The 46450-nt window shown below is 28.0% G+C and carries 41 protein-coding genes and 2 tRNA genes (1 of these 43 running past the window's edge); 32 read left to right on the forward strand and 11 right to left on the reverse strand.

The genetic code is table 11. The features are described 5' to 3' along the window. A protein-coding gene (locus GM111_RS01800; protein WP_156299184.1) for a PTS transporter subunit IIC crosses the window boundary here: on the forward strand, window positions 1-153 show its end. Its footprint begins 1170 nt before the window's first position; only the last 153 of its 1323 coding nucleotides appear in the window; the start codon falls outside the window, past its left edge; the stop codon is at window positions 151-153. Window positions 154-157: 4 nt separating this feature from the next. Next, window positions 158-619, forward strand: a complete 462-nt coding sequence (locus GM111_RS01805; protein ID WP_156299185.1) for a GNAT family N-acetyltransferase — start codon at window positions 158-160, stop codon at window positions 617-619. A 143-nt stretch (window positions 620-762) separates the two neighbouring features. On the opposite strand, the gene GM111_RS01810 is transcribed toward GM111_RS01805, so the two are convergent. Then, window positions 763-3822 (reverse strand): alpha amylase N-terminal ig-like domain-containing protein, encoded by a 3060-nt coding sequence (locus GM111_RS01810; protein WP_156299186.1) that lies wholly within the window; start codon window positions 3820-3822, stop codon window positions 763-765. A gap of 93 nt (window positions 3823-3915) precedes the next feature. Here GM111_RS01810 and GM111_RS01815 point away from each other — a divergent pair, with 93 nt between their 5' ends. The 10 genes from GM111_RS01815 to GM111_RS01860 are packed head-to-tail and all read left to right on the forward strand — an operon-like array spanning window position 3916 to window position 15672. After that, window positions 3916-4959 carry an oxidoreductase gene (locus GM111_RS01815; RefSeq protein WP_156299187.1) on the forward strand — a complete coding sequence of 348 codons (1044 nt, stop codon included), beginning with the start codon at window positions 3916-3918 and terminating at the stop codon, window positions 4957-4959. 7 nt (window positions 4960-4966) lie between these two features. After that, complete coding sequence (locus GM111_RS01820; RefSeq protein ID WP_156299188.1) at window positions 4967-6106, forward strand: tRNA(Met) cytidine acetate ligase; 1140 nt, start codon at window positions 4967-4969, stop codon at window positions 6104-6106. Between the two features lie 14 nt (window positions 6107-6120). Beyond that, entirely contained in the window at window positions 6121-7038 is a 918-nt protein-coding gene (locus GM111_RS01825) for an alpha/beta hydrolase (RefSeq protein ID WP_156299189.1), read from the forward strand. 46 nt (window positions 7039-7084) lie between these two features. Continuing rightward, window positions 7085-8407, forward strand: coding sequence for an MFS transporter (locus tag GM111_RS01830; RefSeq protein ID WP_197034442.1), 1323 nt, complete (start codon window positions 7085-7087; stop codon window positions 8405-8407). 13 nt (window positions 8408-8420) lie between these two features. After that, entirely contained in the window at window positions 8421-9230 is an 810-nt protein-coding gene (locus tag GM111_RS01835) for a transketolase (protein WP_156299191.1), read from the forward strand. A gap of 10 nt (window positions 9231-9240) precedes the next feature. Then, window positions 9241-10161 (forward strand): transketolase family protein, encoded by a 921-nt coding sequence (locus tag GM111_RS01840; protein WP_156299192.1) that lies wholly within the window; start codon window positions 9241-9243, stop codon window positions 10159-10161. A gap of 10 nt (window positions 10162-10171) precedes the next feature. After that, window positions 10172-11143, forward strand: coding sequence for a cell division protein FtsX (locus GM111_RS01845; RefSeq protein WP_156299193.1), 972 nt, complete (start codon window positions 10172-10174; stop codon window positions 11141-11143). Between the two features lies 1 nt (window position 11144). Beyond that, a complete protein-coding gene (locus GM111_RS01850; protein WP_156299194.1) occupies window positions 11145-12434 on the forward strand; it encodes a murein hydrolase activator EnvC family protein in 1290 nt (429 codons plus the stop codon). A gap of 15 nt (window positions 12435-12449) precedes the next feature. Further along, window positions 12450-14177 carry a phospho-sugar mutase gene (locus GM111_RS01855; RefSeq protein ID WP_156299195.1) on the forward strand — a complete coding sequence of 576 codons (1728 nt, stop codon included), beginning with the start codon at window positions 12450-12452 and terminating at the stop codon, window positions 14175-14177. Window positions 14178-14181: 4 nt separating this feature from the next. Continuing rightward, window positions 14182-15672, forward strand: coding sequence for a methyltransferase regulatory domain-containing protein (locus GM111_RS01860; RefSeq protein WP_231479744.1), 1491 nt, complete (start codon window positions 14182-14184; stop codon window positions 15670-15672). 40 nt (window positions 15673-15712) lie between these two features. On the opposite strand, the gene GM111_RS01865 is transcribed toward GM111_RS01860, so the two are convergent. Further along, complete coding sequence (locus GM111_RS01865; RefSeq protein WP_156299196.1) at window positions 15713-16759, reverse strand: DUF4912 domain-containing protein; 1047 nt, start codon at window positions 16757-16759, stop codon at window positions 15713-15715. Next, window positions 16760-17758, reverse strand: coding sequence for a tRNA (adenosine(37)-N6)-threonylcarbamoyltransferase complex transferase subunit TsaD (tsaD, locus tag GM111_RS01870; protein ID WP_156299197.1), 999 nt, complete (start codon window positions 17756-17758; stop codon window positions 16760-16762). Window positions 17759-17862: 104 nt separating this feature from the next. On the opposite strand from tsaD, the gene GM111_RS01875 reads away from it, so the two are divergent. Continuing rightward, a complete protein-coding gene (locus tag GM111_RS01875) occupies window positions 17863-18423 on the forward strand; it encodes a histidine phosphatase family protein (protein WP_156299198.1) in 561 nt (186 codons plus the stop codon). A 187-nt stretch (window positions 18424-18610) separates the two neighbouring features. On the opposite strand, the gene GM111_RS01880 is transcribed toward GM111_RS01875, so the two are convergent. Both GM111_RS01880 and GM111_RS01885 read right to left on the reverse strand, forming a co-directional pair. Then, window positions 18611-19132 (reverse strand): IS30 family transposase, encoded by a 522-nt coding sequence (locus tag GM111_RS01880; RefSeq protein ID WP_156299199.1) that lies wholly within the window; start codon window positions 19130-19132, stop codon window positions 18611-18613. Next, complete coding sequence (locus GM111_RS01885; protein WP_156299200.1) at window positions 19107-19280, reverse strand: hypothetical protein; 174 nt, start codon at window positions 19278-19280, stop codon at window positions 19107-19109. Before GM111_RS01885 ends, GM111_RS01880 begins: the two co-directional genes overlap by 26 nt. 294 nt (window positions 19281-19574) lie before the next feature. Between GM111_RS01885 and GM111_RS01890 the strand changes: the two genes are divergently transcribed. The 17 genes from GM111_RS01890 to GM111_RS01970 all read left to right on the forward strand — a co-directional run bounded on the left by GM111_RS01890 (window position 19575) and on the right by GM111_RS01970 (window position 38436). Next, a complete protein-coding gene (locus GM111_RS01890; protein ID WP_156299201.1) occupies window positions 19575-22088 on the forward strand; it encodes a DNA translocase FtsK in 2514 nt (837 codons plus the stop codon). A gap of 13 nt (window positions 22089-22101) precedes the next feature. After that, window positions 22102-23160 carry a rod shape-determining protein gene (mreB, locus tag GM111_RS01895; RefSeq protein WP_156299202.1) on the forward strand — a complete coding sequence of 353 codons (1059 nt, stop codon included), beginning with the start codon at window positions 22102-22104 and terminating at the stop codon, window positions 23158-23160. Between the two features lie 8 nt (window positions 23161-23168). Next, on the forward strand, window positions 23169-23702 hold the full coding sequence (gene scpB / locus GM111_RS01900; RefSeq protein ID WP_156299203.1) for an SMC-Scp complex subunit ScpB: 534 nt from the start codon (window positions 23169-23171) through the stop codon (window positions 23700-23702). After that, complete coding sequence (locus GM111_RS01905) at window positions 23689-24375, forward strand: pseudouridine synthase (RefSeq protein ID WP_156299204.1); 687 nt, start codon at window positions 23689-23691, stop codon at window positions 24373-24375. The genes scpB and GM111_RS01905 overlap by 14 nt, the downstream gene beginning before the upstream one ends. Before the next feature lie 33 nt (window positions 24376-24408). Next, window positions 24409-24921: an NUDIX domain-containing protein gene (locus GM111_RS01910; RefSeq protein WP_197034443.1), complete on the forward strand. Its 513-nt coding sequence runs from the start codon at window positions 24409-24411 to the stop codon at window positions 24919-24921. 151 nt (window positions 24922-25072) lie between these two features. Beyond that, window positions 25073-27580 carry an ATP-dependent Clp protease ATP-binding subunit gene (locus tag GM111_RS01915; protein ID WP_156299206.1) on the forward strand — a complete coding sequence of 836 codons (2508 nt, stop codon included), beginning with the start codon at window positions 25073-25075 and terminating at the stop codon, window positions 27578-27580. Between the two features lie 70 nt (window positions 27581-27650). Beyond that, a complete protein-coding gene (gene hrcA / locus GM111_RS01920) occupies window positions 27651-28682 on the forward strand; it encodes a heat-inducible transcriptional repressor HrcA (protein WP_156299207.1) in 1032 nt (343 codons plus the stop codon). Between the two features lie 8 nt (window positions 28683-28690). Further along, the gene (locus GM111_RS01925) at window positions 28691-29248 is read left to right on the forward strand and encodes a nucleotide exchange factor GrpE (protein WP_156299208.1); all 558 of its coding nucleotides are present in this window, start codon (window positions 28691-28693) and stop codon (window positions 29246-29248) included. An 11-nt stretch (window positions 29249-29259) separates the two neighbouring features. Continuing rightward, the gene (dnaK, locus tag GM111_RS01930) at window positions 29260-31062 is read left to right on the forward strand and encodes a molecular chaperone DnaK (protein WP_156299209.1); all 1803 of its coding nucleotides are present in this window, start codon (window positions 29260-29262) and stop codon (window positions 31060-31062) included. A gap of 39 nt (window positions 31063-31101) precedes the next feature. Beyond that, a complete protein-coding gene (locus tag GM111_RS01935) occupies window positions 31102-31968 on the forward strand; it encodes an aldose 1-epimerase family protein (RefSeq protein ID WP_156299210.1) in 867 nt (288 codons plus the stop codon). Continuing rightward, window positions 31968-33119 (forward strand): molecular chaperone DnaJ, encoded by a 1152-nt coding sequence (gene dnaJ / locus GM111_RS01940; protein ID WP_156299211.1) that lies wholly within the window; start codon window positions 31968-31970, stop codon window positions 33117-33119. Before GM111_RS01935 ends, dnaJ begins: the two co-directional genes overlap by 1 nt. Before the next feature lie 346 nt (window positions 33120-33465). Next, window positions 33466-34020 (forward strand): hypothetical protein, encoded by a 555-nt coding sequence (locus GM111_RS01945; protein ID WP_156299212.1) that lies wholly within the window; start codon window positions 33466-33468, stop codon window positions 34018-34020. A 108-nt stretch (window positions 34021-34128) separates the two neighbouring features. Beyond that, window positions 34129-34599, forward strand: coding sequence for a tRNA (adenosine(37)-N6)-threonylcarbamoyltransferase complex ATPase subunit type 1 TsaE (gene tsaE, locus GM111_RS01950; RefSeq protein ID WP_156299213.1), 471 nt, complete (start codon window positions 34129-34131; stop codon window positions 34597-34599). Continuing rightward, window positions 34568-35239, forward strand: a complete 672-nt coding sequence (gene tsaB, locus GM111_RS01955) for a tRNA (adenosine(37)-N6)-threonylcarbamoyltransferase complex dimerization subunit type 1 TsaB (RefSeq protein WP_156299214.1) — start codon at window positions 34568-34570, stop codon at window positions 35237-35239. Before tsaE ends, tsaB begins: the two co-directional genes overlap by 32 nt. After that, window positions 35226-36119 carry a signal recognition particle-docking protein FtsY gene (gene ftsY, locus GM111_RS01960; protein WP_156299215.1) on the forward strand — a complete coding sequence of 298 codons (894 nt, stop codon included), beginning with the start codon at window positions 35226-35228 and terminating at the stop codon, window positions 36117-36119. Before tsaB ends, ftsY begins: the two co-directional genes overlap by 14 nt. Window positions 36120-36196: 77 nt before the next feature. Further along, entirely contained in the window at window positions 36197-37222 is a 1026-nt protein-coding gene (gene pta / locus GM111_RS01965; RefSeq protein ID WP_156299216.1) for a phosphate acetyltransferase, read from the forward strand. A 20-nt stretch (window positions 37223-37242) separates the two neighbouring features. Further along, window positions 37243-38436 (forward strand): acetate/propionate family kinase, encoded by a 1194-nt coding sequence (locus GM111_RS01970; protein ID WP_156299217.1) that lies wholly within the window; start codon window positions 37243-37245, stop codon window positions 38434-38436. Between the two features lie 27 nt (window positions 38437-38463). On the opposite strand, the gene GM111_RS01975 is transcribed toward GM111_RS01970, so the two are convergent. The 6 genes from GM111_RS01975 to GM111_RS02000 form a co-directional block, all read right to left on the reverse strand. Continuing rightward, on the reverse strand, window positions 38464-38961 hold the full coding sequence (locus tag GM111_RS01975; RefSeq protein WP_156299218.1) for a flavodoxin: 498 nt from the start codon (window positions 38959-38961) through the stop codon (window positions 38464-38466). A 9-nt stretch (window positions 38962-38970) separates the two neighbouring features. Then, window positions 38971-41622, reverse strand: coding sequence for a single-stranded-DNA-specific exonuclease RecJ (gene recJ, locus GM111_RS01980; protein ID WP_156299219.1), 2652 nt, complete (start codon window positions 41620-41622; stop codon window positions 38971-38973). 8 nt (window positions 41623-41630) lie between these two features. Next, complete coding sequence (locus GM111_RS01985) at window positions 41631-42257, reverse strand: hypothetical protein (RefSeq protein ID WP_156299220.1); 627 nt, start codon at window positions 42255-42257, stop codon at window positions 41631-41633. A 139-nt stretch (window positions 42258-42396) separates the two neighbouring features. After that, window positions 42397-43449, reverse strand: coding sequence for an extracellular solute-binding protein (locus tag GM111_RS01990; protein WP_156299221.1), 1053 nt, complete (start codon window positions 43447-43449; stop codon window positions 42397-42399). Between the two features lies 1 nt (window position 43450). Next, complete coding sequence (locus tag GM111_RS01995; RefSeq protein ID WP_156299222.1) at window positions 43451-44881, reverse strand: UDP-N-acetylmuramoyl-L-alanyl-D-glutamate--2,6-diaminopimelate ligase; 1431 nt, start codon at window positions 44879-44881, stop codon at window positions 43451-43453. Window positions 44882-44887: 6 nt separating this feature from the next. Continuing rightward, window positions 44888-45838 (reverse strand): alpha/beta hydrolase, encoded by a 951-nt coding sequence (locus GM111_RS02000; protein WP_156299223.1) that lies wholly within the window; start codon window positions 45836-45838, stop codon window positions 44888-44890. 125 nt (window positions 45839-45963) lie between these two features. Here GM111_RS02000 and GM111_RS02005 point away from each other — a divergent pair. Next, window positions 45964-46039, forward strand: a tRNA-Val gene (locus GM111_RS02005). Window positions 46040-46046: 7 nt separating this feature from the next. Then, window positions 46047-46123 (forward strand) — tRNA-Asp (locus GM111_RS02010). The last annotated feature ends 327 nt before the right edge of the window (window positions 46124-46450 follow it).

Genomic DNA, 46450 nt, shown 5'->3' on the forward strand with positions numbered 1-46450 from the left:
AAGGGACAATTAATTAGTTACTATGGTTTTGAAAGTCCTTTTTTTAGATGGGCTATGATAAAATTTTTTGAATTTAAAATTTATGGAGTGGTTGCATTTATATTAATCATATTACTATATATCTTTTTTTATAAGAATTTTGATAGAAGGTGAGAAAATGAAAATTAGAAAAGCTTTATTATCTGATGTAGAAAAAATAGGGATATTTCATTACGAAACATTTAAGGAAACATATAAAGGATTATTAAGTGAAAAACTATTATCAAATTTAAATTTAGATAAAATAATTTTATCAAAAAAATCAAGATTAGAAGATATATACATTGCTGAAATAGAGAGTGAAGTTATAGCCTTTATTCTATTTTCTAAAAAAAGTAGATATAATGAAAATTATTCTGAAATAGAAGCTATATATGTTGGGAAAAACTATCGTTCTAATAAAGTTGGACAAGAATTAGTAGAATTAGTTGATAAAGAATTAAATAAGAGTATATTAGTTTATGTTTTAAAAAATAATGTTAGAGCAATAAAGTTTTACGAAAAAATGGGATTTGTTTTGACAGGTAATGAAAGAAAAGAAGGTGAAATAGAAACCTTTGAAATGTTAAAGGAAAAATAAAAAGATAATATAACGATATACATTTTCTGTTAAGAACCTAAATTAAAAAGGAACTATTCTTAATCAAACTAGGAATAGTTCCTTGAATTTATAAAAAGCATATTTAAAAAATTTTTATCCAGTTTATTGGTACATGTTCTGTTCTATTTTTCATCATCTTTTTTTTGTAAGTAAAATATATATCCTTTTTTTGCTTTAATATCAAAAGTCATTTTACCATTTATATCACTCTTAATTTTCTTACCAGATAATAAATCTAGATAAGTTTTAGAATTATGGAATGAAGTAATAGTAATATTACTATGATCCTCAAAACTGTTATTTAATACAACTATAATACTTTCATTCTTATCATATCTTTCATAAGCTATGATATCTTTTTCGTTATTAAAGTATACAGGTTTAATTCTTCCATATACTAAAGATTTGTGTTCTTTACGTATTTTAATGATTTTTTTATACCATTCAAATAAGTCCATATCAGGTTTTTGAGAATAAAGCTCATCGTTGTTTACATAAGAAGTGTTTCTTTCATCATCATACCAAAACTCATCCCAAAGCATAGGTTTTCTACAATATGGATCTGTAGCTCCCCACATTCCAACTTCATCACCATAGTATAGCATAGGAGCTCCTATGTATGTCATTTGGAATATTGAGATAAGTTTTAATACATCTTTAGGTTTAATATGACAATTTTTCCAATCTATAGTTGTGTTAGGATGGTAATTTCCAGCTAAATCAGGTCTAATAATGTTATATCCTTTTTCATATTGTTTACCCTCTTCTAAGTTTCTACCAATTCTATCGTTAACTATTCTTGAATAAAGTCTATCTGTATCGTGAGATCCATTTAAATTTTGACAAGCTTGAACTGCTTGTAATGGATACCAAGTCCTTTTTTCTCTTAATTCTAAGAAAAATTGTTCAGCTGTTAATTTGTATGTATCATCAAAATTAGTTCCTTGATTTATGAAATATCCTATTACAGCTTTAAGCCATTCATAGTTCATAACAGCATCAAATTTATCTCCGGAATTAATGTCATCTCCTGCATTAGACCACAGTTCTGCTGTAATATATGAATCTCTTTTACATTTTTTAACAACTTGTCTCCATTCTTTCCAAAACATTTGATTTTCAAGATTATTAGGGACATCAAGTCTCCATCCATCTATACCATCATCTTCTTGCCAGTTGCTATGTTCTTTACCGTCAGGACCTAACATCCATTTTCTAGTGATATTGAAGATGTAGTCTTTCCATTCTTCATTAAAACTATCAAAAACAGGCAAAGTATCAAATCCTGCCCATCCATTATATCTTAAATTTTTTCTATTAAGATTTACAGTGTTATAAGCTTCTTCTTCACTCATATCTTCTCTAACTTCAGTATAGTTTGAATAATCTGTAAATTTATACCAACTTGCATATTGAGATTTTTCTCCTTCTGCAAGTGCAAGATTAAATGCAAAGTTATAGTTACTGCTATGATTAAATACAGCATCAAATATTACTCTAATTCCATTTTTGTGTAGTTCTTTAATTAAATCTACCATAATTAAATCTGATTCTGTCCAAACCCAACTACTAGGATTATCAGTTTCTAAATAGCCATTTTTTCCTTTATTTTCTCCTACTAAATTAACTTCTAATAATTCTAGTTCAGAATTATTAACAGCGTTTTTTCCTAATACATCAAGATAACTTTTATTACCATATTTATTTTCAGGATTAATATAGATGTTATGTAATTTTCCACTAGTTCTAATAGTTCCAAAATCAGGTGAAATATGTCTAAAATCATTAGCTCCATATTTATGGTTTTGAAAAGAATAAAATACAGGGTTTAACCAAACTGCATTAATTCCTAAATTTTTAAGATATGGTATTTTTTCTTTGATACCCTTTAGATCTCCACCAAACAGTCTTGCATACTTAAGTGAATAATTTATATTTGATTCTAGATGAACTTCCCAATTTGTTCTTTCACTAAAGTCAGAACACCATCTATTTCTTTCAAAAAGAGGGGCATATTCATTTTTGTTCCATCTATAATCTTTGATAAATTTACTTTCATAATTTGGATTTTTCTTAAATTTTTCAGGTCCGAATTCATTGAATATGGGATCGTTATATACATCAGCATTGTAAAATCTATCTGGAAATATGTTATACCATATAGCTTCTCTAGACCAATAAGGAATATAGAAAATATCGTCGTTATCTTCTTTTGAGTAAATTAATGAGTTAGTTAAATTTTCTTCAAGACCATTTAATCCATAATAATTTTTGACTCCACCATCTTCAAGTATGAAAAAATACTTGAAGCTTTCTATATCTTCTGAGAATGTAAGTATCCTTTTGAAATAATCAAAAGAATTAGTGTAATCAATATATCTTTCAAGTTCATATATTCTATTTAACCCTTTACCATCTTTAGTGTATGGTATTACAGAGATATATACTCTTTCTACATCTGATTTTTGAGTCCGTATACTTATTTCAAATTCTTTTTCAGTAATTTTATTGAAATAAATTAATTTTTTCATGTCATGAAGTATAGCTGTTATTTTACTGCCTGTATTAATGTTTTTACTTATTTCATTTACAAATTTACCATTTCCTAATTGGCCTTTAGGGAAAAGATTTCCGTTTTCTCCAACTACAAGAATTTCATTTTTTTCAGGATACCATTTATGATCTATTAAAAATTTATATTCATAAAATCCATTTTCAATATTTAAAATTACCTCGTATAGGTTATCTTTAATGTGAGTAATTGGTTCAGTTTCAGGAATCCAATTATTAAAATCTCCTGTAATTTCAAATGTTTTTGGATTAGATAAACCAAATTTTGATATATCAATATTAAATCTAATAAATTTTTTCTTTTGTAGTAAAAAAGTGAAATCATGTGGATTAAATTCAATTAGAATATCTATACCTGATTGTATCCCTGAAATAGATTTAGGGGCACTTTTACTATCAACATATGCTCTAAATTCAGAAGCAAATGGACTAGTATGGTTATATGTAACATTAAAATTTTCTTTATCTCCATTTTCTATTTTAGTAATAGTAAAAAAATATGATGCTACATCAACTTTTGCCCATTTATATATATACCTATCGTTTTTTCTATTTAATTTTACTTCTTTAAAAAATTTACCATCTTTGTAAATTCCTAAAATATATTCCATTTAAAAATCTCCTTTCACAATCAGTTCTATTATACCAAAAATCTTAAAATTATGCTATACTTTAGATAGATAAATCAAGGAAGGGAGACCTATATGAAATTATTAGAAAAATATATTTTAGGTAAACTTGAATTAAAAAATAGAGTGGTAATGCCACCTATGGATACTTATGAAGCAAAAGATGGTTTTGTAAATGAATTTCATATTGCTCATTATGGTGCAAGAGCAATAGGGAATGTTGGTTTAATTATACAAGAAGTTACTGCGGTTAGAAGTGATGGAAGAATAAGTGAACAAGATCTTGGAATTTGGTCAGATGAACATATAGAAGGATTAAAGAAGTTAGTGGATAGTGTACATAGATTAGGAAGTAAAATAGGTATACAAATTGGAGATGCTGGCAGAAAAGGATTGGTTAAAGGAGGAGATATATTATCTAGCTCAAATATTCCTTTTAATGATTACTTCGGCATACCAAGAAAAATGGAGAAAGAAGATATACTTTCTTTAATCAATGATTTTAAATTAGCAGCAAGAAGAGCAGAAAGTGCAGGTTATGACTATTTAGAATTACATGCAGCTCATGGATATTTAATTAATCAATTTTTATCTACTTTTTCTAATGATAGAGATGATGAATATGGAGGATCTTTTGTAAACAGGGCAAAACTTTTAGGAGAAATACTTGCGGAAGTAAGAAAAGAATTTAAAGGTTTAGTTTCTATTAGAGTTTCTGCATATGAATGGGCAGAAGGGGGATATAGTCCAAGTGATTTAGCAAAAGTTTTAGTGAACTTTAAAGAATATTTAGATGTGATACATGTAAGTAGTGGAGGAACTGTAAATGAAGGAAATCTTTCATTTTATCCAGGTTATCAATTATCATTTGCTAAGGTTATAAAAGAAATAATGGGGATTCCAGTTATAGCAGTAGGACAAATTGATAATTTTGATTTAGCTGAATTTGCTATTAGAGATTTAGATATAGATTTAATTGCAGTAGGAAGAGGATTACTTAGAAATCCAAATTGGATTATGGATGAAGCATTTAAGAATAATATTAAAATAGATGCAAGAAAAGCTACAAGTAGGGCATATTTTAGAGATAGATTTGTAGAAAAAGACTTAAAAAAATAGGAGAAATATGAAGGATAAGATAGTAGGAGTAGTGGCAGAATTTAATCCGTTTCATAATGGACATAAATACCAAATAGATGAAATTACTAAAAATGAACCTAAGATAAAAATAGCTGTAATATCTGGAAACTTTGTTCAAAGAGGTGAAGTTTCAGTACTTAATAAGTTTGAGAAAGCTAAAATTGCAATAAAAGAAGGTTATGATATAGTAGTTGAACTCCCAGTATATTATTCTATACAAAATGCTGATGTTTTTTGTGAATACTCTGTTAAAATATTAAATGAAATGGGGTGTGAAATTCAAGTTTTTGGTATAGAAGAAGAAAATCTTGAGAGTATTTATGAAATAATTAAAATACAAAAAGATGAAATTTATCAAGAAAAGATAAGGGAATACATTAAGCAAGGTCATTCATATATCAAAGCGCATGAACTTACCTTAAAAGAATATGGATATGAAGATGTATACAAGTCTAATAATATATTAGCTATGTCATATATTAAAAGCATAGAAAAAAATTCATTTAATATATTAGCTCATGGAATAAAGAGAATAGGTAGTGGATATAACGAGGAAGAAAGTGTTGATGGAATAGCTTCAGCAACTATGTTAAGAAAAAATATTAATGGAAATATTTCAACTTTTGTTCCTTTATCTTGTTCTGAAATATTAGAAAAAAAAGAGAATATTAATCCAGAAGATAAGATATATGATATGTTTAGATTGATTTTCAATGTTAAAACAAAGGATGAATTAATAAAAGTATATGATTTTAATGATAGTATGTATAATAGGGTGGAGAAGTGTATACAAAGCACATCTAACATGCAAGACTTTTTAAAAGCTTTTGTAAGTAGGAATTTTACTTTAAATAGAATTAAAAGAGTCATGCTTAACACATTGTTAAATATTACTGATGATGATGTTAATCTAGAAAGTGACATAGACTACATTAGAGTTTTAGGTATCAATGAAAAAGGTGCAAAATATCTTAAGGAATTAGATAATTATAAGATATATGTAAATTGGAAAGATATAGAGAAAAATATAGAGAGTAGCTTAATTAAAATTGAAAAGAATGCATTTTTACTTTATGAAGTGCTAATGCGTGAAAAAGAAAGTTTAAATGTATATTACGAAAAATAGGAGGAGGAAGATATATGTTTTTATTAGATGATTATCTTTTAAATGTTATAGAAAAGTATCCAAGAGTTACACTTGAGACTTCTTTAAAAGATGTTATGAAAAGTAAAAATAGGTTTATATGTGGAAAATATTCTCCTCTTTCTTTTAATATGGAGTTTGAAGAAATAGAGTACAAGTCGGGAGATATTAATCTATATGGTTGGTACATTAAAAATGAAGATGCAACAAAAACTATAGTAATAAATCACGGAAGAAAAAATAATAGAATATTTTGTTTGAAATTTTTACAATTATTCATAGATATGCAACTTAATGAAAAATACAATATTTTTCTACCAGATTTAAGAAATTCTGGTAAATCTGATGTTGCTAGAACTGCTTTTGGTTATAGGTTTGCTGAAGATATTAAAAACACTGTCTTAATGTTAAATGAAAAATTTGGGACTAAAGATTTTATACTTTATGGTTTTTCTCAAGGTGGTATGGGTAGTGCATTAGTGCCTTATTTATATGAAAAAGAACTTAATGAGAAAGGTGTGGTAATAGAAAAAATGATACTTGATTCACCAGTATCAAATATTAAAGAGACAATATTACATCATTCATTATTCTTAGGATTTAAAATACCATATGCAATAATGTCATTTCCTTTAGCTAGATTTAATTTTAGAATTGATGGAAAACTAAATGAACTAAGACTTTCAAGAGTTTTAGGGAAGGTTCCAACATTAATACTTCAATCTGAAAAAGATGAGGCTACACCATATGACATGATAAATGAAGAATATCAAATTATTAAAGATAAAAGTATGTATGATGCTAGTGTTATTAAACCCATATTTAAGGCTTTTAGAAAAGGTCAACATGTAAGAATATACTTACAGTATAAATGGGAATATACTTATTCTATACAAAACTTTTTGAATTTGTAACAAAATATGATAGAATATAATGTGGGGGAAAAAAAGGAGAGAATTTATGTCAAAAAGATTAACAAAAGCAACATATATTTTTTATGGACTTGGTGTTGCATATTTCATGCTGGATCAAGTTTTTAATCAGTGGATACAATACTTCTATTTACCATCAGAAAAAGCAATAGCTGACTATGGTATTAGTGTAATTATGCCACCTATTTATTTAGCAATCGCATTCGTAATTATGAGACTAGTTGATGCTATAGCAGACCCTATAGTTGGATATATGTCTGATAATTCAAATTCGAGATTTGGAAGAAGAACATTCTATATGTTAATAGGAATTATTCCTTTAGCATTATCAATGATAGCATTTTTCTTCCCAGTTACTAGTGGAGCTATAATTGCAACACTTTATTTAGCATTTATAGGAAGTATATACTTTGTTGCATATACTTTAGTTGGAGGACCATATAATGCCTTAATACCAGATTTAGCTACTAATAAGGAAGAAAGATTAAATCTTTCAACTATGCAATCTGTATTTAGATTAATCTTCACAGCTATACCTTTAATACTAAGTCCTATCATATTATCAAATATGATTAAGTCAGGTATGAGTTTCATAAGTGCTATGAGAATAATGGTAAGTGGTTTCTCAATTTTAAGTGCGATTATAGTTATAGTTTCAGTATTATTATTAAAAGAACCTGAATTAGCTAAAAACAAAACAAATGATGCTAAGAAAATTAATTTTAAAGAAGCATTTGCATATTTAAAGAATAAAGAAATTATGCTATATTTCATAGGATTTTTCTTCTTCTTTTCAGGGTTTAATATTATTAGAAACTCTGTGTTATACTACGTTACTGTAATATTAGGTCAAAGTGAAAAAGCAGCTAGTACACCAACAACTATACTATTTGCTGTTTCAGCATTATTCTTCCCTATAACTCAAGCTTTATGTAAAAAGTTTGATTATAGAAAAATAATGTTATTTGATTTAATATTAATAATATTTGGTACAGCTGGACTTATGTTATTTGGTGTGAGTAGTAATTTAATGTTCTATACTATGTTTTCAATAGTAGGAGCAGGTGTAAGTGGGTCAGCATTTATATTCCCACCAGCAATGCTTTCTGAAATATCTACAAGACTTTATGAAAGAGATAATGTAAGTGTTGAAGGAATGATGTTTGGAATACAAGGATTATTCTTAAAACTTGCACTATTAGTTCAAATAGTTACTACAACTTTAGTTTTACCTTTAGGTGGAACTACAGGAGGAGCTACTAGATTTGGAGTTATGAGTACTCTTGCTATAGCAATAGTATTCTTATTAATATCATTTATTAGTTATTTATTAAAGAAAAGTGAAATATAATTGGAGGACTAAAATGGAAAAACAAGAATTAAGAGAGATTTCAACAAGTATTAGAAGAAGTATAGTGGAAATGATTTACCACGCGAAATCAGGGCATCCTGGAGGATCGCTATCAATTGCAGATATTTTAACTGTTCTATATTTTGAAGAAATGAATATAGATCCTAAAAATCCATTAATGCCTAACAGAGATAGATTAGTATTAAGTAAAGGACATGCTGTTCCAGCACTTTATGCAACACTAATGGAAAAAGGATATATAGATAAAAGTCTAATAACTGAATTAAGAAAATTCGGTTCACCATTACAAGGACATCCAGATTTAAAAAAATTACCAGGAATTGATATGTCAACTGGATCATTAGGACAAGGATTATCGGCAGCACAAGGTATGGCTCTTTCTGCTAAAATCTTCGGAGAAGATTATAGAGTATATACAATATTAGGAGATGGAGAAATGCAAGAAGGACAAATTTGGGAAGCATTTATGTCTGCAGCACACTTCAAACTTGATAATTTAGTTGCATTCTTAGATTCAAATGACTTACAAATAGATGGAAATGTATCAAAAGTTATGCCTATTACACCTATTGCAGATAAATATAGAGCATTTAATTGGCATGTAATAGAAATAAATGGACACTGCTTTGATGAAATTAGAGCAGCTTTAAAAGAAGCAAGAGAAACTAAAGGAAAACCAACAGTTATTATAGCGAAAACTTCAAAAGGTAAAGGAGTTTCATTCATGGAAGATAATGCTGGTTGGCATGGTAAAGCACCAAATCTTGAAGAATTAAATAAAGCTTTAGAAGAATTAAAGTAGGAGGAAAGAAATGAAAGCGACAAGACAAGCATACGGAGAAGCATTAGTTAAATTAGGTAAAGTAAATAAAGATGTAGTAGTTTTAGAAGCTGATTTATCAAAATCTACTATGACAACATTTTTTGATCAAGAATTCCCTGATAGACATATTAACTTAGGGATAGCAGAAGCAAATATGATAGGAACTGCAGCAGGTATAGCTACTACAGGTAAAATACCTTTTGCATCAACATTTGCAATATTTGCAGCAGGAAGAGCTTATGATCAAATAAGAAACTCAGTTGCATATCCTAAATTAAATGTTAAGATATGTCCTACTCATGCAGGAATCTCTTTAGGAGAAGATGGAGGATCTCATCAATCAGTTGAAGATATAGCTTTAATGAGAGTAATACCTGGTATGGTAGTTTTACAACCAGCAGATGCTACTGAAACTGAAAAAATGATATTTGCAGCAGCAGAATATCAAGGACCTGTATATGTTAGACTTGGAAGATTACCAGTAGCAGATATATATACAGATGAATATGAATTCAAAATTGGTAAAGCAACTACTTTAACTGAAGGAACAGATGTAGCTATTATAGCTACAGGGCTTTTAGTTAATGAAGCTTTAAAAGCAGAAAAAATATTAAAAGAAAAAGGAATTAATGTAAGAGTAATCAATATGTCTACTATTAAACCTTTAGATGAGGAAACTGTTTTAAAAGCAGCCAAAGAATGTAAATTCATCATAACTTCAGAAGAACATTCAATTATAGGAGGACTTGGAGGAGCAGTATGTGAATACTTATCTGAAAATCATCCTGTAAAAGTTATTAAACATGGTATTAATGATATGTTTGGACAAAGTGCAGATGGAAATTTAATGTTAGACAAATATGGTTTAAGAGCTGAAAGATTAGTTGAATTAGTTCTTGAAAATATTTAAGGAGGAAAAAATGATAGGTAAATTATTCGGAGGGGTTAAAGAGAATATTAAAGCTGAAAAAGGAGCATTCTTTTCAGCTGTTACAACATTTATATTGATTTTTACATTAATTAATATCTTTATATTCTGTACATTAAATGCTGATTCATATAGATTAAAAGAGGAACAAGCAAATCAAGTAATACTTTATTTAAATGATGTTACTGATGAAGAAAAAAATGCATTACAAACAAAAATATTAAACTTAGATGGTGTTAGTTCATTAAGATTTGTATCTAAAGATATTGCAATAAAATCTTTAGAAAAAGAATTAGGTGTAGACTTAAGTTCAGAAGTAAACCCTTTAGAGGATGCATTCTTTGTGCATTTAACTAGAGATGTTAACATAGATGACTTAAATGCTAAATTAAGTGGATTAAGCGAAGTTTCAAGTATAGATTTAAGAGCTAAAGTAGTAAATCAAACAGTAATGTTTAGTTCGGCTTTAGATTCATTTATTAAATATGCAAGTATATTCTTAATTGTATTTGCAGTAATAATAATATTTAACATAGTAGGACTTACTGTTAAAACAAGAAAAAGAGAAATATATGAAAACTTATTAGAAGGTAAATCTAAAGGATTTATCAAAACAACTTTCTTCTTAGAATCAGTACTAGCAGTATTAATTTCTGGTGGAGCAAGTTACTTTATGTATGTTAAAATTAGGGAAGCTATAGTAAACTTAATACAAAAAGCAAGAGGTGTTACAGGAGCATTAGGATTTAGTAGTCTTGAAAAAGAATCATATGTATTATTAATAGTTTTAGGTATTACTATAGTATTAGTATTCATAATTAACTATTTATTCTTAAATAGATATTACAATATTAAATACTATGAGAAAATGAGAAAAGAAGAATGTATGTGTCCAGCTCCAGAAGCTGTAGAAACAATAGAAAAAGTAGAGGAAGATTTTCAAGATCTAAGAGAGGAACAATAATATGAAGAAAAAGATTATGCTTTTTTTTGCTCTTTTATCTTTAGTAACCTTTTCTGATAATATTGATAAAAACAAAAACAGAATCAATCAAATTGATAAACAGGTAAAGGACAATACAAATAAGATTCATAATAACAATAACAAAATTAATAATGCTAAAAAAGATGAGGCAGCTTTAAAGAAAGAAATACAAAGCTTAGATCATTTAATTTCAACATTACAAAAAGAATACAATGTTATTGAAGGAGAATATGTAGCTTTACTAAAAGAAATAGGTAAAAGTGAAAAAGAAATAAGTTTAAGTATAAAGAAAATAGAAGAAAGTAGTAGAAAAATTACTGAAGAGAAAACAGATTATTCAAACAAGATAAAAACTTGGAATAAAGTATTTAATGTAAAAGTTTTTCAAAAAACTTCATTTTCTGCTGAATCAGCTAAGAAAACTAACGATTTAAGAAAAATTTTAGAGCAAGATGAAAATAATATTAAAAAGATAGAAAGATTCAAACAAGAAGAAGAAGTTCATAAGAAAAATGAAGAAATATTAAGAAATAAAACACAACAAGAAGCTAAAAAAGTTGAGAAGAAAAAACTAGAACTTGAAGATAAGAGAGCTGAATTAAGAAGAGCTAAAGTAAATAAAGATAAAACTGTTAAAAACTTACAATATCTTCAAAGTAACTTAACTAAAGAAAACAAAAAAATTGAAAGAACAAATTCTAATTTAATTGCTGAGAAGAAAAAATTAGAACAACAAATTAATGCAATTATCGCAGCTGCAAGAAAAAGAGAAGCTGAAGAAAGAAGAAAAGCTGAAGAAGCTAGAAAGAAAGCTGCTGAAGTTGCTAAGAAAAATCAAGGTAGTGGTGAAAATACTACTGCTAAATCTGAACCAGTTAAGGAAGTTGTTGTTCCTAAAGGTACAGGTAAATTCATTATGCCTATTAACGGAAGTATAGTAGTAGGATATGGACAAGAAAAAACTAAAGGTATCACAAGTAAAGGTATAGAAATACGTGGAAGCTTAGGACAAGCAGTTAAAGCATCAGATAGTGGAGTAGTTCTATATTCTGGATCACTTAAAGGATTAGGTGCGGTTATTATGATAGATCATGGAGATTTCATAACTGTATATGGAAACCTTTCATCAGTTAGAGTAGCAAGTGGTGCCAAAGTAAATAAAGGGCAAACTATAGGAACTTTAGGAAGAGATAGTATAACAAAAGAGCCTAATTTATACTTTGAAGTAAGAAAAGGTGTAAATTATGTTAACCCAGTAAATTATTTATAATGAAGGAGAAGCAAAATGAATTATATGGATAAATATAATGAGTGGTTAAGTAACAAAAATTTAGATGCAGATTTAAGAAGACAATTAGAAGAAATTGCAAATGATGAAAAAGAAATAGAAGATAGATTCTATCAAGAATTAGAATTTGGTACAGCAGGATTAAGAGGTAAATTAGGTGCTGGTACAAATAGAATGAACGAATATGTTATAGCTCGTGCAACTCAAGCTTTAGCTAATGTTATTAAAAAAGAAGGACAAGAAGCTATGGATAGAGGAGTAGCATTTGCTCACGACTGTAGAATATTCTCGCCTGAATTTGCTTTAAAAGCAGCATTAGTTATGGCAAGTAATGGTATTAGAGCTTACTTATTTGATAGTTTAAGACCTACACCAGAATTATCATATACAATTAGATATTATAAAACTATTTCTGGAGTAAACATTACAGCGAGTCATAATCCTAAAAACTATAATGGATATAAAGTATATTGGGAGGAAGGTTCTCAAATAAAATCTGTAATATCTGATGCAGTATTTGAAGAAATATCAAAATTAGATGTATTTGGAGAATATGTAACTTTAACTAAAGAAGAAGCAATAGAAAAAGGTTTACTTGTAATGATAGGTGAAGAAGTAGATGAAGCTTTCTATAAAGAAGTTATGAATACATCTTTAAGATCTAATGATGAATTAGATATGAATATTAAATTAGTATATACACCACTTAATGGGGCAGGAAATATACCTGTAAGAACAGTTCTAGCAAGAAAAGGTTATGAAAATGTTTATGTAGTAAAAGAACAAGAAATGCCTGATGGAACTTTCCCTACATTAGTTTATCCAAATCCAGAAGATTTAGCTGCATTTGAATATTCTGAAAAATTAGCTTTTGAAAAAGATGCAGATATATTAATAGCTACAGATCCAGATTGTGATAGATTAGCTGTAGAAGTTATGCATAATGGTAAAATAGTTGCATTAAATGGAAACCAAACAGGAGTACTTTTAATTAACTATATAGTATCAACTATGAAAGAAAAAAATATATTCCCTAAAAACCCTGTAATAGTTAAATCTATAGTTACAGGAGAAATGGGTACAGCAGTTGCGAATAAATATGGTATAGAAATGATTAGCGTATTAACAGGATTTAAAAATATCTGTGCTATAGCTAATATGTATGAAACAAGTAAAGAGAAAAACTATATCTTCGGTTATGAAGAAAGTATAGGATATAATATAGGGACTTTCTTAAGAGATAAAGATGGAGTATCTGCTTCACTTATGTTAACTGAAATGGCAGCTTACTATAAAAAATATGGAAAAACATTAATAGATGTTCTTTATGAATTATTCGAAGAATTCGGGTACTATAAAGAAAAAGGAGTATCGGTAGTACTTGAAGGTATGGAAGGTGCTCAAAGAATTAAGAGAATGATGGTTAAATTTAGAGAAATATTCCCAAGAGAAATTGGAGATGCTAAAGTTAAAGAAGTTATAGACTATAAAGCTAGAACAGTTTTAAATGTAGAAACTGGAGAAGTTACTCCTTGTGAAATAGAAGCAACTGATGCGGTTAAATTCTCTTATGATGATGGAAGTTGGTATACTTTAAGACCATCAGGAACTGAACCAAAAATAAAACTATATGTATATGTAAAAGATGCTGTTGAAGAAAAATCAGTAGAAAAATTAGCTAGATTTGAAAAAGATGTATTAGAAATTTTATATAGTATAGACTAAGAATGTGATTAAAGCGGATAATATAAAAAAAATAGAAGAAAATTATGATACAATTCAATATAAGTCTAAAAGTTTCAAAAAATATCAAGCACAATATATTAAAACTATGATGAAGTTTTTTGGTTTTGATACAGAGGAAGTTAATAAATCGAGAATATTAGAAATAGGATGCTCTTTCGGCGGGAATATTATTCCTGCCGAAATTGCTTATCCGGATGCAGAAATAGTGGGTATAGATTTATCTAAAGTACAAATAGATGGTGGAAATGAAATTATTAATACTATAGGACTTGATAATATTAAACTTTATCATAAAAATATTTTAGACTATAAAGGAGAATATGGTAAATTTGACGATATAATATGTCATGGAGTATTTTCTTGGGTTCCAGATGAAGTTAAAGAAGCTATTTTAAGAGTAATGAAAGATGGACTTAAAGAAAATGGGGTAGGTCTTATTTTATATAATACTTATCCAGGATGGAAAAGACTTGATATTGCAAGAGATTTAATGATATTTAGTGTTGATAATCTTGTAGATAGGAATTTAGAAGTTAGTGAAGAAAATAAGGTTGAAATGAGTAAAGATACTCTAAAATTTTATCTTGAAAATTCATTGATTGATAATGATACTAAAAATGTTTTAGGTATAATTATGGAGAAAGATCCACATTATGTATATCATGAATATTTTGAAAAATTTAATGATCCCATATATTTTTATCAATTTGTTAAGAAGATTGAGAAATATGATTTAACTCATGTAATTGATGCTAGTTTTAATAATTATTATCCTACTTTTTCTAGTGACATTAAATTAGCTGTGGAAAATGAATGTGGAGAAAATAGAATTGCTAAAGAACAGTATTATGACTTTTTAAGAAATACTCAATTTAGAACCAGTTTAATTACACATAAAGAAAATATTGATAAAATGTCATTTACATCTAATATTTCTTTTGATAAATTAGATGACATTTATGTTAGAGGATATTATGAAATATTAGAAGATAAAGTTATATATAACGAGAAGGAAATGCCTAAAATTAATAGAGAATTTTATCAATATCTTACAGATATTTATCCGAAGAATGTTAAAATAAAGGACTTAGTTGAAAGATTTGGTAAAGAAATTTACCAGTCTATATTTAATTTAATATATATAGATTGCATAGACTTTGATACATTAAAAAGAGGGCATGATATTTTTGATAGAATAGGGCGTATAAATTTAGAATATATTAAATACAATCTAAGGAAAGATAGTAAAATCAAGTTTTCTAATTATAAAGGGGAAATACTTAGTATGCCGGAATATTTTTATGTCTTAGAAGATGTTTTACATTTGAGTATTGAAGATATGGAAAAAGAAGTAATTCTAAAATTAGAAAATGGTGAAATTGTTTCACAATCAAATAAAAAATTTGAAGAAATTGCTGAAAATATAGGGAAATATATATTTAAAATGATAAATACTTATGAATTATTTAGATAAAAAAATGCCATTAAACTTTTAGTTTAGTGGCATTTTATATTTATTTAATATTTGATGATCCTGTAAATGAAGATCCTAAGAATGATGAAGAACCATTAAATGAAGATCCTTCTAATAGATGAGCTTCATTTTCTTTTCTAACTAATGATTGAATTTCTTCATCGGATAATAATTCTCTATCAAGAACTTCTTGTTGGTATCCTAAGTATGAAGCAACATTATTTTTATCTATGTTTCTAAAATTAATGATTTGGTATCCATTAACATTAGTTACTTCAGAAATACCCCATTTAACATCAAAGTTTTCTGAAGGTACAGGATTTGGAACGTTAGCTTCAGTTGAATGTGCAACTTCTATAAAGTTATCAAATTCATCTAAGTATCCTAAGAATACTATATATTCTTGATTTGAATCAATGTTGTTAATATACATGCTTCCATTTCTGCTGTAAGTTTGTATTCTAATTTTTTCATTTCCATCTACATCTTTTAATATGATGATAGGGTTTTCATTTGTAAGTTTTGTAGTTTGAGATAAATTGTAATAATAATCTTCTCTAATTTCCCAATAAGTAAATAAAGTATCAGTATTTTTTGGGATTAATACTATTTCGTTTTTGTGATATTGTTCAGGTAGAGGTCTTTTATTAAAGAATTTTGCTTCTTCTTGTTCAAATAATAAGTATTTAGACATTTCTACTTTCATTTTATCTTCATCATGATTGTTTTCAGTAAAGTTATACCCTCTATTTAAATATTTAGGTTTTCTTCTATATATTTGTTTTAATGAACTTTGATTAGGGAAGTTTCTATAACTTCCTGTTTTAGCTCTTTTTATTTTTAAGATTTCCTTTAAAGTTAAGTCAGAGTTTTCTAGATCTATCATTTCAACTTCTTCAAGCTCATCTAGTTCTTTAATTGCATCTAATTCGTCTAATTCTTCTAAAACTTCTTTTGTTTCCATCACTTGTTCCTCATTCATTTGTTTTTTTGATTTTTGTTGCTCTTTTTCATTTTTTCTTTTCTTAGCTTCTTTATTTGCTACTACTAATAATAGAATTAATATTAATAATGAGATTGCTTTCATCTAGAATCCTCCTTGTTTTTTTCTTTTTGTATCTATTGCATCTATAAACATATTTTCTTCTCTTAAATTCTTATGATAACATGCAGATGCTATCATTGCAGCATTATCAGTACAATACTCAAATTTAGGGAATAATATATCTACATCTTTGAAGTGTTCAGAATTTGTAATAGCTTCACGTATTGCCTTATTTGCAGAAACTCCTCCAACCACTGAAATTGTTTTAATATTTTTTTCTACACTCGCTTTAGAAAGTTTAGAAATTAATACTTCAATTACTTTATCTTGGAAAGTTCTAGCAAGATCTTCTTTATTAAAATCTTCACCCTTCATATTCATTTTATTAACATAATTTGTAATAAATGTTTTTATACCACTAAAACTAAAATCATATCCTGCAACCTGTGGTGTAGGTATCTCAAAACTATTATGACCCATAATTGCCATTTTTTCAAGTAGGGGCCCACCAGGATATTCAAGTCCTAATATTCTTGCAACCTTATCATATGCTTCACCTATGGCATCATCTAAAGTTTCACCAAGTAAAGTTAAATCTTTGTTTTCATCAATTAGATAAAGTGATGTATGTCCTCCTGATGCAACTAATGTTAGCATAGGTAATTTAGGATCATGGTCTATAAAAGTTGAAAATATATGCCCGTCTATATGATTTACTGGAATTAGAGGTATATTGTTTGAAAGACTTAAGCCTTTTGCAAACATTAGACCTACAAGTAATGATCCAATTAATCCAGGAGTATTTGTTACAGCTATATATGAAATATCATTAATAGAACAATTAGCTTCTTTTAATGCCTTATCATAAACTGTTAATATATTTTCTATATGATGTCTTGAAGCAATTTCAGGAACTACTCCACCATATTCTTTATGTATATCTATTTGACTTGCAATAACATTACTTAATACTTTTTTACCATCTTCAAGTATAGCAACTGATGTTTCATCACAAGAACTTTCAATAGCTAAAATTAACATATTGTATACCTCTTTTCTAATTTTATTTTAACAAATTTGTATAAACTTGTAAAGGGGAATATATTATGTTAAAATGGTAATAATTAAAAGTTTTGGAGGTAGAAATGAAAGCGTATTTTGTAAGACATGGAAAGACAGAATGGAACCTTGCTGAAAAGATACAAGGGTGGGCAGATTCACCATTACTACCTGACGATAAATCGCCTGAAAAAGCAGCTGAAAAATTAAGAGGCATAGAGTTTGATTACATATGTAGTAGTGATTTAGGAAGAGCAGTAGAAACTAAAAGAAGAATATTAGAAATTTTAGGTTTAAAAAATGATGGAAATGAACATCCTGAATTTAGAGAAGTTGGCTTTGGAGTACTTGAAGGAGCACCTATAGAATTACTTAAGACTGAATATGCGGATTTATGGAGGAAATATAAGACATATGTCCAAGATTTTACTCCTTCAGATCATTTTGAGGGGTTTGAAAGCGTTATAGATGTAAGAGCAAGGGCATTGAAAAAACTTTACGAACTTAAAGAAATATATGGAGAAAATGCAAAAATATTAGTTGTTGCACACGGTTCTATTATGTCTATACTAGAAAATGATGGTAAAGAATTAGCTGAACCTGCTGTAATTATCGAAAATGGAGGAGTTTTAGAATTAGAAATATAGTATCTAATGAAATTCTAAGATTTAACATTGAATAAATCAAAGGATGCTGCTGTATAATGGATTCATACCAAGAGAAAAAGCGAAGAACTTTTTCTTCATAACTCCTTTTTAAGGCCGTTTAACCGACGGCTTTTTTCTTTATATACAGAAATACCTAAATTAAAATAGTAAGTGTTCAAAAGTTTAATTAAGCTAGATTTAATAGACACTCATAAACTTGATTAGATGTTAAAGCATTGAAAATTTTTCTTGGATAATTATTCATGAATGTTTCAATGTGTTTAACATCTTTTTTTCTTAAATAATTCATAGATACACCTTTAGGTATAAATCTTCTAACCATTTTATTATTATTTTCATTACATCCTCTCTCATTAGAACAATAAGAATGAGCAAAATACCAATCAATACCTGAATCAGTAATTTCTTTAATATTTGCAAATTCACTTCCATTATCAGAAGTAATTGATTTTATTATATATTTCTTACTCTTAATAATTTTTTTAACTTCCTTAACAACATTATCATTAGTTTTAGAAGATAATAAACAAACTATTCTAAGTCCAATAACACTATCTATTTCCCAATGACCTAGCTCTTCTCTATTGTTAATATGATAAGGAGAATGTTTTTCTTTTAATAATTTTGCAATATCTTTAGCTAATTTAACGTTATTATCAATTTTACGAGGTAATTCTTTCTTTGTGATACTTTCCTTGAGAGTAGATTAAAATCGAATCATTAAGGTAATCAAGTTGTTCTATAGTTCTTCTCTTAATTTCTCTTTTTATTGTTTTTGTATATTTAGCTAAGATATCAGCTATATTTTTTATGCCCTTTAGTGGGATTAGAAACATATTTAGTTAAATCCTTTATTTTAGCTTGTTTTAGTAGATGTGATATTATTACTCTATCTGCATAATTCAAATGTTTATATTTATTTCTAAATTTATGTTATTATTAGTCATGGGTATACAGTTCCTTTCAATGAATTTAGTCGTTTATGATTGTACTGTATATCCACTTTTTTTCAACTCATATTTTGGACACTTACTATTTTAATTTAGGAATATATAAAATGTAAACATTTTCCCTTTAAAAAATGCGGTATATATGTTAAAATTAAAGTAATGTATTTAGGAGGGAAATATATGTCTAAGGATAATAAATCAAAAAAGAATATAAATAAAAATATTAGTAATAATAATCCTAATGTATGGATAAATGCGAGTGTATTAACAATTGCAGTTTTCTTACTGGGATTAACATTAATGGAAAGGTTCATATCTAATGATAGCTTTATAGAAACTTTTCTAAGTTTAATAGTAACAAATTTAAAAATGGTATTTGGAAGTACATTAATAGTATTCTTACTATTAGTTATACTTTTTAACTTTTTTGCTATTAAGAATAGAAGAAAAATAAGCTCTATGCCATTAATTAGAAAAATAATGTGGGTACTTGCTTTCTTATTCTTTGCTATGACTTTAACAGTGTTTAGCTTAGGAGAAATTACAGGAACTACTATGCTTGATGCAGGACAAGAAATACTTGCTAATGCTTTTATGCACAAAGGTGGAGGTATAATAGGGGCAGTAATGGCTATACCTTTTTTTGCGGTAGTTAATCAAATTTGGTTCTTTTTTCTAACTTTAGGAATGTTTATACTTACAACATTCTTTGCTATGGGTAAGACTATTAGATTAATATATCTAAGTATAACTAATACTTTAGAATATTATTCATCAGAGGAATATTTAAATAAGAAAAAAATAATAGAAGCAAAAAAAACTTATGAGAAAAGATTGCAGGAAACAGAAGAAAAACAATATGAAGATGATTTTGTAAACTATTTTATTAATAAGACAAATAAAAAGCTTGATGATGAAATATTTAAAAAATTAGATGAAGATAAATCTGAGGGAAATAAAGAAGTAGAATATTATAGTGAAAAAGAATTGACAGCTAAACAAAAAGAGTGGAATAGATACTATGATAGAATGCTTGAAATTAGAAAATATGAATTAGAAAAAGCAAAAAAACAACAAGAAATGAATGCTTTAGAAAAAATGGCTAAGGATAATGAAGAAATCTTAAGTAAAAAGAAAGAAGAATATATACCTGAAATTAAAGAGGAATTTATTCCTGAGTCTGAATATATAGAGCCAAGTGTTGAAATAGAAGAAGAAATATTTTTTGAAGATGAAAATGTTGAAGAAATATATGAAGAAGAAGAGGAAGAATATATACCTGAATCAAAATATGTTCCAGAACCTCCACAGGCTATAGATAGAGAAGAATTAAAAGTTGCTTTATCTGAAGTATTTAAAGATAAAAGTATGGATCCTGAAAAAATAGCTGAAATGAAAAGAGAAATAGAAAACAATATAGAAAATCTTGAAGAAGTTTTAAGAAACTTTGGGGTAGATGCTAAGGTTGTTGACTATGGAACAGGTCCAACTATAACTAGATATGAAATAAAAATACCTAAAAATGTTAGAGTTAAGAAAGTAACAGAACTTGAAGATGATATAGCTATGTATCTAAAAGCTGAAAGAATAAGAATAGAAGCACCTATTCCAGGTAAAGATGCTATAGGTATTGAAACACCTAACAAGATAAAAGAACCTGTATATTTCTCTAATCTAGTTAAGTCAAGAGAATTAGATCAAGGAATATTACCAGTAGTATTAGGTAAAGATATAGTAGGGAATAATAAGATAATAGATATAGCTAAATTACCACATCTATTAATAGCAGGAACTACAGGAAGTGGAAAATCAGTATGTATTAATACTATAATCTCATCATTAATTAGTAAGAAGAGTGATGATGAAGTTAAATTTATAATGGTTGACCCTAAGATGGTAGAACTTATGCCATATAATGGTATAGCTCATTTATTAACTCCTGTTATTATAGATCCTAATATGGCTGCAATTGCACTTAAATGGGCAGTTAATGAAATGGAAGAAAGGTATAAGAAACTTGCGAGTTTAGGATTAAGAAATATAGAAGCATATAATAAAAAATATTATAGAGAAAAATTACCATATATCGTAATAATTATAGATGAGTTGGCTGACTTAATGATGGTTGCTTCAAATAATGTTGAACAATCTATAGCAAGAATTGCTCAAAAAGCAAGAGCTATAGGTATACATTTAATTGTTGCCACACAAAGACCATCAGTTGATGTTGTAACTGGTATGATAAAAGCAAACCTTCCAAGTAGAATTTCATTTGCATTAAGATCTAATACAGATTCTAGAACTATCTTAGATCAAGTTGGTGCAGAAAAATTATTAGGTATGGGAGATATGTTATTCTTAGATAATGGTAAAGCTAAACTTGAAAGAATACAAGGAGCATATATATCAGATGATGAAATTAATAAGTTAACAGATATTATTAAGAGTAAGAAAGCTGCTGTATATAATGATGAAATATTAGTTGAAGAAGAACAAACTAATAGCAATAGAGATCCACTTTATGAAAAAGCAGTAGAAATAGCTAAGAGACCTAATATAGATAGATTATCTATTTCATTACTGCAAAGAGAATTAAGTACAGGATTTAATAGGGCATCAAAACTTTGTGAAGAATTAAGAAACAATGGTGTAATTGATGAACAAAATAGATATATAAATTCAGAGTTAGATTAGAGAGAGGGAAATAATGTTTAAGAATTTAATGAAAGCATTTAAGAAAAATTTTAGTTTAAGTAAAAATACTAAAGATATAGGAATAGATTTAGGAACAGCTAATACTGTACTATATGTAAAAGGGGAAAATATAGTAATTAATGAACCGACATATGTAGCAGTAAATACAAAGATGGATGACAATATAGAATTTATTGGTAAAAAAGCGAAAGAAATAATGGGAAGAACTCCTGGATATATGGAAGTAAAAAGACCTTTAAAAAATGGGGTTATATCTGATTATGAAATTACTGAAAAAATGTTATCTATCTTCTTAAGTAAAATCAAAAAAGGTGAATTATACAATGATAGAGTAATAATTTGTGTTCCAAGTGGAGTAACACAAGTTGAAAGACGTGCAGTAGTTGATGCGGTTAAAGATGCTGGAGCTAAAGAAGTGTACTTAATAGAAGAACCTATTGCAGCAGCTGTCGGAGCTGGAATAGATATGTTTGAGCCTAAAGGACATTTAATAGTTGATATAGGTGGAGGAACTACAGAAATAGCATTTATAGTTTCTGGAGGAGCAGCAAAAACACATTCAATTAAAACAGCTGGAGATCAATTAAATACAGATATTATTGACTATATCAGAGATAATTTTAACTTAAATATAGGGGAAAAAACAGCAGAAGATTTAAAAATCGCTGCAACTAACTCTGATGATTTAGAAGCTCTATATCAAATTAAAGGTGCAGAATCTGTAACAGGAATACCAAAAGAAATTAGAATTTCTGTAAGAGAAGTTAACGATGCAATTAACAAGAGTGTAGATCATATAATCTATGAAATTGATAAAGTAATAGAAGAAATTACTCCAGAAATAGCAGCAGATATATATGAAACTGGTATATATTTATCTGGTGGAGGAGCAAGCATCAAAATATTAAAAGATAAGATAGAAGAAAAATTCAAATTAAAAGTTACAGTATGTAATGAACCTATATATGCTGTAATAAATGGAATTGCAAACATATTCCAAGAATTTAGTAAATACAAAAATATATTAATTCCAACTACAAATGAATATTAAGGGGAAGTATGAAATCAGATTTAGAAGCAATCTTATTTATCTCTAAAGAAAGTATAAGTCTTTCAGAATTATCATCTTTTTTTAAGGTAAATGAAGATGAAATGACAAAAGTAATAGAAGAATTAGTTGATGAATATAAGGATAGAGGGATAAATGTATGTTTTGAAAATGAGGAAGTATTTTTAAGAACTAATGCCTTAAAAGGTGAAATAATTAAAAACTTTTTCACTCCAGAACTAAAATTAAGGAAGTTATCTAAATCTTCTTTTGAAGTATTAGCAATAATAGCGTATAAAGGACCTATTACTAAATCAGAGATTGAAGAGATTAGGAGTTCTGGTGCAGATCATATTATTCCTATACTACTAGATAAAAAATTAATATATATTAGTGGTAAGAAAAAAGCTTTAGGTAACCCTAATTTATATGAAGTTACTGAAGATTTTTATGCATATTTAGGTATAAAAAATAAAGAAGAATTACTTGAATTTGATAAAAGTAATTGGTTGGTAAAGAGAAAGGATGAAGATGAGAATAAATAAGTATATAGCTGAATCTGGATTTTGTTCTAGAAGAAAAGCTGATGAATTAATAGTTGATGGTAGAGTAACTATCAATAAAAATATTGCTGTAATAGGTAGTGAAGTTGAAGACGGAGATATAGTTAGAATAGATGGTGAAAAAGTAACTGTTAAAAAAGAATATGAATACTATATCTTAAATAAACCAAAAAGAGTTTTATGTTCTAATGAAGATAGACAAGGTAGAGCTCTTGCTGTAGATATAATTAAATCTAAAAAAAGATTATTTACTTACGGAAGACTTGACTATATGACAGAGGGTCTAATAATAATAAGTAATGATGGAGATATTTACAATAATGTAATGCATCCTAAGAAAAAATTATACAAAAGCTATGTAGCTAAAATAGATAATGATATAACAGATGATCATATAGAAGCGTTAAAACATGGAGTAGTTATTGATGGTCAAAGAACACTTCCTGCAAAAGTTAAGGCTATAACAAAAAGAGAAATAAGAGTAGCGATACATGAAGGAAGAAACAGACAAATAAGAAAAATGTTTGAAACTTTAGGATATACAGTTAAATCGTTAAGAAGAGTAAAAGTGGGAGAACTTTCACTTAAAGGTTTAGAGCCAGGTCAATATAGAAAAATGACAGATGAAGAAATTAAATATATTAAAAGTTTATAAGAAGGCATAGCCTTCTTTTTGTTTGGAGGAATGATGATAAAATTAAGTCTTAAAGATGAAGAGTGGGAATATACTTACATAGATCATGATAGAGTTATAGTTAGAGCAATAGTATTTGATGATGAATTAAATTTACACTTTGTAAAAGTTTCGAGAGATGATGAATTTGGTAATCTTTCTTTTATAGAAACTGCAGGAGGTGGAGTTGAAGTTGGTGAAAATTTAGAAGAAGCAATTATTAGAGAATTAAAAGAAGAATTAGGAGTAGAAGTTGAAATTGTAACTAAAATCGGAGTAGTTCATGATTACTATAACTTGATTCATAGGCGCAATATAAATAACTATTATTTATGTAAGATAAGAAGCATTGGTGAAAAAAATATGACAGAATCAGAAATGAATGATTTTAATATGGATGGAATAATTCTTAAATATGACGAAGCTATAATTGAATATGAAAAGATGAAAGATGAAAAATTAGGTAGACTAATTGCGAATAGAGAATTGCCTGTTCTTAGAGAAGTGAAGAAAATGTTAGATATGTAGAGAGTTTGTAATGCATTAAATAAATACATGTATTACAGATTTTTTAATTATATGAAAAATTTTCTTGACAAAAAATTTTTTTTAATATATAATTCAGTTAGCAATCAATGATAGAGAGTGCTAACAATAAATTTGAAGGAGATGAATAGATATGAGAAATTTTACAAGAAAGGCTATGGAAGCAATAGAAAATGCAGTAAAATTTGCAATGAATTTTAAAAGTTCTAATGTAAAATTAGAACACTTGATGTTAGAGTTAGTTTCTAACGATGATACAACAATATCAGTATTAAATAAAGTAGGTGTAGATAGAAATGAATTACAACAAAACTTGTATTCAAAACTAAATTCTATGCCTAAAATGAGTGGGGGAGATGTAAGTTATTCACAAGAATTTGCATCTATGTTAAATGATGCATCTAATATGGCAAGTAATGGAGGACATGAATATATTTCTGTAGTCTTCCTATTAAAATCTATGTTAAAAATCAATGATTTTGGATTAGATGTAAAGAAAGTTAATGAAATACTTGATACTATGATGGAAGGTAGAAAAGTTAGTAGTGATGGATTTGAAGAAAGTTTAGAATCTTTAGAAAAATATGGTAGGGATTTAGTTAAACTTGCATCAATGGGTAAACTTGATCCGGTAATAGGTAGAGATAATGAAATAAGAAGACTTATACAAATATTATCAAGAAGAAATAAGAATAACCCTATGATAATAGGAGAACCAGGAGTAGGTAAAACGGCCCTAGTTGAAGGTTTAGCACAAAGAATATTTAGTGGAGATGTACCTGATAATTTAAAAGATAAAACAGTATTTTCTTTAGATATGGGTGCTTTAATTGCAGGGGCTAAATATCAAGGAGAATTTGAAGAAAGATTAAAAGGTGTAGTTGATACTTTAGAGAAAAATGAAGGTAAGATTATACTTTTTATAGATGAAATACATAATATTGTAGGTGCAGGTGGAAATAATGGGGCGATGAATGCTTCTAATTTATTAAAACCTATGCTTGCAAGAGGGGAAATAGAAGTAATAGGTGCTACAACGCTTGCGGAATATAGAAAGTATATAGAAAAAGATGCGGCACTTGAAAGAAGATTCCAACCTATACAAGTTTTTGAACCTAGTGTAGATGACGCTATCTCTATACTAAGGGGTCTTAAAGAAAAATTTGAACAATATCATGGTATAAGAATATCTGATAATGCTATAGTTGCAGCAGCTACTATGTCAGATAGATATATTCAAGATAGATTTTTACCAGATAAAGCTATAGATTTAATAGATGAGGCTTGTGCTAAGGTGAAGACAGAAATAAACTCTGTTCCAGTTGAACTTGATGAAATAAATAGAAAATATGCACAGCTTGAAATAGAAAGAGAAGCTTTAAAGAAAGAGGAAGATGAAGTATCTCAAAAAAGACTTGCTGATATAGTAAAAGAAATAGAAGAGTTAGGTGAAGAAAAAAGAGTTTTAACTTTAAATTGGAACGCTGAAAAAGAAAATGTATTAGAACTTAAGAAGTTAAAACAGGAATTAGATGATGCTAAGGTTAAACTTGAAGAAGCTAAAAGACTAGCAGATTATGCAAAAGCAGCTGAATATGAATATGGCATCATACCTGAAGTTGAAAAAAGATTAAATGAAATTAGAGAAAAATCAGAGAAAAACTCTCTTGTTTCACAAATTATAGGTAAAGAACAAATAGCTGAAATAATTGGGAAATGGACAGGTATACCTGTAGGTAAGTTAATACAAAGTGAAAATGAAAAGATACTTTCACTTGAAGAACATATTAAAAAATCTGTGATAGGACAGGATGAAGCGATAACAGCTATATCAGATACTATACTTAGATCTCGTGCAGGACTTAAAGATGTGAATAGACCTATAGGATCATTTATGTTCTTAGGACCAACAGGTGTAGGTAAGACATATGTAACTAAAAAACTTGCGCAAAATCTATTTGATGATGAAAATGCGATAATTAGAATAGATATGAGTGAATATATGGAAAAACACTCAGTCGCTAGACTTATAGGAGCGCCTCCGGGGTATGTAGGATATGAAGAAGGTGGACAATTAACTGAAAAAGTTAGAAGAAAACCTTATTCAGTAATACTTTTAGATGAGATTGAAAAGGCGCATCCAGATGTATTTAATGTGCTATTACAAGTATTAGATGATGGAAGACTTACTGATGGTAAGGGAAGATTAGTAGATTTTAAAAACACTATTATTATCATGACATCAAATATTGGATCGCATTTCATACTTGAAGGTAAAAATGAATTAGTGATGGAAGAATTAAAAGTTAGATTCAAACCTGAATTTTTAAATAGAATAGATGAAATAATTACTTTTAACTCATTAAGAGAAGATGCAGTTAAAAATATAGTTAAGTTAGAATTAGAGAAAATGAATGAAAAACTTAAAGATAGAATGATAAATCTAATTTATGGAGAAGATGTAATTAATTATGTGTTTGAAAATGCTTATGATGAAAATTATGGAGCAAGACCTATAAAGAGATTTATACAAAAACAAATAGAAACAGATTTATCTAAATTAATATTAAAAGAAAACATTAATGGTAATGTTGATATAAGTATAATGTTAGGTGAAAATGGCTTAGAATTTAAAATATAACTTGACATTAGGGTCAAAATAAGGTATACTAGCACTATACAAGATGGAGTGCTAACAGGAGGTGAAGTCTATGAATGAAAGAGAAAAAGAAGTCTTTAGTATGATAATTAATCACTATTTAAATAGTGGAGAATCAGTAGGTTCAAGAACTCTAGAGAAGAAATATAATATAGGTGTATCATCTGCAACTATTAGAAATGTAATGTCAGATTTAGAAGAAATGGGACTGATAACTAAAACTCATACTTCATCAGGACGTATACCTACATTAGATGGATATAGAATGTATATTGAGGAGCTTCTTCAAGTAAGTGAAGTTGATGAAGAAACTAAAGAACAGATATATCTACATTATCAAAAAAGAATAAATAAGACAGATATTATCTTTAAAGAAACTGTAAAACTTCTATCTGAATTATCAGGGTCTGTAGCAGTTGCTATAGAACCTTCATCAGATGAAGAAAGTATAAAGAAAATACAATTCATTAGAATTACAGAAAAAGAAGTATTTGTAGTGGTAGTAATGAAGAATAATATTGTAAAAACATCTACCTTACTTATGAATACCTATGTTACAGAGGAGAATGTAAATAATTTAAATTCATATATATCTAATTTAATGAATACAACTCATAAGAGGTTTACTTTAAAAGATATGGAAAGATTCTTGAAAAATATAAGTACTAATGATTTCAGATTTGAAGAAAAAAGAATATTTGAAAACAATAAAGTATTTGTTGATGGAGCAGAAAACCTATTATCAAGAGAAGATATTCCTATGGAAAAGATAATAGAGAATATTAAGTTAATTAATAATGAAAATGAAATGAATGCCTTATTTAAACATCTTGCTTCTAAAGTTGAATACAATTTAGAAAGTAATATAATCTTTGGAAGTGATATAGAAATAGGTGGATTTGAAGATTCTGTATTCATATTTAAATGTTATGAATTTGGTGAAGATAAAGGGATTTTAGGATTAATAGCACAAACAAGAATAGATTATTCTAAAACAGTAGCTTTACTAGAATTAGTAATAGATATGTTAAAGAAAATGTTAAATCAAAATTATGAAAATAAATTTATAGGGTATAAAGATTAGGAGATGAAATGTCAGAAGAAATTAGAGAAGAAGAAATAAAAGAAGAAGTAAAGGAGGAAGAAGTTAAAGAAGAAAGTGATGTAATTATAGAAAAACTTAATGCAGAACTTGAAGACTATAAAAAAGCATATGCATTAAGACTTGCAGAGTTTCAAAACTTCTCAAAAAGAAAAGAAAAAGAATTACAAGAATATAAGGAATATGCTTCAAAAGATATTATCTTAAAAGTTTTAGAAAACTTAGATAATCTTGGAAGAGGAATAGAAGTATCACGTTCTACTGAAGACTATAAAGTATTAGTAGAAGGGTTAGAAATGACTATTAAAAACTTCAATGAAATGTTAAGTCATGAAGGAGTAATAGAAATAGAAGCGTTAGGGACAGAATATAATGCATATGAACAACATGCAGTTCAAGTTGTGAATGATCCTGAAAAGAATAATAATGAAGTATTGATGGTATTGCAAAAGGGTTATAAACTTAAAGGTAAGGTAATCAGACCAGCAATGGTGGTAATAAATAAGATAGAAGAAATAAAAAATAATGAAGAAGAAAATAAAAATTAGGAGGAAAAATAATGAGTAAAATTATAGGAATAGATTTAGGGACAACAAATTCATGTGTATCAGTAATGGAAGGTGGTACATTTACAATTATACCAAACTCTGAAGGAGAAAGAACTACACCTTCAGTAGTGTCAATTGAATCAAATGGAGAAATTATAGTAGGATCTACAGCTAAAAGAAAGGCTATTACAGAACCTAAACAAACAATAATTTCAATTAAAACACATATGGGATCAGATTACAAAGTAGATATTCACGGGAAAAACTATACTCCACAAGAAATATCTGCAATGATACTTAAAAAATTAAAGAAAGATGCTGAAAGCTATTTAGGAGAAACAGTTAAAGAAGCGGTTATTACAGTACCAGCTTACTTCACTGATGCTCAAAGACAAGCAACTAAAGATGCTGGAGAAATTGCAGGACTTGAAGTTAAAAGAATAATTAATGAACCAACTGCAGCAGCATTAGCATATGGTATGGATAAAGAAAAAGAAGAAAAAATCTTAGTATTCGACTTAGGAGGAGGAACATTTGACGTATCAGTATTAGAAGTTGGATCAGGATTAGTTGAAGTTAAAGCAACAGCAGGAAATAATCACTTAGGAGGAGATGATTTTGATACAGCTATAATCAATTGGCTTGCTGATGAATTCCAAAAAGAAAATGGAATTGATTTAAGAAAAGAACCTCAAGCTTATCAAAGATTAAAAGATGCAGCTGAAGATGCTAAGAAAAAATTATCATCTACATTAGAAACAACAATTTCTTTACCATTTATAGCTATGGATGCAACAGGACCTAAAAACTTAGAAAAGAAATTAACGAGAGCAGCATTTAATGAATTAACTAAACACTTAGTAGAAAAAACTAAAGAACCAGTGAAACAAGCTTTATTAGATGCAGGACTTACTGTAAGAGATATAGAACAAGTATTATTAGTTGGAGGATCAACTAGAATACCTGCAGTTCAAGAATGGGTTAAAGAATACTTCGGTAAAGAACCTAATAGATCAATCAACCCTGATGAAGTAGTTTCAGTAGGAGCTGCAATTCAAGGTGGAGTATTATCTGGAAATGTTAAAGACGTTCTATTATTAGACGTTACTCCATTATCTTTAGGAATTGAAACTATGGGTGGAGTATTCACTAAGATGATAGAAAGAAATACAACTATACCTACTAAAAAATCACAAGTATATTCAACTGCAGTAGATAATCAAACAGCAGTTACTATACATGTATTACAAGGAGAAAGAGCACAAGCTTCTCAAAACCATACTTTAGGACAATTTAACTTAGAAGGAATACCAGCAGCACCACGTGGAATTCCTCAAATCGAAGTTACATTTGATATTGACTCTAACGGTATAGTACACGTTACAGCTAAAGATTTAGGAACTGGAAAAGAAAACCAAGTAACTATTTCAGGATCATCAAATTTAAGTAAAGATGATGTAGAAAGAATGAAAAAAGAAGCTGAAGCAAATGAAGAAGCAGATAACAAATTTAGAGAATTAATAGAAGCGAGAAACATGGCTGACCACTTAATAATATCTACAGAAAAAACTATAAAAGAAAATGAAGATAAATTAGAAGGTAATGAAAAAGAAAACATTGAAAAAGCTATCGAAGAACTTAAAAAAGTTAAAGATAGTGAAAACATTGAAGAAATTAGAGCAGGAATAGATGGATTATCTAAAGCAAGTGAATCATTTGCTATGAGAATTTATCAAGCAGCACAAGCTGGAGCACAACCAGGTGCAGATAATACAAACAATGATGATGTAGTAGAAGCAGAAGAAGTAAAATAGGTCTTTGACCTATTTTATTCTTATATTTAAGGAGGCCATATGATAGTACTTAAAAAAGATTTAATGGAATTAAAAATAGAAGAGTTTGGAGCAGAAGTAAAATCATTTACTATAGCTGGAGAAGAATTTTTATGGAATAGAAAAGAGTATTGGGCTAAGACATCACCATTACTATTTCCTTTTGTTGGTGGGTTAAGAGAAGGAAAGTATGAATATAAAGGTAAAGAATACACAGTATCAACTAGACATGGTTTTGCAAGAGATAATATGTTTGAAGTTGTAGAAAAAACAGATGAGTATGTTAAGTTAGGATACTATTCAAGTGAAGAAACTTTAGAAAAATATCCATTTGAATTTGAACTGTATTTAGTATATAGATTAGTAGATAACGGATTTACTTTAGAATATATAGTTAATAACAAAAGAGAAGAAGAACTGTATTTCTCAATAGGCGCACATCCTGCATTTGTTTTAGCTGATAATTATGAAGAAGATGCATATATAGAGTTCGAAAAAGAAGAAGATGGATTAAAATATAAGTTAGATGAAAGTGGATTCTTTAGAAAAGATAGAGTAGAATATAAATTAATAGATAATAAGATAATAAATATAACAGAAGAAAACTTTTTAGAAGATGCTATTGCATTTAAAAATACAAATTCTTCAGTAGTATACATTAAATCAAGAAGTACTAATAAAGAAGTTAAAACTACATATGAAAACTTCCCTTATATAGCTTTCTGGAAAAGCGCTAATGCACCATTTGTATGTGTTGAACCATGGTTTGGAGTTACAGATATAGTTGGAGCAAGTAAAGATTTAACATTAAAAGAGGGAATACAAAAATTAGGGCCAAAAGAAGAGTTTAAGGCTAAATTAGTATTTGAATTTAAGAGAGGTAATTAATGAAAAAGGATTATTATGAATTACTTGGACTAGATAAAAGTGCAAGTGAGGCAGATATAAAAAAGGCATTTAGAAAAGCAGCGATGAAATACCATCCTGATAGAATGGCAAATGCTGATGAAAAAGAAAAGAAAGAAGCAGAAGAGAAGTTTAAAGAATTAAACGAAGCATATCAAGTACTTTCAGATCCTGAAAAGAAACAACTATATGATCAATATGGTCATGCTGCATTTGAACAAGGTGCAGGTGGCTTTGGTGGAGGTCAAGGTTTTGGTGATTTTGATTTTGGTGATATCTTTAGTAGTTTCTTTGGTGGAGGAGGTTTTGATTTTAGTGGCTTTGGTGGAGGAAGTAGTTTTAACCAAAGAAGAAAACAAGGGCAGGATCTTTTATATACTTTAGATTTAACTTTAGAAGAAATTGCAGATGGAATAGAAAAAGAAATAGAGTATACTAGAACAGGTAAATGTTCTAGTTGTAGTGGAACAGGAGCTAAAGATTCAAAAACAAAAACTTGTAATACCTGTGATGGAAAAGGATTTATTACGAAAACCCAAAGAACTATTTTAGGAATGAGTAATGTTAGAGTTGAATGTTCGACTTGTCATGGAATAGGAGAAATACCAGAACGTAAATGTGGAACTTGTCATGGAAATGGTAATAAAAAAGAACAGGTTAAAAAGAAAATTAAAATACCTGCTGGTGTAGAATCAGGACAAAGATTAGTTGTAAGAGATGGCGGAAATTATGATGGTCCAGGAAGTGATTTTGGAGATTTATATATACAAATTAGAGAAAAAAGACATGAATTATTCCAAAGAGATGGATATGATATATATTGTAGAGTGCCGATTAGCTTTTTAACAGCTACTTTAGGAGGAGAGATAGAAGTTCCGACACTTAGAGGAAAAACTAAGATTAAGATAGCTGAAGGTACACAAAATGGAACTAAGATGAGAATTAGAGATGCAGGAATTAAACATTCAGGTTATAAAGGTTCTCAGATTATAGAAATAAGTGTTGAAGTACCTAAAAATCTTAATGCTAAACAAAAAGATAAATTGAAAGAATTTTATGATACTTTAGGTGTAGAAAATGAAGAAAAAACAACTTCATTTTTTGAAAGGATTAAAGATTTCTTTACAGAATAAATTAGAAGAGGTGGTGACACCTCTTTTACATTTTATAAAAAAATATATTATTACAAAAATTTAATATGACAGAAAAAATATTTTATGTTATTCTAGTTTCGTAAACTAAAAAGGAGGATAACATTATGAAAAAATTTTTAGCATTTTTGCATTTAAGAGCATTTTTGCTGTTTCAGCACCTAAAGTAGAAATAAAAGCAAATTTAAATTTAGGTTATGGTATAGAAAAGAATGAGTCTGTAAAGGTAGAAAAGTATGAAGAAGAGAGAAATGATTATGCAAGTAATAAAATAGGTCGTTTCGTTGATGATGATTATTCAGGTGTAGTTGAAGATGAAAGTATTTCTTTGATAGATAAATTAAAAGAACTAGATAGACAAGTTACAGAATCACCTGTAAATAAAGAAAATTATGAAAATGTAGTAGATCAAAGGGTTATACCTTCAGGAGATTTTACTGTACTATTTCCTATAGAAGTAAAAGAAAAAATTAAAGTAAAATTAGGAGGAGGACTTGGTATAGGATATAGTAAAGCTATACTTACCCAACAATCTAAATTAACAAAGGATTTTCATGAAGAGATTTTAGATATTACAGTTGGATGGTTTCATAGTGGATGCGTACTAGGAGAAAATGAAAAACTTACAAATCCTGAAAAACAATGCGATCCAGAAATTGTATATATGATAAATAGAGCTTTTAAAGAAAGAATAAAGATAGCTAATTATCAATCTTTTGGATATTTTCAAGTTTATGCTACTGGAGAAGTTGGAGCAAAAGTACTAAAAGATTTAGAAGCATTTGGTGGAGTAAATCTTGGTTATAATGTAGCATTTGATAAAGCGGTAAGAATGTCTTCATATTTCCCTAAATTTGGAATTAAAGGTAACATATTTAGATAGATACAACTTTGAGGTTGGATATAGCAATGTTTCTAAATTTACTAGGAATAATCACCTTTTTGTTTATAAAACACTTTTTTTATGATATACTATTATTATGGAGGTATTATGAAAAAGATACTAAAGTTTGAGGATATTGATAAATTAGCAGATAAGATAAGTGAAAAAATATTAAAAGATGATAAATTTAAATCAATAGCTTTAATAGGTGATTTAGGAGTAGGTAAAACACATATCTCTAAAAGAATATGCAAAAATTTAGGTGTAACTGAAAATGTTAAAAGTCCTACATTTACGTATCTTTTAGAATATGATCTTGGTGATAGAACTATAGTTCATTTTGACCTATATAGATTATCAAGTATTGATGAGCTATATGAAATTGGATATGAAGACTATATAGTAGATGGAAATATCTTTTTGATAGAATGGGCAAATAATGTGCCAGATGCAATACCTGAAAACACCCTATATTTAGAGTTAGAACACAGAGATGAAAACACAAGATTTGTTTCATTATATGAAATTGTGGAAGGAGAAGTTAAATATGTCGACATTGATAATTACAACTTCAACTAAACTTGCATCACTTTCAATTTATGATAAAGATAATATGTTAGGAAATATTAATGTGAATGTTAAAAGAACACATTCAAGCTATATCATGGATCAAATTTCTTCTCTATTATCTTGGACAGGAACTAAAATAGATGATATTAAATATGTAATAGTGTCTGTAGGTCCTGGATCATTTACTGGAGTTAGAATAGCTATTTCAGTAATAAAAGGAATGTTTGTAGGTAGAGATGTTAAAATATATGAAGTTAATGAATTAGATGCTCTAGGATATCAAGGAAACATGATATATAGAGATAAAGTAATAGCTATGATAGATTCTAATAAAGAAAAAATATATTATGGAACTTATATTAATGGAGAAAGGGTAGGAGAATTATTAGTTTCTAAATTAGATGAAGTTATAGTGCTTGCTAAAAAACAAGGATATAGATTAATAGGAGATGCAGTAATAGCATATGATAAAAAAATAAAAGAAAATGGAATAAATATAGAGCTTTCTGATATGTTTTTAAGAATAAACTCTAGTATATTCTATAAAATGTTTAAAGAAAAAAAATTAAAAGAAGTAGACTTATTTAATTTAGTGCCTGATTATTTAGAAAAATCACAAGCAGAAAAGGAGAAAAATGGGAATATCTGATTTATTAATTAAACCGAAAAAAGGATTTTTTACTAAACTTAAAGAATTTTTTGTAGGGGAAGCTATAACTGATGATGTGTATGAAGAATTGGAAGAACTTTTAATACAATCTGATTTAGGAATGAAAATGACTATGGAGATAGTTGAAACTTTAGAAAAAAATGTAAGAAGTAAAGCTATTAAAAGTAAAGAATTAATGTATGATGAATTAAAATTATTACTTGCAGAAAAATTAGAATTATTTAAAGATAATAGTTTAAATATTAAAAAAGGAAGATTAAATGTAATATTAGTTATAGGAGTAAATGGTGTTGGTAAGACTACTTCTATAGGTAAGATAGCAATGAAGCTTAAAAGAGAAGGTAAATCTGTAATAATTGGTGCAGCTGATACATTTAGGGCAGCAGCTATAGAACAGGTTGAAATGTGGGGACAAAGAGCAGGTATAGAAGTTATTAAACAAAAACATGGAAGTGATCCAGCAGCAGTTGTATTTGATACATTAAATACAGCTAAAGCTAAAAATGTTGATGTTGCAATAATAGATACTGCAGGAAGACTACACAATAAAGTAGATTTAATGAAAGAATTAGAAAAAATAGATAAAATTATTAAACAAAGTGTAGAAGAATATGAATCTTTAATAGTAATAGATTCTACTACAGGACAAAATGGATTAGAACAAGCAAGAATATTTAATAGTATTTCTGATATTACAGGAATAATACTTACTAAGTTTGATGGAACAGCAAAAGGAGGAATAATCTTCTCTATAGTTTCAGAACTTAATAAGCCTGTAAAATTCCTTGGAGTAGGAGAGGGAGTAGAAGATTTAAGAGTATTTGATGCTAAAGAATTCATAAATGAAATGTTTAACTAGTAGTTTTTGTTTAAATTTTGATGGATTTATGTTAAAATAAAAAAGAAGTTGTTTAAATTAATGAGGAGATGAATAAGATGGCAGATTTAATTTCAAAAATTAAAGAAAAAGAAAAAGAGCACAAAAAAACAGTAGTTCTTCCTGAAGCTGAAGACGAAAGAGTATTAAGAGCTGCTGAACAAATTACTAAAGAAGGTTTTGCTAATATTATCTTAGTAGGTAAAGATTACCAAGTAAGAGAACATGCAGCAAAAATAGGTGTTGATTTAAATGGAGTTCAAATAATTAATCCATTATCATTTGAAAAAACACCAGAATTTATTAGACAATTTGTGCACTTAAGAGCAAAAAAAGGAATGACTGAAGAACAAGCACGTGAAATTATACAAAACGATGTAAGATTCTTTGGAGCTATGCTTGTTAGAAACTGTGTAGCGGACGGTATGGTTGCTGGCTCAAATTCACCAACAGCTAATGTATTAAGAGCTGCAATACAAGTAATTGGACCTAAAACAGGATTAAAAACAATTTCAAGTTCATTTATTATGCAAACAAAAACTAAAGAATATGGAGTGGATGGGACATTAATATTTGCAGACTGTGCAGTATTACCTAATCCAACAGCTCAACAAATAGCAGATATAGCAATATCATCTGTTGAAAAATCTAGATTAATAACAAAATTTACAGATCCTAAAGTAGCACTTTTAGCATATTCAACTAAAGGTTCTGCAGAAGGAGACCAAATCACTAAGATGAGAGAAGCATACAAAATATTAGAAGAAAGAGGAGTAGACTTCGAATTTGACGGAGAATTACAACTTGATGCTGCAATAGTTCCAAGTGTTGCTGAACAAAAAGCAAAAGATTCTAATGTTGCAGGAAAAGCTAACATATTAGTATTCCCTGACTTATGTGCAGGAAATATTGGGTATAAATTAGTACAAAGATTTGCTAAAGCAAAAGCTTTAGGACCTTTCATACAAGGACTTGCAAGACCTGTACATGATTTATCAAGAGGATGTAGTGTAGAAGATATAGTAGATGTTGTAGCAGTTACATGTGCTGAATGTGCAGTATTCTGTGAAATTTTAACATTATAATCAAGGAGGAATAAGAAAGAATGAAAGTATTAGTAATAAATAGTGGGAGTTCATCATTAAAATTTGAATTAATTAACACAGCAGATAACCACAGCTTAATTAAAGGTATATGTGAAAGAATAGGAATAGCAAATTCAATCTTTACTTTAAAAAACTTAGTTACTGGAGTTAAAATTGAAGAAAGACCAGAAGATATGCCTAACCATAAAGTAGCTATTGATTTAGTTTTAAGAGAATTAGTAGGTGAAAATGGAGTATTAAAATCTATAGATGAAGTAGATGCTATAGGGCATAGAGTAGTTCACGGAGGAGAATACTTTAATGATTCAGTTTTAGTTGATGAAGAAGTTATTAAAAAATTAGAAGATATTTCTGATTTAGCTCCATTACATAACCCAGCAAACGTTATGGGAATTAAAGTAATGAGAGAATTACTTCCTGGAAAACCTAATGTAACAGTATTTGATACAGCTTTCCACCAAACTATGGAAAAACATGTATATACTTATCCATTACCACTTGAAGACTATGAAGAATTAAAAGTTAGAAAATATGGATTCCATGGAACAAGCCACAAATATGTGTCAGGTGTTGCAGCAGAAATGTTAGGTAAAAAAGATGCAAGAATAATAGTTTGCCACTTAGGAAATGGAGCTTCTATTTCTGCAGTTAAAGATGGTAAAGTAGTAGATACTTCAATGGGATTAACACCACTTGCAGGAATAATGATGGGTACTCGTTGTGGAGATATAGATCCAGCTGCAGTATTATACATCATGGAAAAAAGAGGTTTAACTCCTAAAGAAATAGATACAAGAATGAATAAAAAATCTGGATTCTTAGGAATCTTTGGAGAAAGTTCAGACTTTAGAGATATTCAAAAAGGTGTAGAAGCAGGAAATGAAAGAGCAAAACTTGCATATGATATGTTCTGTTATAGAATAAGAAGCTATATAGGTGCTTATGCAGTAGCTATGGGTGGAGTAGATGCTATAGCATTTACTGGAGGAATTGGAGAAAATGCAGGATATGCACGTCAAGGAATCTGCCAAGGATTAGAATTCTTAGGTGTAGAATTAGATTATGAAAAAAACATGGAAAGAATTTCTGGAAATGTTGACTATTCTAAACCTGAATCAAAAGTTAAAGTATTTAAAATTGAAACAGCTGAAGAATTAATGATAGCAATGGATACACATAGATTAGCAAAATAAATAAATGGGAGCGTTAAGCTCCCATTATTATTTTCCAAATTCTTCTTTTAATTGTTCACACCAATTTTCTATTCTTTCATCACTAAGTTCTGGTTGGTTTAATTCATCTATTGCAAGACCAACAAATTTTCCATTTCTCATAGCTAGTGATGCTGTGAAATCATATCCTTCTGTATCAGTGAATCCTATAATTTTAGCATTAGCTTTTTCAGCTTTTTTATATAGTATTTCAATAGCATCTATGAATGAGTCAGCAAATGAAGCTTGATCTCCTGTTCCAAATAATGCTACATATTTATCGCTTAGATCCATATCATCTATTTCATCTACACAAACCATCCAATCATCTTGTAAATCTCCAAGTCCCCAAGTTGGTGAACCTAAAATTAATAAATCATAATCTTGGAATGTATCTATACCGTTTGATACTTCTATTACATCTACATCATCAAAATGATTAGAAATTCTATTAGCTATATCTTCAGTTGTACCAGTTGTAGTTCCAAAGTAAATTCCTGTTTTCATTTTTCCTCCTTAAAAATATTCAATTATACTTTCATCAGTATATATTACTTGGCCATTTTTAGCCTCATTTATTAACGATAACTTATTTTTTATTGGTAAATATTCTAAGAATATTTTATCATAGTCTAAACCACTTAATAGTTTTTTTTGTAATCTTAAAATATTAGGTGGTAAATCAACCTCTTTTTTTATAACATATAATTTGTTTTTTGTATAGTCTTTATCGCAAAAAATTAATGCTTTATCATATTTAAGTTTAAATATAGGCATTTCTATACTATTAAAATCAAATATACAACTATCTATTTTATCTGAGATATCAACTCTATTTTTAAATTCAAAGTAATTCTTTAAATGATGATTTTTTACAAAATACTTATTTTTAGTATAGAATACCATCTTCTTGTTATTATCAAAGAAGTATTTTATTCCTAATGTTAAAAGTAGGGGATAAAAGAATTTATCTTTAATAACAACTTTTTCATTTTCAAGATTAAATGAAATATTATTACGAGAAATAAAGATAGATTCATCTTCTTTAAAATATTTTGATAATATTTCTTTAGTAACTTCATTGTATTCTTGAGCACCTAAGATATAGTTTTTAATATTTCTAAATTGTACTTTATCTTGGTTAGAATAATTAATTAATTCATAACTTCTCTTTATTAATATATGAACTATCTTATGATTTTCTCTTTCTTCAATATTTTCTACTTTTACATCAAAATTAAATCCATAAAATTCATTTAAATTACTTAGTAGAGTAGAAATATTAGGATCTAGTTTTGATAAAGCTTTTTGGCCAGTCATAACTGAATAAGAATTGAAGTTTCTCTTAATATATATTTTTTCTAATTCTACATTAGCTAAATCAAGAGTAGTATAGAATACTGACTTCATAGGGAAGGAAGTATTGTACATAGAATGATAATATTGGAATCTATCATCTTTTAATTTAGATTGTTTCATATCCTCTATCATAATACTTGGATAGAATCTATCCTTGTATTCATTTGTTTCTAGTTTAAATACTACATCATAAAATATATGATTTTTCTTTAATTCCTTTAAATTTTCTCCACCATTAAACCAAATAGCATTTTTTACTGAAAAGCCTTTTTGATCTATATCAAATTTTAAATGTTGGTCATTTGTACCTACTGTTTTAGGATTGTGTATTATACAGTTTTCACTCATAAGTAATGGAGTAGGATTACCAAAACCAAAAGGTTTTAGTAAGTTTAAACTTTGTATAAATTCATAACTGATTTTTTGAGCAGGTATTTTCATATCTATTTTAATATTTTTAGTTAACTTAATATTTTCAAGTTGTTCTTTGGCATATTTTTCTATTTCTTTTTTAAATTCCTCAAGATTTTCAAGCTTTATAGTAAATCCAGCAGCATTAGCATGTCCACCAAATTTAACTAAGAGCTTAGAGACAGAAGATAGTGCTTTAGTTATATTAAATCCTTCTACAGATCTACAAGATGCAACTGCTATTCCTTCTTCTGGGTTTTCTTCCATAATTATGCATGGTTTATAGTAAGTCTCTAATACTTTTGAAGCGACTATCCCTATAATTCCATGATGATAATTAGGAGAATGTGATATTAATATATATTTATCACTTAAATCTTTATCCTTTAGTTCATTAAGAACATTTTCAATAATCTCATCTTGTAATTTTCTTCTATCTATATTGTTAGAAATTAAATTATCAGCAAGAACGTTTACTTCATTTTGATTGTTACTGATTAATAACTTAACACCAAGTTTTGCATCTGCCAGTCTTCCTGCAGCATTAAATATTGGAGCTATCTTAAATGATACATCGCCAGTAGTTAGCTCTTTATCTGTTAATTCTAACTTATTAAGTATAGTTTTAAGACCTAGATTACTACTATTTTTTAATCTTTCAAGACCATATTTAACTATAATTCTATTTTCTTTTATTATAGGCATAATATCAGCTATAGTTCCAAGTGAAGCAATGTCTAAATACCTATATATCTCTTCTTTCATATCTAATCTTCTAAATAGTTCATATGCAAGTAAGAATGCAACTCCAACCCCTGCAATATTAGGGAAAGAATATTCATTGTCTAATCTCTTAGGATTTATACAAGCAAGTCCTCTTGGAAGTTTTTTATCACTAGGAAGATCATGGTGATCTGTTACTATAACCTGCATACCAAGAGAATTAATGAATTCAACATCATAATATGAACTAATTCCACAATCTACTGTGATAATTAAATCAGTTTCTTTATCTTTAATCTCTTGTATTGCATCTTTGTTTAGGCCATATCCTTCATTTCTTAAAGGAATATAGTAGTCAAGATTTTTAGCTCCAATTTTTTTTAAAACTAAATACAAAAGAGATGTAGAGGTAATACCATCTACATCATAATCACCGTATATACATATATTCTTGTTTTCTTTTATAGCTTCTAAAATATATGAAGCTGCTAAACCTAAATCTTTTAACCTTAAAGGATCTTCAAGATTTTCTAGACTAGGGTTAATAAAATTAACTATATCTTTTTCATCAACTATTCCTCTATTTGCCAGTATATTTAATATGTTATTATCTATAGGCAAATCAAAATTAGTTAATTTAGATCTAGTCTCAGAGAGGATCCATTTAGTTTCCATAAATACTCCTATTTAAGAACTTGTTGTAATGATGGTAATAAGAATGGAATAAATAATACTCCATCAAATGCATCAGTTGCTTTTCCTTTGTTAAATATTAAGATAATTGAATCTTCTTCTAAGTAGAATGAGCTTACAGAATCCCAATCAGCATATGATTTTGATGCTTTTATTCCAAATGCTCTTATTCTATCATTTAAAGCAGGTCTTAATATATCTTGATATGAATCGGCGAAGATATCAGATAATTTTAATTCTTTACCAGTATTGCTATCAAATACCATACCTTTGTATGAATTTTCTACTGTTTTGTTTTCAGAATTAGTTTTTGCTGAAACTATAATAACTGACATAAATTTAGAGTTATTAGCAGTTAAAACAACATTAGCTTTAGTATTTTCATCTTTAACTAATTCTGTTACAGCTTTTTCAATTTTAGAGTTAATATTATCTGAAACTTTTTCTTCTTTAGCAGCAAATTTTAAGATACCAAATTTATCATTTACTTCTTGAGTTACGGTTAATACTGGTTCAGTTCCATAAGAATAACCATTAAATGTAAAATTAGCATTTGCAATAGTTGAAAAACCTAATGCAAGTACACTAATCATTAATAATTTTTTTATTGATTTCATGTTTACACCTCTTTGTTTAATATATATTAAAGTATATACTAAAAAGTGAAAAAAATCAACATAACTAAGACTTGTGTAAGATTTAATAAATGGTATTATAATAAGAAAAACCTCAAGATTTCTCTTGAGGTTTAGTTAACTATTTTCCACTTGATTTAATTTCTGTCCATATTTTATCGTGTAATTCTTTAGTTTCATCATCTAAAGCACCAGGTAGTTTAGATTTTTGAACTATTTCTTCAGCTGAAATTATAGGTTTAATTTCAGAATTTTCTTCTACACCTTTAATTATACTTGGGTTTCTTAATACAGCTAATACTTCCATAAAGTTTTCTGGTCTGTATAAGAATTCTAAGAATTTATAAGCATTATCTTTATGTTTTGAACTAGCAGGTATAGCCATTGAATCTATGTACATCATTGCACCTTCTGGAGCAAAGTATACGAATTTATTAGCTTCTTCTCCTTCTACTTCATAGAATACATCTGGATATCCGTGAACTATAGCGAACTCTCCACTTGCCATACCTTTTCCAGCAGCATTTGAATCGAATTTAGCTAAGTTTTCAGCCCAAGAAAGTATTTTTTCTTTAGCTTCATTTAATTGGTTGATATCTTTTGAATCAGATGGATATCCTAAGTATTGTAAAGCAAGTCCTATTACTTCACGACCATCATCAAGCATAGTCATACGACCTTTGAATGCTTCGTTTAAGAAGATGTCTGGAGTTTTAACAAAATCATTACCAACAATTTCAGTATTAACAGTTATACCTGTTGCCATGAATGAATATGGTATAGAGTAGTTTAATCCTTCATCATAAACTTTAGAAATTTCCATTAAGTTTAATTTCTCATCCATATTTTCAAAAGTTTTTCCTAATTTAGACTTGTCTAATTTTTCTAATAATCCTGATTGAATCATAACTGGTATATAGTCTGTTGAAGGTGAAACTATATCATAATTCCCTTCTCCACTTTCTATCATTAATTTAGCTATCATAGTATCATTGTTATCATAATAACTTATGTTAACTTTAATTCCAGTTTCTTTTTCAAAATCTTCAATAACTTTATCTGGAACAAAATATGTCCAAGTGTAAATGTTTAAAACATTTTCTTCCTCAGCACTGTTACCTGAACAGCTTAATAAAATAAAAAAAGTAAAAATTGCAAATAATAATTTTTTCAACTTATCTACCTCCTAAATATTTTCTGGCCATTTCTCTATCATCAAAATGGTGTTTTTCTCTTCCTATAATCTGGTAATCTTCATGTCCTTTACCAGCGATTAATAGTATATCATTTTTTTGTAGGTTTTGTATAGCAATTTTTATAGCTTTTTCTCTATCACAAATTCTAGAATATTCTACACCTTCTACCATACCCTTTTCTACATCATCTAATATTGCTTCTGGATCTTCAGTTCTAGGGTTATCTGAAGTTAAATAAACATAGTCACTATATTGACATGCAGCATTAGCCATTTTAGGTCTCTTAGTTTTATCTCTATCTCCACCAGCACCAAAAATTGTAACTAATCTATTTTTCTTCATAACAGCTAGTGTTTTTAAAATATTAATTAATCCATCAGCAGTATGAGCATAATCAACTACTACCATTACATCTTTATCATTGTCTATTATTTCAAATCTTCCAGCTATAGATTTAATATTTTCTATATCTTTCATTATTTTATCTAAATCTACCCCTAGATTATATGCTGAAAGTATTGCTCCTAAAAGATTTTGAAGATTATATGCACCCATTAATTTTGTTGTAAATACATATTCTTTATCATCTTTAGTTACTTTAACCTTCATACCTTTTAATGTGTATTCTAATACTTCACCTTTAATTGTAGCATCTTCTTTTAATGAAAAACTATCGGCAACATTTAATAATCTTCTACAATGTTCGTCATCTTTATTAACTATTAATTTAGCACTAGGTTTTAAGTGATTAACTATAGAAGCTTTTGCTTGAAAGTAATTTTCTAAAGTACCATGATAATCTAGGTGATCTTGAGTTAAATTAGTAAATATTGCGCTTTCAAATTGTAACATCTTAACTCTTCCTAAACATAATGCATGTGAACTTACTTCCATTAAGAAATATTCTACGCCAGCATTAACTGCTTCTCTCATAAGTTTAATTAAATCTAAAGATTCTGGAGTAGTATTTTTTGCTTCATATTCTTTATCTAATATTCTGTAACCTGTAGTACCTATTCTTGCTGAATTAGTAAAGATAGATTCTAATATATATGTAGTAGTAGTTTTACCATTAGTTCCTGTAATTCCAATTATTTTTAAACTATTTTGAGGATAGTTGTAGAAATTACTTGCAATAAATCCTAAATGGTCTCTTAAATCTTTAACTAAAACTACAGTAACATTAGATGGATAATCAAAATCTTCTCTTTCAGCTATTATCATTTTAGCACCATTTTCTACAGCTGATGTGATATAGTTATGTCCATCAGTTACATTACCAATTAAAGCAACAAATATATCATTTTCTTTAATTTCTCTTGAGTTATATGACATTTCATTGAAATTATCTTCTTGAACTAAATTTTTTATTGTGTATTCAACACCTTTAAAAATATCTTGAATTCTCATAATTATCTATCTCCCTAATCTTTTTTCATCAAGGAATTTAAAGATTCCTTGTAGTGATACTTTTGTTTCATCTAATCTTAATAAATGATATACATGGAATAATCCATCTACTGTAACAAATTTATTTTCTACTTTTGCTTTATCTAATTTTTCTTTCATAATTTTTGAATCATCAAATAATAGCTCTCCATTATTAACTTCTATATATACAGGCGGGAATCCTTTAAACTCACCAAATATTGGTGATATGTATGGATGTTTTTTATCCTTTTCATGTTTAAAGTATTCATTATCAACTAGTAATTTTGAAGGAACAAAATTGCTTGCAGCAGATCCTATTAATAAATCTGTTTTAACATTTTCTGTTCTACTAGGGACTGTATATGATATATCTAAAAATGGTGAAAGTAATACCAGAGCGTTAGGTAATTTTTTCTTTTTATTAATTCTTTTCATAGTTGTAGAAACTATTAGATGTCCACCTGCAGAATCTCCCATAGCATAAACATTTTTGTAATTTGCAAACATGTAATCTAATCCATGTTCAAAATCATCATGCCCACTGGGATAAAAGCTGTGTGGAAGTTGCCTATAGTCTACAAAAATTATATCATAATTATCGTTTATATCTAACATAAACTCTGCAAGATCTCTATAATAGTTTGACATAGGATAAAGAAAAGCTCCTCCATGTGCAAAATATATTGCAGAATTATTTTTTTTGTAATTTTTCTTTATTATTTCTAGTTTTACATTACCATCATAAAGAATTTTTTCATGTATTATATCATCTTTATGAGTCCATTTAGGTTCATAATAAGCAGCATTTCTACCAAAATCTATGATATTTGCTTTTTCTCCCCTATAAAGAAAGTTGGTAGTTTTTAATAATGAAGTTGTAACTGAAGAACAACTTATTAATGTAAAAATAGAAAAAAATGTTAACATTTTTTTCATATTTATCCTTTCGATATACCTTTATTTTATATACATTATACTATTTTTTATTTTAAAAATAAAGAATATTTTAAAAAAACTATTGATTTCTTCTTAGAATTATTGTATAATAATTAAGCAAAGATGGTCGCATAGCTCAGTTGGGAGAGCACCTGCCTTACAAGCAGGGGGTCACTGGTTCGAGCCCAGTTGTGACCACCATTTTTTTGGAGGTGTAGCTCAGTTGGTTAGAGTGCTTGCCTGTCACGCAAGATGTCGCGAGTTCGAGTCTCGTCACTTCCGCCATTAAAAACTTAAAAATTATACTTTATACTGAAGGAGAAGAAATTCTCCTTTTTTTCCTTTTGTTATATCTCCCTTAGTTTAAACTTACATATGTGCTATAGACATAGCAATTTTTTTAGCAGCAATATCTATGGTAGCTGCGGTTGAAAAAATTGAAATGTTCTTCTATAGGAAATTAGAATTCTAATAAGATGTATATAATTTTATTGATTAATATAAAGCGCAACAACAGTTTATAAAAAATAAAATTAATAAGTAAATTTGAGTAATACAAAAATACCTATTTAAATAATAGGCCATTAGGGTTATAGAATTTATGAATAGGAG

This window comes from Streptobacillus canis (assembly GCF_009733925.1).
Classification (GTDB): domain Bacteria; phylum Fusobacteriota; class Fusobacteriia; order Fusobacteriales; family Leptotrichiaceae; genus Streptobacillus; species Streptobacillus canis.

Excerpts from the sequence above, each read along its gene's own strand:
- GM111_RS02000 (WP_156299223.1), bottom strand. The coding sequence starts at position 45,838 with ATGAAAAAAATGTTAACATTTTTTTCTATTTTTACATTAATAAGTTGT.
- GM111_RS01865 (WP_156299196.1), bottom strand. The coding sequence starts at position 16,759 with ATGAAAGCAATCTCATTATTAATATTAATTCTATTATTAGTAGTAGCA.
- tsaD (WP_156299197.1), bottom strand. The coding sequence starts at position 17,758 with ATGTTAATTTTAGCTATTGAAAGTTCTTGTGATGAAACATCAGTTGCT.
- mreB (WP_156299202.1), top strand. The coding sequence starts at position 22,102 with ATGTTTAAGAATTTAATGAAAGCATTTAAGAAAAATTTTAGTTTAAGT.
- GM111_RS01805 (WP_156299185.1), top strand. The coding sequence starts at position 158 with ATGAAAATTAGAAAAGCTTTATTATCTGATGTAGAAAAAATAGGGATA.
- GM111_RS01830 (WP_197034442.1), top strand. The coding sequence starts at position 7,085 with ATGTCAAAAAGATTAACAAAAGCAACATATATTTTTTATGGACTTGGT.
- GM111_RS01845 (WP_156299193.1), top strand. The coding sequence starts at position 10,172 with ATGATAGGTAAATTATTCGGAGGGGTTAAAGAGAATATTAAAGCTGAA.
- GM111_RS01820 (WP_156299188.1), top strand. The coding sequence starts at position 4,967 with ATGAAGGATAAGATAGTAGGAGTAGTGGCAGAATTTAATCCGTTTCAT.
- GM111_RS01810 (WP_156299186.1), bottom strand. The coding sequence starts at position 3,822 with ATGGAATATATTTTAGGAATTTACAAAGATGGTAAATTTTTTAAAGAA.
- GM111_RS01815 (WP_156299187.1), top strand. The coding sequence starts at position 3,916 with ATGAAATTATTAGAAAAATATATTTTAGGTAAACTTGAATTAAAAAAT.
- tsaE (WP_156299213.1), top strand. The coding sequence starts at position 34,129 with ATGAAAAAGATACTAAAGTTTGAGGATATTGATAAATTAGCAGATAAG.
- ftsY (WP_156299215.1), top strand. The coding sequence starts at position 35,226 with ATGGGAATATCTGATTTATTAATTAAACCGAAAAAAGGATTTTTTACT.
- GM111_RS01915 (WP_156299206.1), top strand. The coding sequence starts at position 25,073 with ATGAGAAATTTTACAAGAAAGGCTATGGAAGCAATAGAAAATGCAGTA.
- GM111_RS01885 (WP_156299200.1), bottom strand. The coding sequence starts at position 19,280 with ATGTTTCTAATCCCACTAAAGGGCATAAAAAATATAGCTGATATCTTA.
- pta (WP_156299216.1), top strand. The coding sequence starts at position 36,197 with ATGGCAGATTTAATTTCAAAAATTAAAGAAAAAGAAAAAGAGCACAAA.
- GM111_RS01910 (WP_197034443.1), top strand. The coding sequence starts at position 24,409 with ATGATAAAATTAAGTCTTAAAGATGAAGAGTGGGAATATACTTACATA.
- GM111_RS01925 (WP_156299208.1), top strand. The coding sequence starts at position 28,691 with ATGTCAGAAGAAATTAGAGAAGAAGAAATAAAAGAAGAAGTAAAGGAG.
- dnaJ (WP_156299211.1), top strand. The coding sequence starts at position 31,968 with ATGAAAAAGGATTATTATGAATTACTTGGACTAGATAAAAGTGCAAGT.
- GM111_RS01850 (WP_156299194.1), top strand. The coding sequence starts at position 11,145 with ATGAAGAAAAAGATTATGCTTTTTTTTGCTCTTTTATCTTTAGTAACC.
- GM111_RS01995 (WP_156299222.1), bottom strand. The coding sequence starts at position 44,881 with ATGAGAATTCAAGATATTTTTAAAGGTGTTGAATACACAATAAAAAAT.
- recJ (WP_156299219.1), bottom strand. The coding sequence starts at position 41,622 with ATGGAAACTAAATGGATCCTCTCTGAGACTAGATCTAAATTAACTAAT.
- GM111_RS01875 (WP_156299198.1), top strand. The coding sequence starts at position 17,863 with ATGAAAGCGTATTTTGTAAGACATGGAAAGACAGAATGGAACCTTGCT.
- GM111_RS01835 (WP_156299191.1), top strand. The coding sequence starts at position 8,421 with ATGGAAAAACAAGAATTAAGAGAGATTTCAACAAGTATTAGAAGAAGT.
- GM111_RS01840 (WP_156299192.1), top strand. The coding sequence starts at position 9,241 with ATGAAAGCGACAAGACAAGCATACGGAGAAGCATTAGTTAAATTAGGT.
- dnaK (WP_156299209.1), top strand. The coding sequence starts at position 29,260 with ATGAGTAAAATTATAGGAATAGATTTAGGGACAACAAATTCATGTGTA.
- hrcA (WP_156299207.1), top strand. The coding sequence starts at position 27,651 with ATGAATGAAAGAGAAAAAGAAGTCTTTAGTATGATAATTAATCACTAT.
- GM111_RS01890 (WP_156299201.1), top strand. The coding sequence starts at position 19,575 with ATGTCTAAGGATAATAAATCAAAAAAGAATATAAATAAAAATATTAGT.
- tsaB (WP_156299214.1), top strand. The coding sequence starts at position 34,568 with ATGTCGACATTGATAATTACAACTTCAACTAAACTTGCATCACTTTCA.
- GM111_RS01985 (WP_156299220.1), bottom strand. The coding sequence starts at position 42,257 with ATGAAATCAATAAAAAAATTATTAATGATTAGTGTACTTGCATTAGGT.
- GM111_RS01825 (WP_156299189.1), top strand. The coding sequence starts at position 6,121 with ATGTTTTTATTAGATGATTATCTTTTAAATGTTATAGAAAAGTATCCA.
- GM111_RS01935 (WP_156299210.1), top strand. The coding sequence starts at position 31,102 with ATGATAGTACTTAAAAAAGATTTAATGGAATTAAAAATAGAAGAGTTT.
- GM111_RS01855 (WP_156299195.1), top strand. The coding sequence starts at position 12,450 with ATGAATTATATGGATAAATATAATGAGTGGTTAAGTAACAAAAATTTA.
- GM111_RS01970 (WP_156299217.1), top strand. The coding sequence starts at position 37,243 with ATGAAAGTATTAGTAATAAATAGTGGGAGTTCATCATTAAAATTTGAA.
- GM111_RS01975 (WP_156299218.1), bottom strand. The coding sequence starts at position 38,961 with ATGAAAACAGGAATTTACTTTGGAACTACAACTGGTACAACTGAAGAT.
- GM111_RS01905 (WP_156299204.1), top strand. The coding sequence starts at position 23,689 with ATGAGAATAAATAAGTATATAGCTGAATCTGGATTTTGTTCTAGAAGA.
- scpB (WP_156299203.1), top strand. The coding sequence starts at position 23,169 with ATGAAATCAGATTTAGAAGCAATCTTATTTATCTCTAAAGAAAGTATA.